At 63.4% G+C, this 57,671-nt stretch carries 45 protein-coding genes, 3 tRNA genes and 1 riboswitch (2 of these 49 cut by a window edge); of the genes, 33 read left to right on the top strand and 15 right to left on the bottom strand.

The window, feature by feature from the left end:
- A protein-coding gene (locus MOD31_RS00505) for an ExeM/NucH family extracellular endonuclease (protein ID WP_250819684.1) crosses the window boundary here: on the top strand, positions 1–3,702 show its 3' portion. The gene continues 822 nt to the left of window position 1, outside the view; only the last 3,702 of its 4,524 coding nucleotides appear in the window; the start codon falls outside the window, past its left edge; its stop codon occupies positions 3,700–3,702.
- Between the two features lie 95 nt (positions 3,703–3,797).
- Here the strand turns inward: MOD31_RS00505 and MOD31_RS00510 are convergent, their stop codons facing one another.
- Positions 3,798–5,735, bottom strand: a complete 1,938-nt coding sequence (locus tag MOD31_RS00510) for an FAD/NAD(P)-binding protein (RefSeq protein WP_250819585.1) — start codon at positions 5,733–5,735, stop codon at positions 3,798–3,800.
- Between the two features lie 60 nt (positions 5,736–5,795).
- Between MOD31_RS00510 and MOD31_RS00515 the strand changes: the two genes are divergently transcribed.
- Together MOD31_RS00515 and MOD31_RS00520 are read left to right on the top strand one after the other, a co-directional pair.
- A complete protein-coding gene (locus MOD31_RS00515; protein WP_250819586.1) occupies positions 5,796–8,024 on the top strand; it encodes a prolyl oligopeptidase family protein in 2,229 nt (742 codons plus the stop codon).
- A gap of 176 nt (positions 8,025–8,200) precedes the next feature.
- Positions 8,201–8,288, top strand: a tRNA-Ser gene (locus MOD31_RS00520).
- Between the two features lie 38 nt (positions 8,289–8,326).
- Here the strand turns inward: MOD31_RS00520 and MOD31_RS00525 are convergent.
- Together MOD31_RS00525 and MOD31_RS00530 are read right to left on the bottom strand one after the other, a co-directional pair.
- The gene (locus tag MOD31_RS00525; RefSeq protein ID WP_166842886.1) at positions 8,327–9,757 is read right to left on the bottom strand and encodes an MFS transporter; all 1,431 of its coding nucleotides are present in this window, start codon (positions 9,755–9,757) and stop codon (positions 8,327–8,329) included.
- Between the two features lie 129 nt (positions 9,758–9,886).
- A complete protein-coding gene (locus MOD31_RS00530; RefSeq protein ID WP_142936597.1) occupies positions 9,887–12,052 on the bottom strand; it encodes a RecQ family ATP-dependent DNA helicase in 2,166 nt (721 codons plus the stop codon).
- Positions 12,053–12,177: 125 nt separating this feature from the next.
- Here MOD31_RS00530 and MOD31_RS00535 point away from each other — a divergent pair, with 125 nt between their 5' ends.
- From MOD31_RS00535 to MOD31_RS00550, 4 genes are all read left to right on the top strand, one after another.
- Positions 12,178–13,596, top strand: a complete 1,419-nt coding sequence (locus MOD31_RS00535) for a phosphomannomutase/phosphoglucomutase (protein ID WP_142936598.1) — start codon at positions 12,178–12,180, stop codon at positions 13,594–13,596.
- Between the two features lie 8 nt (positions 13,597–13,604).
- Positions 13,605–14,060 (top strand): hypothetical protein, encoded by a 456-nt coding sequence (locus tag MOD31_RS00540; RefSeq protein ID WP_142936599.1) that lies wholly within the window; start codon positions 13,605–13,607, stop codon positions 14,058–14,060.
- Between the two features lie 22 nt (positions 14,061–14,082).
- Entirely contained in the window at positions 14,083–14,553 is a 471-nt protein-coding gene (locus MOD31_RS00545; protein ID WP_142936600.1) for an Rrf2 family transcriptional regulator, read from the top strand.
- Positions 14,554–14,724: 171 nt separating this feature from the next.
- Positions 14,725–15,882, top strand: a complete 1,158-nt coding sequence (locus tag MOD31_RS00550; protein WP_142936601.1) for a globin domain-containing protein — start codon at positions 14,725–14,727, stop codon at positions 15,880–15,882.
- 138 nt (positions 15,883–16,020) lie between these two features.
- On the opposite strand, the gene MOD31_RS00555 is transcribed toward MOD31_RS00550, so the two are convergent.
- Positions 16,021–17,847, bottom strand: a complete 1,827-nt coding sequence (locus MOD31_RS00555) for a phosphoenolpyruvate carboxykinase (GTP) (protein WP_142936602.1) — start codon at positions 17,845–17,847, stop codon at positions 16,021–16,023.
- A gap of 284 nt (positions 17,848–18,131) precedes the next feature.
- Between MOD31_RS00555 and MOD31_RS00560 the strand changes: the two genes are divergently transcribed.
- Positions 18,132–18,205: transfer RNA gene (locus MOD31_RS00560), tRNA-Arg, on the top strand.
- A gap of 151 nt (positions 18,206–18,356) precedes the next feature.
- Here MOD31_RS00560 and MOD31_RS00565 read toward each other — a convergent pair.
- Positions 18,357–19,085, bottom strand: coding sequence for a FadR/GntR family transcriptional regulator (locus MOD31_RS00565; protein ID WP_250819587.1), 729 nt, complete (start codon positions 19,083–19,085; stop codon positions 18,357–18,359).
- 273 nt (positions 19,086–19,358) lie between these two features.
- Here MOD31_RS00565 and MOD31_RS00570 point away from each other — a divergent pair, with 273 nt between their 5' ends.
- The 12 genes from MOD31_RS00570 (at position 19,359) to MOD31_RS00625 (ending at position 33,729) form a co-directional block, all read left to right on the top strand.
- On the top strand, positions 19,359–20,996 hold the full coding sequence (locus tag MOD31_RS00570) for an ABC transporter substrate-binding protein (protein ID WP_250819588.1): 1,638 nt from the start codon (positions 19,359–19,361) through the stop codon (positions 20,994–20,996).
- Positions 20,997–21,089: 93 nt separating this feature from the next.
- A complete protein-coding gene (locus tag MOD31_RS00575; protein WP_165450133.1) occupies positions 21,090–22,046 on the top strand; it encodes an ABC transporter permease in 957 nt (318 codons plus the stop codon).
- Between the two features lie 3 nt (positions 22,047–22,049).
- A complete protein-coding gene (locus tag MOD31_RS00580) occupies positions 22,050–24,170 on the top strand; it encodes a dipeptide/oligopeptide/nickel ABC transporter permease/ATP-binding protein (protein ID WP_250819589.1) in 2,121 nt (706 codons plus the stop codon).
- Positions 24,167–24,973, top strand: coding sequence for an ATP-binding cassette domain-containing protein (locus MOD31_RS00585; protein WP_142936606.1), 807 nt, complete (start codon positions 24,167–24,169; stop codon positions 24,971–24,973). The genes MOD31_RS00580 and MOD31_RS00585 overlap by 4 nt, the downstream gene beginning before the upstream one ends.
- Before the next feature lie 37 nt (positions 24,974–25,010).
- A complete protein-coding gene (locus MOD31_RS00590; RefSeq protein WP_250819590.1) occupies positions 25,011–25,928 on the top strand; it encodes a dihydrodipicolinate synthase family protein in 918 nt (305 codons plus the stop codon).
- Positions 25,929–25,946: 18 nt separating this feature from the next.
- Positions 25,947–26,924, top strand: a complete 978-nt coding sequence (locus MOD31_RS00595; RefSeq protein ID WP_250819685.1) for an ROK family protein — start codon at positions 25,947–25,949, stop codon at positions 26,922–26,924.
- 22 nt (positions 26,925–26,946) lie between these two features.
- Entirely contained in the window at positions 26,947–27,633 is a 687-nt protein-coding gene (locus tag MOD31_RS00600; RefSeq protein WP_250819591.1) for an N-acetylmannosamine-6-phosphate 2-epimerase, read from the top strand.
- A 219-nt stretch (positions 27,634–27,852) separates the two neighbouring features.
- Entirely contained in the window at positions 27,853–29,310 is a 1,458-nt protein-coding gene (locus MOD31_RS00605; protein ID WP_250819592.1) for an NAD(P)/FAD-dependent oxidoreductase, read from the top strand.
- A 71-nt stretch (positions 29,311–29,381) separates the two neighbouring features.
- Positions 29,382–30,203, top strand: a complete 822-nt coding sequence (locus MOD31_RS00610; protein ID WP_223941804.1) for an ABC transporter ATP-binding protein — start codon at positions 29,382–29,384, stop codon at positions 30,201–30,203.
- On the top strand, positions 30,200–32,236 hold the full coding sequence (locus MOD31_RS00615) for a YhgE/Pip domain-containing protein (RefSeq protein ID WP_250819593.1): 2,037 nt from the start codon (positions 30,200–30,202) through the stop codon (positions 32,234–32,236). The genes MOD31_RS00610 and MOD31_RS00615 overlap by 4 nt, the downstream gene beginning before the upstream one ends.
- Positions 32,233–32,892 (top strand): TetR/AcrR family transcriptional regulator, encoded by a 660-nt coding sequence (locus MOD31_RS00620; protein WP_250819594.1) that lies wholly within the window; start codon positions 32,233–32,235, stop codon positions 32,890–32,892. Before MOD31_RS00615 ends, MOD31_RS00620 begins: the two co-directional genes overlap by 4 nt.
- A gap of 147 nt (positions 32,893–33,039) precedes the next feature.
- The gene (locus MOD31_RS00625) at positions 33,040–33,729 is read left to right on the top strand and encodes a hypothetical protein (RefSeq protein WP_250819595.1); all 690 of its coding nucleotides are present in this window, start codon (positions 33,040–33,042) and stop codon (positions 33,727–33,729) included.
- Between the two features lie 51 nt (positions 33,730–33,780).
- On the opposite strand, the gene MOD31_RS00630 is transcribed toward MOD31_RS00625, so the two are convergent.
- On the bottom strand, positions 33,781–34,746 hold the full coding sequence (locus MOD31_RS00630; RefSeq protein ID WP_250819596.1) for an EamA family transporter: 966 nt from the start codon (positions 34,744–34,746) through the stop codon (positions 33,781–33,783).
- 21 nt (positions 34,747–34,767) lie between these two features.
- Between MOD31_RS00630 and MOD31_RS00635 the strand changes: the two genes are divergently transcribed.
- Positions 34,768–35,685 carry a LysR family transcriptional regulator gene (locus tag MOD31_RS00635; RefSeq protein ID WP_166842898.1) on the top strand — a complete coding sequence of 306 codons (918 nt, stop codon included), beginning with the start codon at positions 34,768–34,770 and terminating at the stop codon, positions 35,683–35,685.
- A gap of 61 nt (positions 35,686–35,746) precedes the next feature.
- Here the strand turns inward: MOD31_RS00635 and MOD31_RS00640 are convergent, their stop codons facing one another.
- Positions 35,747–36,271 (bottom strand): histidine phosphatase family protein, encoded by a 525-nt coding sequence (locus MOD31_RS00640; RefSeq protein ID WP_142936616.1) that lies wholly within the window; start codon positions 36,269–36,271, stop codon positions 35,747–35,749.
- 175 nt (positions 36,272–36,446) lie between these two features.
- Positions 36,447–37,313, bottom strand: a complete 867-nt coding sequence (locus MOD31_RS00645) for a winged helix-turn-helix domain-containing protein (RefSeq protein ID WP_142936617.1) — start codon at positions 37,311–37,313, stop codon at positions 36,447–36,449.
- 624 nt (positions 37,314–37,937) lie between these two features.
- Between MOD31_RS00645 and MOD31_RS00650 the strand changes: the two genes are divergently transcribed.
- The 4 genes from MOD31_RS00650 to MOD31_RS00665 all read left to right on the top strand — a co-directional run bounded on the left by MOD31_RS00650 (position 37,938) and on the right by MOD31_RS00665 (position 42,401).
- Entirely contained in the window at positions 37,938–38,678 is a 741-nt protein-coding gene (locus tag MOD31_RS00650; RefSeq protein WP_250819597.1) for a response regulator transcription factor, read from the top strand.
- Between the two features lie 3 nt (positions 38,679–38,681).
- On the top strand, positions 38,682–40,229 hold the full coding sequence (locus MOD31_RS00655) for a HAMP domain-containing sensor histidine kinase (protein WP_187697052.1): 1,548 nt from the start codon (positions 38,682–38,684) through the stop codon (positions 40,227–40,229).
- 74 nt (positions 40,230–40,303) lie between these two features.
- Positions 40,304–40,484, top strand: a riboswitch (cyclic di-AMP (ydaO/yuaA leader).
- A gap of 5 nt (positions 40,485–40,489) precedes the next feature.
- On the top strand, positions 40,490–41,353 hold the full coding sequence (locus MOD31_RS00660; protein WP_142936620.1) for a hypothetical protein: 864 nt from the start codon (positions 40,490–40,492) through the stop codon (positions 41,351–41,353).
- A gap of 211 nt (positions 41,354–41,564) precedes the next feature.
- Positions 41,565–42,401, top strand: coding sequence for a glycosyltransferase (locus tag MOD31_RS00665; RefSeq protein ID WP_250819598.1), 837 nt, complete (start codon positions 41,565–41,567; stop codon positions 42,399–42,401).
- Between the two features lie 15 nt (positions 42,402–42,416).
- Here the strand turns inward: MOD31_RS00665 and MOD31_RS00670 are convergent, their stop codons facing one another.
- From MOD31_RS00670 to upp, 4 genes are read right to left on the bottom strand one after another with little or no spacing between them, the layout of a single operon-like run.
- Positions 42,417–43,808, bottom strand: a complete 1,392-nt coding sequence (locus tag MOD31_RS00670; RefSeq protein ID WP_250819599.1) for an aminotransferase class V-fold PLP-dependent enzyme — start codon at positions 43,806–43,808, stop codon at positions 42,417–42,419.
- A 51-nt stretch (positions 43,809–43,859) separates the two neighbouring features.
- A complete protein-coding gene (locus tag MOD31_RS00675) occupies positions 43,860–44,552 on the bottom strand; it encodes an HAD-IA family hydrolase (protein WP_250819600.1) in 693 nt (230 codons plus the stop codon).
- A gap of 45 nt (positions 44,553–44,597) precedes the next feature.
- Entirely contained in the window at positions 44,598–44,975 is a 378-nt protein-coding gene (locus MOD31_RS00680; RefSeq protein ID WP_142936624.1) for a glyoxalase superfamily protein, read from the bottom strand.
- A 46-nt stretch (positions 44,976–45,021) separates the two neighbouring features.
- The gene (gene upp / locus MOD31_RS00685; protein WP_142936625.1) at positions 45,022–45,657 is read right to left on the bottom strand and encodes a uracil phosphoribosyltransferase; all 636 of its coding nucleotides are present in this window, start codon (positions 45,655–45,657) and stop codon (positions 45,022–45,024) included.
- A gap of 22 nt (positions 45,658–45,679) precedes the next feature.
- On the opposite strand from upp, the gene MOD31_RS00690 reads away from it, so the two are divergent.
- The gene (locus tag MOD31_RS00690; RefSeq protein ID WP_250819601.1) at positions 45,680–46,192 is read left to right on the top strand and encodes a nucleoside deaminase; all 513 of its coding nucleotides are present in this window, start codon (positions 45,680–45,682) and stop codon (positions 46,190–46,192) included.
- A 21-nt stretch (positions 46,193–46,213) separates the two neighbouring features.
- On the opposite strand, the gene MOD31_RS00695 is transcribed toward MOD31_RS00690, so the two are convergent.
- The 3 genes from MOD31_RS00695 to MOD31_RS00705 all read right to left on the bottom strand — a co-directional run bounded on the left by MOD31_RS00695 (position 46,214) and on the right by MOD31_RS00705 (position 48,629).
- Positions 46,214–47,035 carry a glycosyltransferase gene (locus MOD31_RS00695; protein ID WP_284705180.1) on the bottom strand — a complete coding sequence of 274 codons (822 nt, stop codon included), beginning with the start codon at positions 47,033–47,035 and terminating at the stop codon, positions 46,214–46,216.
- 184 nt (positions 47,036–47,219) lie between these two features.
- Positions 47,220–47,618: a 6-carboxytetrahydropterin synthase gene (locus MOD31_RS00700; protein ID WP_142936627.1), complete on the bottom strand. Its 399-nt coding sequence runs from the start codon at positions 47,616–47,618 to the stop codon at positions 47,220–47,222.
- Positions 47,619–48,629, bottom strand: coding sequence for a zinc-binding alcohol dehydrogenase (locus tag MOD31_RS00705; RefSeq protein ID WP_250819603.1), 1,011 nt, complete (start codon positions 48,627–48,629; stop codon positions 47,619–47,621).
- Between the two features lie 127 nt (positions 48,630–48,756).
- Here MOD31_RS00705 and MOD31_RS00710 point away from each other — a divergent pair.
- The 7 genes from MOD31_RS00710 to MOD31_RS00740 form a co-directional block, all read left to right on the top strand.
- A tRNA-Ser gene (locus MOD31_RS00710) sits at positions 48,757–48,846 on the top strand.
- A 202-nt stretch (positions 48,847–49,048) separates the two neighbouring features.
- Positions 49,049–49,600, top strand: coding sequence for an SRPBCC family protein (locus MOD31_RS00715; protein WP_250819604.1), 552 nt, complete (start codon positions 49,049–49,051; stop codon positions 49,598–49,600).
- 214 nt (positions 49,601–49,814) lie between these two features.
- Positions 49,815–50,435, top strand: a complete 621-nt coding sequence (locus MOD31_RS00720; RefSeq protein ID WP_142936651.1) for a hypothetical protein — start codon at positions 49,815–49,817, stop codon at positions 50,433–50,435.
- Between the two features lie 122 nt (positions 50,436–50,557).
- A complete protein-coding gene (locus tag MOD31_RS00725) occupies positions 50,558–51,292 on the top strand; it encodes a YcnI family protein (RefSeq protein WP_250819605.1) in 735 nt (244 codons plus the stop codon).
- Positions 51,293–51,397: 105 nt separating this feature from the next.
- The gene (locus tag MOD31_RS00730; protein WP_250819686.1) at positions 51,398–52,048 is read left to right on the top strand and encodes a DUF4232 domain-containing protein; all 651 of its coding nucleotides are present in this window, start codon (positions 51,398–51,400) and stop codon (positions 52,046–52,048) included.
- 55 nt (positions 52,049–52,103) lie between these two features.
- Positions 52,104–57,101 (top strand): DEAD/DEAH box helicase, encoded by a 4,998-nt coding sequence (locus MOD31_RS00735; RefSeq protein WP_250819606.1) that lies wholly within the window; start codon positions 52,104–52,106, stop codon positions 57,099–57,101.
- Positions 57,094–57,671, top strand: the 5' portion of a protein-coding gene (locus tag MOD31_RS00740) for a DNA-formamidopyrimidine glycosylase family protein (protein ID WP_142936654.1). Its footprint extends 253 nt past the window's final position; only the first 578 of its 831 coding nucleotides appear in the window; its start codon is at positions 57,094–57,096; its stop codon lies beyond the right edge, outside the window. The genes MOD31_RS00735 and MOD31_RS00740 overlap by 8 nt, the downstream gene beginning before the upstream one ends.

The raw sequence follows: 57,671 nt of genomic DNA on the forward strand, positions 1-57,671 counted from the left end.
CAAACCGCCGGGAGCGGCGGGGACAACGCGGGGGCGGCCAGGACGGCGTCGGACGCATTGTTCGTCTATTCACCCTCGACGACGGCCACGGTCCAACCCGGCGACTACCTCCAACTCACCGGTGTGGTCAGTGAATTCGCCAACCAGACCCAGCTCACCGTTGAGGGTGCAGGATTGAAGAAGCTCACCGAAGCGGCACCGGAGGTCAAGTCCACTCCGTTCACCTTGCCTGCCAACGAGGCCGCGCGGGAAAGCCTGGAGGGCATGCTCCTGGCTCCACAGGGTGACTTCACGGTGACGGACAACTACTCCCTGAACCAGTATGGCGAGATCGGCCTCGCAGCCGGTACATCCCCTCTGGTGCAGCCCACTGCGGTGGCCACCTATGGCTCGCCGGAGTACGCCGCTGTGGTGGCGGACAACGCCCTGCGCGGTATCAAGCTCGACGACGGCGCGTCCACCAATTTCTTGAAGGACGCCTCCACCAAGGCCCAGCAACTTCCGTACCTGACCACGTCCGACCCTGTCCGTGTCGGCTCACCCGCAAAGTTCCGGACCGACGTCATTCTGGGCTACGGCAACAACTCCTGGAAGTTCCAGCCACTGACCGCCCTGACAGCGGCCAACGCTGACTCCGTCCAGCCCGCGAGCTTCACCGCCAGCAGGCCAACAGGCCCCGCTGACGTAGGTGGCAACCTCAAACTGGCCTCCTTCAACGTGCTGAACTACTTCCCCACCACCGGTGACCAGCTGGCAGGCTGTGTCTTCTACACCGATCGCGACGGCAACCCGATCACGGTCAAAGAGGGCTGCAACGCCCGCGGTGCTGCCAACGCGGAGAACTTTGAGCGCCAGCAGAGCAAGATCGTCACAGCCATCACCAAGTCCGGCGCCGACGTCGTATCCCTCGAGGAAATCGAGAACTCGGCACAGTTCGGCAAGAACCGCGACGACGCCTTGTCCAAGCTGGTGGATGCCCTCAACGTCAAGACACCCGGTGTTTGGGACTACGTGCGCACTCCCGCCAACGCTCCCCCGCTGAGCGACGAGGACATGATCCGTACAGCATTCATCTACAAGAAAGCCGTGGCCGAGCCCGTGGGTGAGTCCATCATCCACAATGACACCGTGGCTTTCGCAAGTGCCCGCAAGCCCCTCGCGCAAGTCTTCAAGCCAGTTGGCGGAGACGATGACAAGAAGTTCATCGCGATCGTGAACCACTTCAAGTCCAAGGGCTCGGCAGCGACCCCGGATGACACTGACAAGGGCCAGGGCGCCTCGAACATCGCCCGTACCAAGCAGGCCGAATCCCTGCTGGCCTTCTCCAAGGACCTTCAGGCCTCGAAAGGCACAGACAAGGTCTTCCTCATTGGTGACTTCAACGCCTACTCCAAAGAAGATCCCATCAACGTCCTGACGGGCGCCGGCTACACGGACCTGGAAGCCGGCACCGGCAAGCACTCCTACCTGTTCGGTGGCATGGTCGGCTCCCTGGACCATATCCTCGCCTCCCCGGCCGCCCACAAAGTGGTCACCGGAACTGACATCTGGAACATCAACTCCGTGGAGTCCGTCGCGCTGGAGTACAGCAGGTATAACAACAATGTGACCAACTACTATGCCGGTGACGAGTTCCGGGCCAGCGACCACGACCCCGTGGTGGTGGGCCTGAACCTGACTGCCGACGAACCGGCAACTGTTGACCTGCAGTTCCTGGGTATCAACGACTTCCACGGCCGGATCGACTCCAACACAGTCCTCTTCGCCGGAACAGTCGAGAAGCTCCGTGCGGCAGCAGCTCCCGGCGCTACGGCCTTCATTTCCGCCGGCGACAACATCGGTGCTTCCCTCTTCGCTTCCGCAGTAGCGAAGGACCAGCCCACCATTGACGTCTTGAACGCGCTCGAATTGCAGGCTTCCGCTGTGGGCAACCACGAGTTCGACGGCGGTTGGGCGGACCTGCGCGACCGCGTCGTCGCTGGAGGTACCAACGCGAAGTTCGCCTACTTGGGTGCGAACGTCTATCAGAAGGGCACCACCACACCGGTCCTGCCGGAGTACAAGGTGCTGGACATGAACGGCATGCGGGTGGCAGTGATCGGTACTGTGACGCAGGAAGTTCCTTCCCTGGTGACGCCGGCCGGAATTGCGGATCTGGAGTTCGGCGATCCTGTGGAAGCCATCAACCGGGTGGCCGCGAAGATCAAGGCCGACAACCTGGCAGACCTCATCATCGTGGAAAACCACGACGGCGCGGCCTCCGGAACGCCCGAAGGTGCCACGTTGGAACAGGAAGTTGCAGCCGGCGGGCCGTTCGCCAAACTGGTCAACGAAACCACTCCTGACGTCGCCGCGATTTTCACGGGACACACCCACAAGGAGTATGCCTGGGACGCTCCGATCCTGAACGCCAGCGGTCAGCCCACCGGCAAGACCCGCCCGATCGTGCAGACCGGTAACTACGGTGAAAACGTGGGAACCGTGACCCTCACAGTGGACACGGCAAGCAAAACAGTGACCGCTTACAAGGCCGCAATCGTAGACCGGACAACCGATACCGCGGACAGCCTCGTTGCTGCCTACCCGCGGGTGGCCGCTGTGAAGACCATCGTGGACAAGGCCCTCGCGGAGGCTGCCGTCATTGGCAACCAGCCCGTTGGCGCAGTAACCGCTGATATCACCACCGCCTTCACCCCGGATCCGGCGGGCGGCGCCCCTAAGCGGGACGATCGCGCGAGTGAGTCCACGCTGGGCAACCTGGTAGCGGACTCACTGGTGGACACGCTCAAGGCGCCTGAACTGGGTGCGGCGGAGATCGGCGTCGTAAACCCCGGCGGCCTGCGTAATGAGCTGTACTACGCGCCCGATGGCACCATCACCTACGCCGAAGCCAACGCCGTCCTGCCGTTCGTGAACAACCTTTGGACCACGTCCCTAACCGGCGCGCAGTTCAAGACGCTCCTGGAGCAGCAGTGGCAGACCAACGCCGACGGCACCATCCCCAGCCGTCCCTACCAGCAGCTGGGTGTGTCCAAGAACGTTAATTACACCTACGACGCCGCTCGCCCCGCCGGGGACCGTATCACCGGCATCTGGGTGAACGGAGCCGTGATTGATCCTGCCAAGCAGTACAGGATCGGGACCTTCAGCTTCCTGGCTACCGGAGGTGACAACTTCCGGATTTTCAAGGAAGGCAGCAACACCAAGGACACTGGCCTGGTGGACCGCGATGCGTGGATCAAGTACCTGCAGGCACACAAGCCCGTGTCCCCGGACTTCGCACGCCGCTCTGTTGCGGTGGCCAACTCCACGGCGCCTGAGGTGAAGGCCGGAGACTCCATGGCTCTGGCGGTCTCCAAGCTGAACCTCACCTCCATCGGCAGCCCGGCCAACGCAACGCTGAACGCTGTGTTCGTAGATTCCAAGGGTGCAGCGATAGCGCTCGGCTCGGTCCCCGTGACCGCGGGAAGCGCCACTGTGGACCTCAAGGTTCCCGCAGCGGCAGCTGCAGGCACCGGAACCTTGGTGCTCACCGCCGTCGAAAGCGGAACCGTAGTGAAGGCGCTGGTACAGGTGGCAGAGAGCGGCCCGAATCCGCCGCAGTGCACCGCGCCTACCAAGCCGTCAAAGTGGTACGACATTGCGGGATGGCTCAGGTACGCGTTTGCATGGCTGGAGTATCAGCGGTGCCTGAGGGGCTGACCCGCTCCTTAGCGTGACCATGAAAAGCAGGGCCTCTCACCGCGTTGTTGGTGAGAGGCCCCGCTGCTGTTTGAACGTTGTGGCGCCCCGGGTCGTTAGCGGCCCAGAATGCTCCGGGCAATCTCGTCCGCATCGCGAAGGGTCCGTTGTCCGCTCGCGTAGGCCGGGCCGGTGCGCGGCCTCGCTTCCGCGGCAATGGCCGTACCCCACTGTGAAGCTGACAGTTGGAGGCCCAGGACATACAAGTCCTCCGTGACGGATCCGTTGGCTGCCAAGGGCCTGTAGGGGTGCGGTTCCACATCAAGCCCGGTGGTCTGCATGGGCGTTCCCTCAACACTCATCATGATCTTGGTGCGCACCAAACCATCTGCCATAAGCTGCTCCAGCAAGGGCGAGAGGTTGATGCCCACCCTGTTGGCCGGCGACATCGCCTCCACAAGTGTCCGCGCTTCCACCGGGGAGTCATGAACCCAAGGAGACACCGCCCGGAACACCCTGGCCCCGCGGTCCACACTGAACTTCGGGTCCGGGCCAACAAAACTTACGACGCCGGCACGCGCCAAAGCGGCCAACTGCTCCGAACGCAGCGCAGGCGCTCCGCTGGCCAGACCTTCAACGAATGACTCGAACCAGCCCCGCAAACCCGCCAGCCAGGATTCATCGGTGATCCCGCCATCCGCCACCACGGATTTGAGGATGGCCCGGCCGGTGTGGAGAGCCCCGATGGCCATCTTGACGGGGTCCGCCTCGCCCAGCGCCGAGCGGCGGGCATCATCATCAAGGTAGGCCGTGATAACGGCGTCCAGCTCGCTCCGGGAAGCGAAAGTCCGGCCCGCGAGCGGTGCTGCGAGCCCTCTCAAATTCAGCCGGCGGGACGCGGCAACGTGTTTTTCAACGAGGTTCCCCACCTCAATTTCCCAGTTCGCAGTGGTGTGCGCATGCGGTTGGAGCGCATCCTCAAGATCGGCGAGGAACTGCGCGGGATCCTTGATCGCGGCGGGCTGGGACCGGGCAAGCGTTGAGTAGTAGGCCCACAGCGCATCGCGGTGAAGCAACGGCCAGAGGTCATGATCAAACCCGGGCTGGATGCCAGCCGCACGGAACCGGTCCACGGCGTCTTCTGTCAGGTAGCGCATGGTGATGCTGCTGGGGTAGTAGCCCGCCAAGCCCGCCTTGGCCCGGTACGGGGTGCCCCTGCGGGATGCCGCAATGATCCTTGGCTCCCGGCCCGAGGGCCGGTATTCGAGCACACCGGCGCCGGGTGAGCTGGCCTCAACGAACTTGCCGCCACGACCCTCCGTCAATTGACCCATGACGTCAAAGAAGTTCAAGCCCATGCCCCGGACCAGCACAGGTTCATTGTCCGGCACAGCCTGCCAATCAACGTCAGCCGGTGGAGCAGGCGGGAAGTACAGCAGGCCCTGCTCGTCCGCGGCACTCTTGAAAGAGCGCTGCTCAGGACTTAGCCGGGACTCGATGTGGCCCAGCGCGAGGACCACGGAACCGACGGTGAGCGTGCCGCCGTTGGCGAGTTCGACGTCGAATCCGTCCTCAACCGGGCGCGCCGCAAGGGCAAGTGTCTGATGGAAGGTGACCTCGACGCCGTCGGGCAGCCGTTCCAGCAAGCCCGCCAACGTTTGGCGAAGGTACCGTCCGTACAGTGCCCGGCTGGGGAAGTCGTGCGATTCGAGAGTGGCCAGCTCCGCCTTCTCGGCGTCGTTCAGTCCCATGCCATCACGACGACGGGCCTCCCGCCACTGATCAAACGAACCACCCGCGAGCGGCGGTGCGAGCTCAGAGTCCTCGGGGATGAGCGTGGGATAGAAAGACTGCGTGTTCATCAGGTACAGCCGGGACTGCTCCGGCTGCCACACGTGACCCGAACCGGCCGGGTAAGGGTCCACAACTTCGATACGAAGGGTGGCCCCTGGCTGTGTGTCCGCAGCCCAATTCGCGAGCAACCTCTCAAGGACACTGGTGCCCCGAGGGCCGGCCCCAATCAGGGCAACACGTTTGGTCTGCGATTTAGCCACGCTCAAGCCTAACTTCTGCGTGACTTGCTTACCGTCGAAGAGTGTTGCTTGGATGGGGCGATGACCACCACAGAAGCTGATCAATCGCCACTTCCCAACAACGAGACCGCGCAGGCCCGCAGCCCGCGGCATGCAGCGGACGTTGCACCTGAGCCAACGGACGAAAACGTCTGGCTTGAGGACATCCACGGCGAAGAGCAACTGGCGTGGGTCCGCGAGCAGAATGCCCGCACCGAGGAATTGCTGGAGGACGCCGAATACGAGGCCGTTGAGGCCGGCATCCTGGAGGTCCTCGACTCCACCGATCGCATCGCAATGGTCTCCAAACGCGGCGATTTCTACTACAACTTCTGGAAAGACCAGGAACACCCCAAGGGCCTCTGGCGCCGCACCACCTGGGAAAGCTACCTCACCGAGGAACCCGAGTGGGACGTTCTGCTGGACGTCGACGCCCTCGCCGCCGCTGAAGGCGTCGAGTGGGTGTTCCATGGGGCCGGTTTCCTCCGTCCGGACGACGGCTCCGAGTACCGCCTGGCCATGGTTTCGCTCTCCCCCGACGGCGGCGACGCGGACCGCCACCGCGAGTTCGACGTCGAATCCCGCACCTTCGTGGAGGGTGGCTTTGACCTGCCCACAGCCAAAGGCAACGTCAGCTGGCTGGACGCCGACACTTTGCTGGTCTCCAGCACAGCCGAAGGCCTGCCCGCCACATCGTCGTCCTATGCGCGTACCGGTGTTAAGCTCCGCCGCGGCCAGTCCCTGGCCGACGCTGAGCGCCTCTTCGAAATCCCCGAGGACCACATGCTGGCCATGGTGGCCCACGACTCCACCCCGGGTTACGAGCGGACTTTCGCCGTGGACTACATCGACTTCTACAACCGCACCACATCCCTGCGGCGCGACGACACGTGGGTGGCAATCGACGTTCCCACCGACGTGAACATCAGCGCCCACCGGGACTGGCTGCTGTTCCGCCCGCAAAAAGACTGGGAGGTTGCCGGCGTTGTCTACCCTGCCGGTTCCTTGCTGGCCGCCGACTTCGACTCCTATCTGGCAGGGACCCGTTCTCTGCTGGTCCTGTTCACGCCGGATGCCCACACGTCTCTGCAGTCCTGGAGCTGGACCAAGGACTACCTCCTGCTGAACCTCCTGCGCGATGTCTCCTCCGAGATCCGCGTGCTTGACCCGTCTGTTGTTGACTCCGATGGGGTGTGGGCATCCACTGTCCTGGACGCCTGCCCTCCCCTGCACGACGTCAATGCCTACGCCGTGGACGACGAAGACACCGGCGCTGAAGGCAACGACTTCTGGCTGGTGGCCACGGGCTTCACCACGCCGACGACGTTGACTCGAGGAACACTTATTGCAGCCTCTTCCGGGGGCTCCGGGGTGGGTAGCCGCCACGCCGAAGTGAAGCGGTCGCCGTCGTTCTTTACCGAAGCCGACTACGAAGTCCAGCAACACTTCGCGGAGTCTGCTGACGGCACCCGCGTGCCGTACTTCCAGGTTGCTTCGAAAGATCTGGTGTTGGACGGCCAGAACCCCACGCAGCTCTCCGGCTATGGAGGCTTCGAAGTTTCCCGGACCCCCGCGTACAGCGGAACGGTAGGCCGGGCCTGGCTTGAGCGCCGGACCTCGGGCGCAGCGTCCGACGACGGAGCTGCCGCCCACTCGCGTGGCGGCGTTTACGTGGTTGCCAACATCCGCGGAGGCGGCGAATACGGTCCCTCCTGGCACCGCGCGGCCCTTAAGGAAAACCGACACCGTGCCTACGAGGACTTCGCCGCCGTAGCGAAGGACCTCATCTCTCGTGGCGTTACCAGCCGGCGCCGGCTCGGTTGCGTCGGTGGTTCCAACGGCGGGCTCCTGGTGGGAAACATGCTGACCCAGTACCCCGAATTGTTCGGCGCCGTGTCCTGCGGAGTGCCGCTCCTGGACATGCGCCGCTACACCAAGCTCTCCGCCGGTTACTCCTGGATTGCCGAATATGGCGACCCGGATGTCCCGGCGCAATGGGAGTTCATCCGCACCTTCTCGCCGTACCACTTGCTTCACGACGGCGTGGAATACCCGGAAACCTTCATCTGGACTGCCACCTCGGATGACCGGGTGGGTCCTGTCCAAGCCCGCAAAATGGCAGCGCGCATGCAGGCCATGGGCATCCCGAACGTCTGGTTCCATGAAGCGTTGGAAGGCGGCCACGCGGGAGCCTCCGACAACAGGCAGGCTGCAGCGCTTCAGGCCCGGAGCAACCACTTCCTGTGGCGTTCGCTGGCTGGGAGCCACTGACACCCAGGGCCCCCTGCGCCGGCCTCGGCCCCGGCCCCCGCTTCGATGGTTCCCTGCTGAGAGTGCCGCGCGCACGGCATGTCTGGCAGGGAACCATCGAAATGTACGGCTTGGCCGGGACGTTTTGCGCTGAACGGCTCGTTCTGCGTATCCTTGGTGGGCTAGCAATAGCAAAGGGAGACGTGCCAGAGCGGCCGAATGGGCTTCACTGCTAATGAAGTGTGGGGCACAACTCCACCGGGGGTTCAAATCCCCCCGTCTCCGCGAATTGGTCCCGGTTTTCGAACCGGGACCTTTTGCGTTTAATTGCGCTTTGCTCCGCCGCTGACCTCGGCCCCGGCGTGACGGTGAAGGGTCAGGCTGTCCACTGTGCTGATCAGCATCAGGACAGCCATGGCAATGAACGCCCCCTTGTAGGCCGCCACGTGATCGGCCCCGAACACCTGCGTGGTTTCGAACAGACGCAGAAACAGGGCGCCCACCGCGATGCCTGCTGCCGCCGCCAACTGAACAAGCGTTGCGGAGATGGCATTGGCTGAGGGCAACTGACCGGGGATGATGTCCGCGTACTGCACCGAAGCGTAGGCGGAGAAGCCGATGGAGCGGAACGCACCGCTGAACAGCAGCAGCGTGAATATCAACGGCTCGGGTGTTTGGGCATCCAGGAAGGCGCACAACGCGAAGGTCACCGCGGAGGCAAAGGATGCGAAAACGAGTACTGGTTTGAACCCGAAGCGCCTGATCAGAGGCGTGGTGGCCGGTTTGATCCCGATGTTGCCCACGAAAACCGCCGCCACCATCACCCCTGCCTTCAGCGGGTCCCAGCCAAATCCGTCCTGGAACATCAAGGGCAACAAGAACGGGACCGAACTTATGGTCAACCGGTAGATAAACCCACCCGTGGAGGTAGCCCTGAAAGTCCTGGTGCCAAAGACGCTGAGGTTGAACAGGGGAACGCTGGCTTTCCTCATCCACCAGACTGCCCCCGCCAAGGACAGCACCCCAGCGGCGACCACCACCACAGCAAGCACATTGGACGCGTGCCCTCCCAAGGTCTCCAGCCCCACCACCAGGGCGCCCACGCCAAGTGTGGTGAGGAGAAGCCCGAACCAGTCGAGGCGGCGCTTGGCGTCAAACGTTGTTCGCGGCACCAACCTGAGCGCTGCAAGGAAGGCGGCAAGGCCCAAAGGGACATTGATGATGAAGATCCAGTGCCATGACAGGAACGTGGTCAGTGCGCCGCCCACCATCGGTGCCAGGACCGGAGCCAGCAGGCCAGGCCAAACCAGATATGCGGTGGCGCGGAGGAGCTCCGATTTGGGGGTGCCCCTCAGGACCACCAGAGTTCCCACGGGAACCATCATGGCTCCGCCCATGCCCTGGGCAACGCGGCTAAGAGTCAGCATGGTCAAGTCCGAGCTGATGGCGCAGAGCAAGGAGGCAACGGTGAATACCGATATCGCCAGACAGAAGATCCTGCGGGCGCCGAACCGCTCGGCAAGCCAACTGCTCAAAGGGATGCCCATGGCCACGGTCACTAAATAGGCGGTCATGGTGATGTTGATGTCCGCTGGCGCCACCCTGAAGTCCGAGGCGATGCTGGGGATAGCAGTGGTAAGGATGGTGCCGTCGAGGAACTCCATGAAGAACGTTGCCGCAACCAACAGGGCCAGGCGCGGCCGCCAGCTGGTTTCGTTTGCCGCTCCGACGTCGGTGTTGGGTTTTGTGCTCATGGCTCCGGTCCAAGATCTGGCTGGTGACCTGCGACGGGGAAGCAGGCGTGTTTGCTCGATCCTATAGACGCAGAGTGGGAGCGATCACAACATGACGTAGTTCTACAGGTGGGGCGAACCCTAGCTGTACTAGCCCGCCTGAGCCAGAGCCAGCGGGAGCACGGCGCTCACGCCGGCTTGGCGCAAGGCACGGGCCGATACGGTCATGGTCCAGCGGCTGTCAACGATGTCGTCTACCAGCAACACGGGCTGCCCTCCCGTACCAGCCAACGCCTGGGCGAGTTCGGGACCCACAACGAGGCGGTCCCACACACCGGCCAACCTGTAGGCGCTGTTGCCGCCACGCGCACCGGTTGGGCCTCCGTGGTGCGGCTGCAACTGGCCCAGGTAAGGCATCCGTCCTATCCCGGCAATTCCCTGTGCCAAGGACTCAACCAGCAGGGGCTTGCTCCTGGACGGGATGCTGACCACTGCCGCGGGCCGCCCGACGCCGCTCCATGGAGTTCCGCCTTCGGCACCCGACCACTCGCGCAGGACGTGGACGCAGGCCTGCAGCATGGCAGGATCCACGGCGCGGTCCGGAGCCCCAGCGGCGAACAACTCCCTCAACGCACCGCCCCAACCAAGGTCGGTAAGCCTGGCAAGGATCCGCCCCTCGGAGACGCTCTCATCCGGCTTGATCTTTCCTTTGACCGCCACGCCCAGCCGGTCCATTCCGCTGGGCCATTGAAGGCGAGGCTCAACGGCTATGCCCGCGCGCCGAAGAGTTTGACCCGCTGCATCGGCCGCCGAAGCCGCCACATCCACGGGGAACCAACGCCCGGCGCAGTTGTCGCAGCGGCCGCAAGCGGCAGCTGTTTCGTCATCCAGGACGGAGGTGATGAACTCCATGCGGCAGCCGGCTGTGTCCTGGTAGATCACCATGGAATCCTGCTCGTCCACCCGGGCCTCGGCGATACGCGCATAGCGCTCGGCGTCGTAGTTCCACGGCATGCCGGTGGATCGCCAACCACCCCCAACACGTTCCACGGCGCCATCAACCGCCAGGACTTTGAGGAGCAACTCCAATGGTGTTCGGCGGAGGTCTACACGGGCTTCCAGAGCGACCGTGGAAAGGGCGGACCCGGCCTCCCCCAGTACGCTCAGCACGGCGCCGGCTTTCTCGGCCGACGGCATGGACGCTGTAGCGAAATACTGCCAGATTTCGCGGTCTTCGGACCCCGGCAGTAGCAGGACATCCGCGTTGGCTGCGCCACGGCCTGCGCGGCCCACCTGTTGGTAATAGGCAACCGGAGAAGACGGAGCACCCAGGTGGATCACGAAACCCAGATCAGGTTTGTCGAAGCCCATGCCCAGTGCTGAAGTGGCCACGAGGGCTTTCACTTGGTTGTCCTTGAGCAGTTGCTCGGCGCGCTCCCGGTCTGAGGGGTCCGTTCGTCCCGTGTAGGACAGGACGTTGTGTCCGGCCTCCGCAAGGAGCCGCGCAGTGTCCTCTGCTGCCGAGACAGTAAGCGTGTAGATAATGCCGCTTCCGGGCATGTCAGCAAGATGTGTCAGGAGCCATCCGAGACGGTCCCGGGAGTCGGGCAGCGTCAGGACACCGAGTCGCAGTGATTCGCGGCCCAGCGCGCCACGGATGGTAAGCACCCCCGCACCCAACTGTTCCTCGATGTCATGAACCACCCTGGAATTGGCAGTGGCCGTGGTGGCCAGGACTGGAACAGAGTCCGGCAATTGGGCAATGAGGTCCGCAATGCGCCGGTAATCAGGGCGGAAGTCGTGTCCCCAGTCCGAAATGCAGTGAGCCTCGTCAATCACCAGGAGGCCGGTCCGACGGATGAGCTCCGGTAGCTGGTTCTCCCTGAACGAAGGGTTGGTGAGCCGTTCCGGGGAGACAAGTAGGACATCTACCTCGTCCGCGGCCAGCTGGGCCAGCACCGTATCCCATTCCAGGGCGTTCGCGGAGTTGATGGCGACGGCCCGCACCCCGGCCCGGGCTGCAGCGGCCACTTGGTCGCGCATCAGGGCAAGCAAGGGCGAGACAATGAGCGTTGGTCCTGCACCGCGCCGACGCAGCAGCAATGACGCCACGAAGTAAACGGCTGACTTACCCCAACCGGTGCGCTGAACCACCAGAGCCCGGCGGCCCGCGTCCACCAAGGCCTCGATGGCTTCATACTGTCCGTCATGGAACTGCGCTTCGGGGTGGCCCACCAGCTCACGAAGGCACGCCAGCGCCTGCTGATGAGTAGGGGATTGCACGGAAACGGCAGCGATTGGAGAGTTGTTGGCCATCAACCAAGTATTCCAGCCGACCCTGACAGCCAGAACCCGGTTGCCCTGCTATGTGGACAAACACTATCCACAGGTCCCGTGTGCAGGTTCAACCCGAACTGCGTTGCCACAGTAGGATTGAGCCCGTGACTAGCGAGCAGAACAAGACATTCGACCTCTCGGCTTCCTTCAAGGCGTACGACGTCCGGGGCATCGTGGGGGAAACCATCACGGCTGAAATCGTCGAGGCCGTCGGCGCTGCCTTCATCGACGTCCTGGGCTTGGAAGGTGAAACGGTACTGGTTGGCGGCGACATGCGCCCCTCCTCCCCTGAGTTCAGCCAAGCCTTTGCCAATGGTGCCGCCACTCGTGGCGCGAACGTTCAGTTGCTGGACCTCATCTCAACCGACGAGCTCTACTACGCTTGCGGGGCCTTGAACGCTGCCGGCGCAACGTTTACCGCCAGTCACAACCCCGCCGCGTACAACGGGATCAAGATGTCCAAGGCCGGTGCCCAGCCCATCTCTTCAGAGAGCGGGCTCAAGGAAATTCAGACCCTTGCTGAGCAGTACCTGAATACCGGCATTATCCCCGCGGCAGCCACCCGCGGCGAGATCGGCGTCCACGACGTCCTGAAGGACTACTCCGAGTACCTGCGGAAGCTCGTTGACCTTTCCGGATCCCGTCCCTTGAAGATCGTGGTGGATGCTGGCAACGGCATGGCCGGCCTTACCACCCCGGCAGTACTCGGCGACAAACTCCTCCCGGCGCTGCCCTTCGAAATCGTTCCCCTGTACTTTGAACTCGATGGCTCGTTCCCGAACCACCCGGCCAACCCCTTGGAGCCGGAAAACCTGCGCGACCTGCAGGCCGCTGTCGTCAAGCACGGCGCGGATATCGGCCTCGCGTTCGACGGCGACGCGGACCGCTGCTTTGTCATTGACGAGAAGGGCGAGCCCGTTTCTCCGTCTGCGATCACCGGCATGGTGGCACGCCGTGAGATCGCCCGCGCACAGGCTGCGGGTGAGGAGACTCCGGTGATCATCCACAACCTCCTCACCTCCAAAGCCGTGCCCGAGCTCGTGGCCAAGGATGGAGGCCGTGCCGTGCGGACCCGCGTTGGACACTCCTTCATCAAGGCTGTCATGGCCGAGGAAGGCGCCGTGTTCGGCGGGGAGCACTCCGCACACTTCTACTTCCGGGATTTCTGGAACGCTGACACCGGCATGCTTGCCGCCATGCACGTCCTCGCCGCCTTGGGTGAGCAAGACGGTCCGCTCTCGGAGCTCGGCCGCCAATACGAGCCCTACGTCTCTTCCGGTGAGATCAACTCCGAGATCGAGGACAAGGCCGGCGCAGTCGAACGTGTTCGCATCGACTTCCAAACCGAAGACATCGACATCGACCACATGGACGGCAGCACGTTCACAGCCAAGGACGGCAGCTGGTGGTTCAACCTCCGCCCGTCCAACACGGAGCCCTTCCTGCGCCTGAATGCAGAAGCCAAGGATCAGGCAACCATGGAAAAGATCCGCGACCGCGTCCTGGCTCTGGTCCGGGCCTAGGCACCAGCATGAGCGAACAGCCCACCAGCGCAGCCGGCGACGACGAGTCGGTCCAGGACCGCGAACTCCGCGAGACGCTGGGCACAGCATTAGGCACAGCACAGGAGCACATCCAGCAGAACGGTGGTTTCTTTCCGTTCGGCGTCACGCTGTCGAATGACGACGAGCTACGGCTAGTGATGATCGCCCCCGGCGAGCCGGACGAAAACGGCGACGTGGATGCCGGTCAGATGTTGGCCGACATCCAGGGATTGCTGCGCCAGGGCCGTGACGAATTCAAGGCCGTGGCTGTTGTGAGTGACGTCAACCTGCCGGATCATGGATCTGATGGCATTCATGGTGCAGCCGAGCACAGGGACGGGGAAGTCCGTGCGGCAATAATTCCGTACGTTCCCACAGTGGACGGTTTTGCTTTTAGCGCCATGGAGCCAGATACCCACGAACCATCCATTTGGGTGGACTAGACCTTACCCGTGAGCTGATCCCATGAAAATCAACGCCTTCGCAGATGTCAGCCTTCGCGCCATCATGGTGTTGGCCGCGGCCCCTGAGGGCACACTGCTGACCACCCAAGCGGTGGCCGATGCCGTGGGAACGCCGTACAACCATGTCAGCAAGGCTATGGTTCGCTTGCGTGCACTGGGTTATATCGACGTTGAACGGGGCCGGTTGGGCGGCTCCCGGCTCAATGAGTCGGGGCGGAGGGCCACAGTCGGCGAAGTCCTTCGGCATTTGGACAGCCGGCAGGATCCGGCGGAGTGCCAATCCCCCACCAAGAATTGCCCGCTTATCAATGAGTGCGGCCTGCGGCATGCGATGAACCGGGCCAGGGAAGCGTTCTACACGGAGCTGGATTCCGTGGTCATTGCTTCCCTCCCCCATGCTCGCCAGATGATCCCGGTGTTCCAGTCCATCGGATTGCGCCCGGAGTTCAGGACACCGGCGACGCAACCGTAGCTGGTAACGGGGCTGGTAAGCCCCTTTCCCGTAGGTCCCGCTTCGGCCTGCCCGAGCGGAAAGAATCCAGTTTGCACAACTCTTCTACGCAGTGTAGAACTTGAGATATAAATATACGCATTACAAATACTTATATACCCTCGGGTTACCGGCCCCTACACCAGGAGAACCATGCTCTCGGAAAAGTCCCGCCCCATCATCGAAGCTACTTTGCCCTTGGTCGGCTCACGGATTGGCACGATCACCGTCGATTTCTACAATCGGCTCTTTGCAGCACACCCCGAATTGCTCGATGGACTCTTCAGCCGATCCAACCAGCGCTCAGGAGATCAGCAGCGGGCACTCGCCGGAAGCATCGCGGCCTTCGCGACCCACCTCATCAATAACCCGGACACACTCCCCGAAAAGGTACTTTCCCGGATTGCCCACAAGCACGCATCCTTGGGGATCACGGAGGATCAGTACGGAGTGGTCTACGAGCACCTCTTCGCAGCCATCGCCGCGGACTTGTCCGAGGTCATCACTCCGGAAATTGCGGAAGCATGGACAGAGGTCTACTGGCTCATGGCAGATGCCCTGATCAAGCTTGAAAAGGATCTCTACGCCGCTCAGGCCAATGACAAAATGTGGATGCCCTGGCGCGTGACCAGCAAGGAGCCTGCGGGCACGGATGCCATGACATTCACCCTGGAACCGGCCGACCAAACTCCGGTGACGGCGGCAAAACCTGGTCAGTACGTCAGCGTCAAGGTCCAGCTTCCCGACGGCCTCCGCCAAGTGCGCCAATATTCACTGTCCGGTGACACGGGCACCCGCAGGGTCTTCACCACTAAGCTGAACGACGGCGGTGAGGTATCCACCGCCCTGCACACCGGCGTCGAACCTGGCGACGTCCTTGAGATCTCCAACCCATACGGCGAAATCACCCTTAAAGAAGGAGATAGCCCGGTCATTCTGGCATCGGCGGGCATTGGCTGCACCCCCACGGCGTCAATCCTGCGGGCTCTCGCGCAAACAGGCACCGACCGGCAGGTCCTGGTCCTTCATGCTGAGAAAACTATGGAGAACTGGGCACTCAGCGGCCAGATGAAGGCTGACGCCGCCACCATCAACGCTGATCTGAAACTCTGGCTCGAAACACCGCACGCCTCGGCCGCCCAGGGTTTCATGTCACTGCGCGAAGTGGACATGCCCGCCGATGCTTCGCTTTATCTTTGCGGACCGCTCCCCTTCATGAAGAAGATCCGCGACGAAGCGATCGACGCCGGGATTCCGGCCACACGCATTCATTACGAAGTGTTCGGTCCGGACGTTTGGCTCGCCAGCTAAGCCACACGGCCTAAGCCCCAGCACGGCTTTGGCTGACAGCACGGCTTCCCTGACAGCACGACGGCGGCCCGCCACCTTTCATACGAAAGGTGACGGCCCGTCGTCGTTCACTTAAGAACGCCGTTGTTCCTAAGAGGTCTAGCCCAGACGGGTCTTGAGACCGTCCAGCTCGGACTGGAGCGCCGCCGGGAGGGATTCGCCGAAGTTAGCGAACCATTCCTCGATGGACGCCAGTTCGGTTGCCCACTCTTCGGGGTCGACGCGAACGGCAGACTCGACCTCAGCCGGGGTCATGTCCAGGCCCTCAAGATCGATGGATTCGCCGGTCGGCACGAAGCCGATGGGGGTCTCCACGGCGTCGGCCTTACCTTCGAGGCGCTCGATGGCCCACTTGAGCACACGGGCGTTGTCTCCGAAGCCAGGCCAGGCGAAGCCGCCTTCAGCCGTGCGACGGAACCAGTTGACCAGGAAGATCTTGGGCAGCCGCTCCGGGTTAGCCTTGGCAGACAGGTTCACCCAGTGGTTCAGGTAGTCACCTGCGTCGTAGCCGATGAACGGCAGCATGGCCATGGGGTCGCGGCGGACCACACCAACGGCACCCGCGGCAGCAGCCGTGGTTTCGGAGGACAGGGTGGATCCCATGAAAATGCCGTTGGACCAGTTGCGGGCCTCGGTGACCAGCGGAATGGTGGTCTTGCGGCGGCCGCCGAACAGGATCGCGGACAGCTCCACGCCTTCGGGGCTGAAGTACTCTTCGGCCAGCATGTCGATCTGGTCAATCGGCGTGCAGAATCGGGAGTTCGGGTGGGCGGCAGGCTTGTCCGAGTCCGGAGTCCAGGACTCACCGCGCCAGTCGGTCAGGTGTGCCGGAGTTTCCTCGGTCATACCTTCCCACCAGACGCCACCGTCGTCAGTCAGGGCCACGTTGGTGAAGATGCTGTTGCCCTTGGCGATGGCACGCATGGCGTTGGGGTTGGTGCCCCAGCCAGTGCCGGGAGCGACGCCGAACAGGCCGGCCTCGGGGTTGACGGCGCGGAGCTCACCCTCCTTGCCGAAGCGCATCCAGGTGATGTCGTCACCCAGGGTCTCAACCTTCCAGCCCTTGATGGTGGGGTCGAGCAACGCGAGGTTGGTCTTGCCACAAGCGGACGGGAAGGCAGCGGAGATGTAGTAGGTCTTCTGCTCCGGGGAGGTCAGCTTGAGGATGAGCATGTGCTCGGCCAGCCAGCCTTCGTCGCGGGCCATCACCGAGGCGATGCGCAGCGCGTAGCACTTCTTACCCAGCAGGGCGTTTCCGCCGTAGCCCGATCCGAAGGACCAGATGGAGCGCTCTTCCGGGAAGTGCACAATCCACTTGTCGGTGTTGCACGGCCATGCAACGTCTTCCTGGCCGGCTTCCAGCGGGGCGCCCAGTGAGTGGAGGGCAGGTACGAAGAAAGCGTCGGTCTGCGTGATGCGATCCAGGACGTCCGTACCGATTCGGGCCATGATGCGCATGGAGGCAACAACGTAGGCGGAGTCGGTGATCTCGACGCCAAACTTCGGGTCCTCGGCATCCAGGTGGCCCATGACGAACGGAATGACGTACATGGTGCGGCCACGCATGGAGCCGGCGAACAGTCCGCGCAGCTTCTGCTTCATTTCGGCCGGGGCCATCCAGTTGTTGGTGAAGCCTGCATCGCGCTCGTTCTCGGAGCAGATGAAGGTTTGCTCTTCCACACGGGCAACGTCAGCGGGGTCGGAGAACGCCGCGAAGGAATTCGGGAACGTTTCCGGGTTCAGACGCTTCAGCGTGCCGGCCTCGACCAGTTCGTCGGTGAGCTTCTTGTTTTCTGCTTCGCTGCCATCAACCCAGTGGATGCGGTCCGGCTGAGTCAGCTCGGCAACTTCCTCAACCCAGGCCAGAAGGCGTGCATGCGTAGTAGGTGCCTTCTCAAGCAGCGGCAGTCGCGCCAGATCGCCCATTGCGGTTCCCTTCCTCGGGTTCAGTGGTGTGTCCTAAACGATAGGGGCCGCGGACCAGACCAATCCGCTGTCAGACATCGGACATCCACAGAGGCGTAGGGCGAAAACCGCTAGAAATCAGGGTTTGAGGATCGAAAAGGCTAGAATTAAGTGACGAAGGTCACCTAGACCGGTCTAGTTGCGCAGATTACAGCTTTTCGATTTGGAACTTCACATGAACTTCTGTAAAGTTTATTGAGGTTCGAGGGGGTCAGAGAAACAGACCGCCGAGAATCACACGAAATGCGCCCATAGCTCAGCTGGATAGAGCGTCTGTCTACGGAACAGAAGGTCAGGGGTTCGAATCCCTTTGGGCGCACAGATGAAGACCCGCACCGGTTCGCCTGTGCGGGTCTTTTTTTATGCCCGGCTGACCTCAGTAAGCGGCCGGTGACCCGAACGCAGAAACGGCAAGGGCCGCCGTCGTACTTTTCAAAGAAGTACGACGGCGGCCCTTGCGGTTAAGTCCGTTAGTCGCCCACCGCTTCACTGATGCGGCGACGGATGCCATCGAAGTGGCGATTGAGCAGTTCGGACGCCGAGACTTTGTCCCCGGCTGCGACCGCGGCGTAGATGCTGCGGTGCATGGCGGCAGTTTTCGCCAGGTCCTCATTGCCCGGTCCGATCTCCACGTGGATCTTCCGGTACACCTTCCAGAAGACGCCCATCAGGTTGATCAGGAGTTCGTTGTTCAGGGGTTCGAAGAGCCGGCGGTGGAACTCAGCGTCCGCGGCAACAAAATTCTCGCCGGCGGCAGCGAGTTCTTCCATCTGCTTCACGGCTCCTTCAATGGAGGCGAGCTGCTCTTTGGTCATGACATCCATGGATGAGCCAATCAGCCCGGATTCCAGGGCTTGGCGCACGTCCACCAGTTGCAGGGCTTCAAGGCCTTGATGGCGGAGTGAAAGGCGCCCCCGGAAGGTCAGCCCGTCGGCCAAGGCATCGAAGTTACTCGGTGCTACGAACATGCCGAAGCCATGACGGATTTCAATGACACCAAGCGCCTGAAGAACTTTGAGGGATTCGCGGAGCGTATTACGCCCTACGCCGAGTGCTCCGGAAAGCTCGCTCTCCGTGGGCAATGGATCGCCCGCCTCGAGCTCACGCTCAAGGATCAATTCCATAATGTCCGACTGCAAAGCACGCAGCCGGGCCTGTGCACTGAACCGCGCTTGCGGAACTACACCGGAAGTTGTCATGGCGCTCTCCTTGCCAATGCGCCACCCTATGAGAAGGCGGTGCGGTGTTAATATTGAGGCGAGCTTAGTGCCCACCGCAGAATGACTTACTCGCAGCATACAATATCGGATGTCCCACCTCCCCGATAGCTGTTGCTACCGAATTCCTCCCTGAGAATTCCCTTCCGCACCGGCCGCAGCCGGAAATCCCCCACTTGACGTTCCGTTGTGACCGCCCTTACAGTTTCCATACGAGCATCGGACGTCCTACATCCGATAACCCACGAAACGCGAATGGTGAGGCACCCTATGAGCAAGACGATCCACAGCCTGCCGCTGGTCAATGACGCCAGCCGCCGGAACTTCCTGAAGCTAAGCGGCGCAGTTGGTGCAGCAGCCGCCTTCACGGCAACCCTTTCTGCGTGCGGCGGCGCTGCCAGCACCACCACGGGCACCACCACCAACACGGCTGCGGTCAACAAGGACCTCATCATCGAGGCAGGCATTTCCTACGCACTCTCCACGGGTTTTGACCCGCTGAGCTCCTCCGGCGCCACCCCTATGGCCGCCAACCTGCACATCTTCGAAGGCCTCATCGAACTGCACCCCGCCACGCGTCAGCCGTACAACGCTTTGGCTGCCGCAGACCCCAAGAAGGTCAACGACACCACCTACCAGGTGACCATTCGCGAGGGTGCCAAGTTCCATGATGGCTCCCCCGTCACCACCGAGGACGTCGCTTTCTCCTTCACCCGCGTGATGGATCCGGCCAACAAGTCCCTGTTCTCCCAGTTCATTCCCTTCATCCAGGACGTCAAGCCGCTGGACGAGAAGACGGTTGAGTTCACTCTGAAGTACGCCTTCCCCGGCTTCGGGCCCCGCATCTCGGTAGTCAAGATTGTGCCCAAGGCGCTGGCCACCGACCTGAAAGCCTTCGATGCCAAGCCAGTGGGCTCCGGCCCCTACAAGCTCGTTTCGGCGGTCAAGGACGACAAGATCGTGTTCGAAGCATTCGCTGATTACAACGGCCCCAAGCCGGCATTGGCCAAGGGGATGAACTGGTTGTTGCTCTCCGATGCCGCCGCCCGTGTCACCGCTGTGCAGTCCGGACGCGTCCAGGCGATCGAAGACGTACCCTACCTGGACGTTGACGGGCTGAAGTCCAAGGTCAAGGTGGAGTCCGTCCAGTCCTTCGGCCTGCTGTTCCTCATGTTCAACTGCGCCAAGGCACCGTTCGACAACAAGCTGGTCCGTCAGGCCCTGCACTACGGCATGGACAAGGAAGCCATCATTAAGAAGGCCCTGTTCGGCAACGCCAAGGCTGCCACGTCCTACTTCCAGGAAGGCCACCCGGATTACGTCAAAGCCAAGAACGTCTACGGCTTCGATACTTCCAAGGCCGAGGAACTGCTGAAGCAAGCAGGCGTCACCACCCTCGAGTTCGAACTCCTCACCACGGACACCGCCTGGGTCAAGGATGTTGCGCCGCTGATCCTCGAATCCTGGAACAAGATCCCTGGAGTCAAGGTCACCGTCAAGAGCCTCCAGTCCGGCGCTTTGTACAGCGACCGCGTTGGCAAGGGTGATTTCTCCGTGGTCGCAGCCCCCGGCGATCCCTCCGTTTTCGGTAACGACGCGGACCTCCTCTTGAGCTGGTTCTACTCGGGTGCAACATGGATGGACAAGCGCGCCTTCTGGACCACGCCGGAGCGTACCAAGCTGCAGGAGCTCATGAACAAGGGCTCGCAGGCTTCAGGTGAGGAAGCCAAGAAGATCGTGAGTGAAATCGTGGACATGGTTTCGGACGAAGTTCCCCTGTACCCGGTCTTCCACCGCCAATTGCCCAGCGCATGGGATGAAAAGAAGCTCAACGGCTTCCAGCCCCTGCCCACCACCGGCTTGTCCTTCGTTGACGTCGGACGCACAGCCTAAGCAACCCTTCGCGTTGTGAGGCCCGCTCTGCAGGGTTTAACCCCCAAAAACCCTGCAGAGCGGGCCTCCCAACCAGATCAACCGGAGAATACATTGGTCACCATATTGCGTTTGCTAGGCCGCAGACTTGCAGCATTGCCATTGATGATCCTGGGCATTACGTTGCTCGTCTTCCTCGTCCTGCAGGCCGCTCCCGGCGATCAGGCAAGCTCCGCCCTCGGCGATGGCGCCAGCGAAGAAGCCAAGCAGCAGTACCGCCAGGACAATGGCCTGAACGACCCCCTGGTCCTGCAGTACTTCCGATTCCTCGGCAAGCTCCTGCAGTTCGACCTCGGCGTCACCACACCACCGGCAAAGTCGGTGGCGTCCATGATCGCCTCGGCGTTCCCGCTGACCCTCCAACTCACCTTCCTTGGCGTTCTCATCGCGATCGTGCTCTCCCTGGCCTTCGGCATCATGGGCGCCCTGTACCGCGACAAATGGCAGGACCAGCTGGTCCGCGTCTTCTCCATCGCCGCGATCGCCACGCCGTCATTCTGGCTCGGCATCCTGCTCATCCAGTGGTTCGCTCTGGGCGAGAACCCGATGTTCCCCTCAGGCGGAATTGCGACGCCGGAATCCGGCTTTGGCGGTTGGCTCAACTCGATGGCCCTCCCGGCACTCGCGCTTGGTATTCCTGTGTCAGCGTCCCTGATCCGCGTGGTCCGCACCTCGATGGTTGAAGAACTGGACCGCGACTACGTCCGCACCGCCATCGGCAACGGTGTCCCCTACCGCGAGGTGGTCTCCAAGAACGTCCTCCGCAACGCGCTCGTCACCCCGGTGACCGTGCTGGGACTTCGCGTCGGCTACTTGCTGGGCGGCGCCGTCGTGATTGAAATGATTTTCGCCCTGCCCGGCATGGGCCAACTGATCCTCAACGGCATCACCAACCTGGACGTCAACCTTGTCCAGGGCGTGGTGCTCACCATCTCGGTCACCTTTGTTCTGGTGAACATTGTGGTGGACCTCCTCTACCTGCTCATCAACCCCCGAATCAGGACGGTATAGCTCATGCGCAGCAAGCTCGCAGAACGGCTAAGTGCCCCGGGCATTCGTTTCAAGGCCCTGCCCTGGGGCTCCCGTATCGCCCTGCTCTTCCTCATCATGATTGTCCTGGCAGCAATTTTCGCGCCGGTCATCGCACCGCACGATCCTCTGGAGACCTTCATCCCGGCCACGCCGCCCGGCGCCGAACACTTCTTTGGCACCGACCGCCTGGGCCGTGACATCTTCTCCCGGCTCCTGTTTGGCGCACAGTCGTCGCTGATGATCGGTCTGGGCGCTGTTGCCCTGGCCATCTTGGCCGGAGCGCTCCTCGGTTCGTTCGCGGCCACCTCCAGCAAGTCCGTGAACGAGATCATCATGCGGCTCATGGACATCCTCATGGCATTCCCCGGCATCGCCCTGGCAGCCGTGCTGTTGGCAGCGTTCGGTAACTCGGTGCCCACCATCATCATCGCGATCGCCATCATTTACACCCCCCAGCTGGCCCGCGTGGTCCGTGCCAACGTGCTGGCACAGTACGGCGAAGACTACGTCCGTGCCGAGCGCGTGATCGGAGCCGGCCGCTTCTACATCCTGGTCAAGCACATCGTCCGCAACACCGCCGCCCCCGTGCTGGTGTTCGCCACTGTCATGGTGGCCGACGCCATCATCCTCGAAGCCTCGCTGTCCTTCCTGGGCGCCGGCGTGCAGGACCCCGCTCCTTCCTGGGGCAACGTGATCTCCTACGGCCGCAACCTGGTCCTGTCCGGCGGCTGGTGGGCCACTACCTTCGCCGGCCTCACCATCCTGCTGACCGTACTGTCACTGAACATCCTGGCCGAGGGCCTTACCGACGCCATGGTGAATCCGAAACTGCGCCGCGCGCCTGTAGTAAAGGACGACGACGGCTCTACTGCCGCCGTGGCCGTGGACACCGAGGTTGCCACCTCCATTGCCCAACCTTCCGTGGTTGAGGCACACGAGCTCGACGGCGTCATGGCGGCTTCCGCTGACGGCGTCACTTCCGGGGCCGGCGCCTCAGCCGTCCTCACCGACATGAAGCTGGCCGCCGCCAACCCGCACCTCCTCCTGGACCGCGAACTGGAACTCCTGGCATCCATCGAAGCCAAGCGCACGGACCGTCTTCCCCAGGTATCCCCGGAAGCGCGCAACGTGCTGGAAGTGAAGAACCTGTCCATCCGCTTCCCGGGCCGCTTTGGCGACATCGCGATCGTGGACAACGTCTCCTTCACCGTCCGCGAGGGCGAAACCATGGGCCTGGTGGGCGAATCCGGTTGTGGCAAGTCCATCACTTCCCTGGCCGTGATGGGGCTGCTGCCCAAGACTGCCCAAGTCACCGGCTCCATCAAGTTCGATGGCAAGGAGCTCCTGGACTCCGCCACCAAGCACAGCAACCCGAAGGCCTACGAGGGCCTCCGGGGTGAACAGATCGCCATGGTCTACCAGGACGCGTTGAGCTCCCTGAACCCGTCCATGAAAATCAAGGACCAGATGGAGCAGCTCACTAAGCGCGGCGGCCGCAAGACGCCCGCAGAGTTGCTGGAAATGGTGAAACTGGATCCAGTGCGGACCCTCGCCAGCTACCCGCACGAGCTCTCCGGCGGCCAGCGCCAACGCGTGCTGATCGCTATGGCCCTGTCCCGTTCGCCCAAGATCGTTGTTGCAGATGAGCCCACCACCGCCCTGGACGTCACTGTCCAGAAGCAGGTTGTGGACCTTCTCAACGAACTGCGTGAACAACTCGGCTTCGCCATGGTTTTCGTCAGCCACGACCTCGCCCTGGTGGCCTCGCTGGCACACCGCATCACGGTGATGTACGCCGGCCAAGTGGTGGAATCCGCACGGGCTTCCGAGCTTCTTCAGAACCCCAAGCACGAGTACACCCGTGGCCTCCTCGGTGCGGTGCTGTCCATCGAGGCCGACGCTGTTCGCCTCCACCAGATCCCCGGCACTGTTCCGTCCCCGCGGGACTTCGCCACGGGCGACCGCTTCGCGGCCCGCTCACTGCGACCCGACGCCGATCCCCACCAGAAACTGGTCCTCACCGCCGTCTCTTCGGTTTCCTCGGCGAACGGTGACGATGCCGACCACTACTGGGCGAGCCATCTGAAGGAGGATGCGAAATGAGTGAATCAACCGGCAAGCCCGTCATCGAGCTCAAGGACGTCAAGGTCTACCACCATGCACGGACCGGTGGCCTGTTCCGTCCGAACATCGTCAAGGCCGTGGACGGCGTGGACTTCACCATCAGCCGCGGCGAAACCGTGGGCATCGTGGGTGAGTCCGGCTGCGGCAAGTCCACGCTTGCTTCGGTCCTCGTGGGACTTCAGCCGCCGACGTCGGGCAAGGTTTTGTTCCACGGAAAGCCGGCCATCAAGCGGAACGCGGCCATGCGCAAGCAGTTTGGCCGCTCCGTCTCCGTGGTCTTCCAGGACCCGGCGACGGCACTGAACCCCCGCATGACCATCCAGGACATCCTCACTGATCCCCTTCAGATTCATGGGATCGGCAACGCTGCTTCCCGCGCCGCCAAGGTCAAGGAACTCTTGGCCCTGGTTGGCTTGCCGCAATCGGCAGCCGAAGTGACGCCGTCGCAGGTTTCCGGCGGCCAGCGCCAGCGCGTGGCGATCGCCCGCGCGTTGGCTTTGGACCCGGACATCATCGTGGCCGACGAGCCGACGTCGGCGCTGGACGTCTCCGTCCGTGCGCAGGTCCTGAACCTTCTGTCCGACCTGAAAACCCAGCTGAACCTGGGCATGGTGTTCATCTCGCACGACATCCAGACCGTCCGCTATGTCTCGGACCGTATCTGCGTCATGTACTTCGGCAAGATCGTCGAACAAGGCTCAGCCGCGCAGGTCTTCGACAACCCGAGCAACGACTACACCAAGAAGCTGCTGGGCGCCGCGCCCAGCCTGCTTCACATCTAGTTTTTCCCCTCACAAGCTACAAACAACGGAGAATTCTGTGTCCACTCAGTTCCAGGGCGTCATCCCCCCGGTCATCACCCCCCGCCACGCAGACGGCAGCATCGACACCGCGTCGCTGAAAAACGTCACCAAGCACCTGATCGACGGCGGTGTGTCCGGCCTCTTCGTCCTGGGCTCCTCCGGCGAAGTCCCCTACCTCACCAACGATGAGCGTGAGCTGGTGGTCTCCACCATCGCCGACGCCAACGCCGGAGCAGTCCCGCTGATCGTGGGCGCCAACGAGCAGACCACCCACCGCGTGATCGAGGAAGCCCGCAAGGTGGTTGACCTCGGCGCTGACGCGATCGTGGTCACGTCCATGTACTACGCCATCGGCAACGCCGCGGAGACCGAAACGCACTTCCGCAGCATCCACGCCGCCATCGAGAAGCCCATCTTCGCCTACGACGTTCCGGTCCGCACGCACTTCAAACTGCCCACCGACCTTTTGGTCCGCCTCGGCCGCGACGGCGTCATTGCCGGTGTCAAGGACTCCTCGGGCGACGACGTATCCTTCCGCCAACTGCTCCTCGCCGCCAACGACATCCCCAACTTCGACATCTTCACCGGTCACGAGGTTGTGGTGGACGGTGCGCTCCTGGGCGGCGCGCAGGGTGTTGTTCCCGGCCTCGGCAATGTGGATCCGGCCGGGTACCGCCGCCTGTTCGACGCTGCACAAGCCGGCGACTGGGCTGGTGCGGCCCGCGAGCAGGACCGCCTGGCCGACGTCTTCGAGATCGTCTACGCCCCCAACGGACGCGTGTCCGGCGGAGCCGCTGGTCTGGGTGCGTTCAAGACCGCGCTGCAGGTGATGGGCGTGATCGAGTCCAACACCATGAGCTCGCCGATGCTGTCCTTGAACGATTCCGAGACTGCCGCGATCCGCGAAATTCTGGAGCGGAACGGGCTGGTCTAAGCTTCCATGACGGCTTCCATGACCCACGTGATCGGCGTTGACCTCGGCGGCACCAAGACCGCCGCCGGGGTTGTTGCCCCTTCTGGCGAGGTATTGATGTCGGAGACCATTCCGACGTTGAACCGGGCCGGCGGCGAAGCGATCCTCGATGCCACCGCTGCGCTGATCACGGGTTTGGTGGAGCGCGCTGCCGACGCCGGAATGTCAGTCTCCGGCGTCGGCGTCGGCTCCGCTGGGGTCATTGACGCTGTTGCTGGGACCGTGGTGTCTGCGACCGACGCGATTCAAGGCTGGGCAGGGACTTCGCTTGTTTCGGGGCTTTCATCCCGTCTTTCGCTTCCAGCCACCTCCGTGCGGGCCGTCAATGACGTTCACGCCCATGCCCTCGGTGAAGCCTGGCTCGGCGCGGCTGCCGGATCCTCAAGTTCGCTCATGGTGGCGTTCGGGACCGGCGTGGGCGGGAGCTTCGTGCTGGATGGTTCGCCTGTTCTGGGGCACCGTTTTGTTGGCGGGCACGTGGGGCATTTCGCCTCGCCTTTGGCGGTTTCCGATGGTCTTCCGTTGCCTTGTGTTTGCGGTTCGGCCGGGCACGTCGAGGCCATAGCTTCAGGCCCCGCGATGTATGAGGCCTTCCTGCGGTTTGGCGGTTCTTCCAGTGAGGTTTTGGACACTCGTGGCGTGTTCGCTCTGGCCGCTTCAGCTCACGACGGCGGTGCTGGCGCTACCACCGCTGGTGACCGCACCGCCGCCTTGCGCGCCATCGATATCGGCACTTCCGCCGCTGGCCAGGCCGTAGGCGGGCTCATCAACATCCTCGACCCCGAAACCGTGGTGATTTCCGGTGGGCTGGCCGATGCCGGCGAGCTCTGGTGGAAGCCCATGGAAACGGCCCTGCGCAAAGAACTGCTGACGCCGCTGGTTTCTGTGCCCGTTGTTCGGGCACGCCTCGGCAACACCGCTGCCATTGTTGGCGCCGCGAAACTCGTCCTTCAGTAGTCCGTAAATAAAGGCAGACACCATGATTCTCACCCCCAAAAACCTCGAAGCCCTCCGTTCCCAGCTCATCGTCTCCTGCCAGGCCTACCCCGGCGAGCCCATGCGCGATCCCCGCACCACGGGCCAAGTAGCGGCATCCGCCGTCATCGGAGGCGCTGCGGCGATCCGCGTCCAAGGGTTGGCCGACGTGCAGTTCACGCGCGCCACCGTCGAGGTTCCTGTCATTGGTCTTTGGAAGGACGGGCACAACGGCGTTTTCATCACCCCCACCCTTCGCCATGCCTTGGCCGTTGCCAATGCCGGGGCTCATGTGGTGGCGATCGATGGAACGCGCCGGGCCCGTCCGGATGGGTTGTCCTTGGCCGCCACTGTTGCCGGTATCAATGCAGAATCCCATGCGCTGGTGATGGCCGATTGTGGTTCGTTCGATGACGCAGTGGCGGCGGTCGAAGCGGGTGCGGACCTCATTGGCACCACGTTGTCCGGCTACACCGGCGAGCGCGCCAAGACTGACGGTCCGGACCTGGAGCTTCTGGAGCAGATCGCGTCTGCGGACCTGGGCAAGCCACTCATCGCGGAGGGCCGCATTCATACCCCGGCCCACGCCCGCCAAGCCCTCGAGGCGGGTGCCTTTGCCGTGGTTGTTGGCACGGCTATCACTCACCCGGCGTCGATTACGGGCTGGTTCAAGGGCGCGATGCACGCGTAGCCCTGCAAACCCCACGCAAACCCTGCAAAGCGGGCCTCACAAACCAAGAGCCCTACGTTGCGAGGCCTGCTCTGCACCCTAAACCCCACGCAAACCCTGCAGAACGGGCCTCACAAACCAAGAGCCCTACGTTGCGAGGCCTGCTCTGCGCCCTAAACCCCACGCAAACCCTGCAGAACGGGCCTCACAACGCGCAGGGAGCGGTTGTAGGCTTTCCCCATGACTGCCGAGAGCTCCCGGGAATTCGATGTAATCGTGATCGGCGCGGGCGCCGTTGGAGAAAACGTGGCGGACCGTGTGGTCCGTGGCGGGCTGACGGCGGTGATCATCGAGAGCGAGCTAGTGGGCGGCGAGTGTTCCTACTGGGCTTGCATCCCTTCCAAGGCGCTCCTCCGTCCGGGTAACGTGCTCCACGCCGCCCAAGTGGTGCCCGGAGCCAAAGAGGCGATTACTGGAACCGTGGATGCCGGGGCTGCCCTTAAGCACAGGGACTGGTTCACCAATAATTGGCAGGACGGCAGCCAGGTTGAATGGCTGGACAGCGCCGGGATCGAGTTGATCCGTGGCAGGGGCCGAATTACTGGTCCCCGCGAGGTCCAGGTGGATGGACTCGATGGCAACAGTTACGCGCTCAAAGCCCACCATGCCGTGGTGGTCGCTACGGGGTCAACTCCCACCATCCCGGACATTGACGGCCTGAGCGACGTACCTTTCTGGACTACCCGCGGCGCCACGGCGGCCAAGGAAGCCCCAAAGCGCTTTGTGGTCCTGGGTGGTGGTGTGGCAGGGGTGGAGATGGCGCAGGCGTTCGCGCGCCTCGGCTCGGACGTCACCCTCATCGCCCGCGGTCGACTACTGAGCAGCTATCCGGAGGAAGCCGCCAACCTGGTGCTGGCCGGGCTTCGCGCCGACGGGGTGGCTGTTCATGTCCACACCGACGTGGAGAAAACGGAGGAGAACGACGACGGCTCCGTGACAGTCAGGTTCGACGGCAAGTCGCTCACGGCCGATAAAGTCCTGGTTGCCTCCGGGCGGCACCCCGCCCTGGCCAATCTGGGCCTGGAAAATGTTGGCGTTGAAGCACAGGACAGCAAACCCCTTCGACTCACAACGGATGCCAGCGGCTTGGTGGAAGGCCCTGCCAGCGATGGCACCAGCGGACTGTGGCTTTACGCCGCCGGGGACGCGGCCGGCAAGGTGCTCCTGACCCATCAGGGTAAATATGAGGCGCGTGCAACCGGTGACGCAATCGTCGCAAGGGCTAACGGCAAACTCGTCGGGACACCCAAACCGTGGAGCCCGTGGGCCCACACGGCAAACGACCACGCAGTTCCGAGCGTGGTGTTTACAGATCCTGAGGTTGCCTCGGTTGGCCCGAGCCTGGAGCAGGCCCTGCTGCAGGGCAAGAATGTCACGGGCGTGGAACTCCCCATCAACGTTTCCGGCTCGCAGTTGCACTCCCCCGACTACAAAGGCTGGGCCCAGATAGTGGTTCATGAGGACAGGAAGGTCATCCTGGGAGCTACTTTCGTGGGTCCGGGCGTTGCGGAACTCCTTCATTCCGCAACCATTGCGATCGTGGGCGAGGTGCCGTTGGACCGGCTGTGGCATGCCGTTCCTTCCTACCCCACCATCAGCGAGGTTTGGCTGCGGCTCCTGGAAAAGTACGGGCTCTAAATTTCTATTTGAACTGACCAGTCAGTTTAGTTAGACTTTCAGCAGACACCATTTCTGCGAAAGGCTTCATTGTGCTGTCCGTACAGCAACTTCAGATCAACGGCCGCCGGGACGATCTCCTCCCGGCAACGTCACTTCAAGTCCGCCGCGGCGAACTCCTGCTCGTCGCCGGAGAGGGCCAGGACCAGCGGACAGCTTTGGCGTTGGCTTTGAGCGGCCGCATGAAGCCAAGCAACGGCGTCCTCAGCTGGGACAACACCACCAAGACCAAGAAGATCCGCCTCGCCAGCGCCTTGGTGGACTCTCCCGGCGTCAACGAACCCGAGCAACACCTCAGCGTCCGCGACCTCGTCACCGAGGACCTCTCCCTGATTCCCCGGCGATACCGCGGCGCACTGCTGAGTAAACCGTGGCTGAAGGTCAACAGCTTTGAAGACATCGCCGGCCTCTGGATAGAACAAATTCCGGCCGCCCGCCGCTTGGAACTCCTCACCGCGCTGGCCTTGGCTGATCCAGCCACGGACCTCCTTGTAGTGGACTCCCCTGACCGCCACAGTGCCGATCCCGCGGCTTGGTTGCCCCGGCTTCAGGCATTGGCGTCCGACGCCGGGCGGCCGCTTGCCGTCGTCGCCGTCGTGGGTGCCCTCCCGGAGAACTGGACCGGAGCCGCTGCGGTGATCGGAAACTCAGTGACGCATCCCCCTGAACCGGAGGTGGAACCCACGCCCGCCGCACCGCAGGCCACCCGGCCCGAGCCGGCAACCGCCGTCGAACCCCAAACAGCGGACGAACCCAAGGCCAAGCACGCGGCCGAACCGGCACCCGAAACATCCGCAGCCCTCAAACCCGCTGCCCACACTGAATCCGAAAACCTTCAAAGGACTGCAAAGTGACTGTTCTGCGGCTGGCCCGCTCCGAACTCAAGCGCATGACCGGCGGGCTCCTGCCCAAGCTGACCATCCTCGCCCTGACCATGGTCCCGTTGCTGTACGGTGCCGTGTACCTTTACGCGAACTGGGATCCGTACGGCAACCTGAACCAGATCGACGCCGCCTTGGTGGTTGAAGACACGGGTGCCACCTCAAAAGACGGCACGGAACTCCAGGCCGGCAAAAAGGTGGCAGACAGCCTGGTTGAGGGCCACGTTTTCAACTGGAAGCAGGTGTCCAGCGCCGAGGATGCAGATGCTGGCGTTCGCACGGGTGAGTACGCCTTCGCCCTGCGCATCCCCAAGGATTTCTCCTCCAACCTGGTCTCCCCCGGGAGTTTCGACGCCGCCAACCAGGCCATGCTGCACGTCACCACCAACGATGCCAACAACTACTTGCTGAGCACCATCGTGGACAAGCTCACAACGGCCGTGCATTCAACGGTGGCCAAGGAAGTGGGCGAGGAAACCGCCAACCAGCTCCTCACGGGCTTCGGCACCATCCACGCCTCCATTGTGAAGGCCGCCGACGGCGCCACGGAGCTGGCCACGGGCGTTGGCAAACTCAGTGACGGCGCCGCGACACTGCACACCGGCACCACCCAGCTGGTTACCGGGGCGGACCAACTCGTGGCCGGGCAGACCCAGTTGCGCGATGGAGCCGTACAGCTGAACACCGGTGCCGGCCAGCTCAGTTCCGGCCTCACGGAGCTCAGGAACAAGACCGCTACCCTTCCAGCTGATTCGCAGAAACTCGCTGATGGCGCCGCCCAAGTAGCCGCCGGAAACGCCGAGCTGAACGCGAAAGTCCAGGACGTCGTCGGGCAGCTCGAAGCGGCAGATAAGGGCCTCCGCAACCGCGTGGTGGAATCGAACGCGCGGCTGGTCACGGCCGGTGTGCTGACGCAGGAGCAGGCCGACAAGGTGTTGGCCGACTTTGACTCCGCAGCAGCGTCGGGCCCCGTCACCGATGCGAAGGCAAAGATTTCCGGGGACGCCGCCAAAATCCAGCAGCTCTCCGACGGTTCAGCCGCTGTGAGCGCAGGCGCAGCCAAGCTCGCCGCCGCCACACCAGCGCTGACCGACGCGATCTCGAAGGCCGCAGACGGAGCCGGGCAGCTGAACGCGGGCGCATCAACGTTGGCCGCCGGGCAGCAGACCGCCTTGGACGGCGCTGCCAAGCTCGACGACGGTGCCCACCAACTGGACGACGGTGCAGGCCAGCTCGCCAGCGGCGCAGTGACCGCATCCGATGGGTCACATACCCTGGCCACCGAGCTTGCGAAGGGCGCAGGAGACATCCCCAACCCCAACGATGAGCAAAAGAACAGTGTGTCCAAGGTGATCGCGGACCCGGTGGCCGTGGACAACGTGTCCCAGGCCAAGGCCGGATCCTATGGCGCCGGGCTGGCACCCTTCTTCCTGACCCTGGCCCTCTGGATCGGCGTGTTCATGCTGGTCCAGGCCATGCGGCCCATCACCCAACGGGCCTTGGCCTCGAACGCCCCCGCCTGGAAAATCGCCGTCGGAGGCTGGCTGCCGTTCTTCGTCGTCTCGGTGCTGCAAGCCACCATCCTCACCCTGGTGGTTGATCTCGGCCTGGGCCTCAACCCCGCGCATCCCATCGGAATGTGGCTGTTCATGCTGGCGGCCGTAATGGCGTTCAGCGCGATCATTCAGGGCATCGTGGCGCTCATGGGAACTCCCGGAAAGTTCGTGGTTCTAATCCTGTTGGTGCTGCAGCTCGTTTCCTCGGGCGGAACGTTCCCGTGGCAGACCACCCCCATGCCGCTCCATGTTGTGCATGAGGTCCTGCCCATGGGATACGTGGTCACCGGCATGCGACACCTGATCTACGGTGGTGAGCTCAGCATGATCTGGCCCACCGTACTGGGTCTGCTTGGATACACTTTGCTGGGAGCGGCACTGTCAACGCTCGCCGTCCGCAAGCACAAGATGTGGACCCTCAAGACGCTGAAGCCGGAGATTGCAGTATGAGCACCACCGAGCCGGTCCCTTCCGCCGCCGAGTCCCAGGGAGGCGAATCAGGCCCTGCCGGGAAAAAACTACGTCCCGGCCGCACCAACGCCACCAAGCAGCGCCTGTTCGAGGCCTCCATGGAGCTGATCGGCGAGCGCGGCGCTGCGGGGGTCACCGTGGATGAGATCGCGGCCGCTGCGGGGGTGTCCAAGGGAACGGTCTATTACAACTTTGGCAGCAAATCCGATCTGATCGCACAGTTGCTGCGGCACGGTGTGGACATCATGCTGGTCCGGCTGCAGGACGTTCGGGGCAACAGCAACGACCCCCTGGAGTCCATGACCAACATGGTGGGGCAGGCCATGGAGTTCATGGACGACTACCCCTCCTTCGCCCGGCTGTGGGTCAGCGAAAACTGGCGCACTCCCGGGGAGTGGAGTGCCGTGTTTGCCGAGCTCCGGGGTGAACTTCTGGCCGTGATTGGCTCGGCTGTGGAGAGCGTTGCGGCGGGTTACAAAGTGGACGAATCGATTGCACGGGGTTCTTTGGAGGCAGCGATATTCGGGGCCATCTTCGTGGTGGGACTGGACCGGCAGACGTACAACCCGGAACGCACCCGCGAGCAAAGCGTTGCGGCCGTGATGACCATCATGCACGGGTACGTCATCAAGTAACGCTGCCTCTCCTGGCGTTGTGAGGCCCGCTCTGCAGGCCTAAACCCGCGCGAACCCTGCAGAGGAGGCCTCGCAACGGTACGCAATTGGAATCTGAAGCGGCGTGGCGTGGCCACTTGGTCGGCGATGATTAACCTCATGCGTCACATGGGGAACAGCGGGAAGCTTGCGGTGGTGTCCGCGTTCGTCTCGCTCGGGCTGTTAGTGCTGGCCGCAGTAGTGCTGGAGGAACTGGTGTTGTACCTGTTCCTGGGCTCCGTGCTGATCTGCTACCTGGCGTCCCTGATCCAAGTGTTCAACCGCCGACGCTATCTGGTGATCCTGCTCGGCGCAGTGGGCACCAGCTTGTTCATCGGGTGCAGCATTGCGTTCTTGCGGATGTGGGGCATCGCATTTAGCCAGGACGCCGCTGCGCTGGGCAGTGCTCCCGCCGGCGGTGCTCAAGCCGGCGGTGCTCCAGCCGGCAGTGGTGCACTGGGCGGCCCGGCCATCCCGGCCAGCACCCAAGACTCGGACATCTATTTCTACTTGGCCGTGGCAGCCGGCATCGGAACGCTGGCGGTGCTGTTCCTCGGAGCAGTGGTGCCGTCGTTTGGTTCGCGGGCTGCGGCGCCTCACAAACGCCCCTCGACGCCGGTGAAGCGAACCCCGGCGCCCCGCAAACCAGCCTCCCGTCCGGCCACACCTGCCAAACGTCCGGCTGGTTCGTCCCCAAGGCCACCCACTGCAACCAAGGCTCCTGCAGTCAAGCGCCCCGCACCGCGTACGCCAACAACGTCAGCCAAGCGGCCGGCGTCGAGCGCTTCTGCCCAGCGCAAGCCGGCCCCGAAGCGCTAACGCACCTCCGAACGTGCGTCGCGGGGCCCGCTCTGCTTGCTTACGCGGGATCTATAGGCGCAGAGCGGGCCTCACAACGGGAGTTTCCGGGCGGATTTTGCGTCCGGCACCCAGGACGGCGGTGGCAACTCCCAGAAGGAGGATCAGCCCGCCGAGGATCTCGGTCAGTGTGGGAATCTCGTTCAAAACAAGCCACGCGGCCGTCATCCCCACCACAGGGACCAACAGCGTGAAAGGCACGACGTCGGAACTCGGGTACAGCGACAACAGCCGGTTCCAGATGCCGTAGCCAATCAGGGACGCGAACACGGCCGTATAGATGGCGCTCAGGAGAGTGGCGGGCTGCAGGTCGGTGGGAGTGGCCCACACGATGCCCGGTCCGTCCACCAGCAGCGACAAACCAGCCAACGGGACCGGCACCACCGCACCGGACCACACCACCAGGCCCAACCCGGAGGCGGCTTTGGAATGCCGGGCCACCACGTTGCCGACCGCCCAGGACAACGCCGCGGCCAGGACAATCATGAGCGGAAGCACCGGCGCCACGGCGCTGCGCCCCACCGCCACTATTGCCAAGCCTGCGATACCCAGAGCCACGCCCGTCAATTGGCGGCGGCTCGGCTTCTCACCGAGGAACCTCGCCGCCAGCAAAATGGTGAACAGAACCTGCGCCTGAAGTACCAAGGACGCCAAACCTGCGGGCATCCCCAAGGCCATGCCCAAGTACAGGAGGCCGAATTGGCCGGCACTCATGAAGAGCCCGACGCCGACAATCGCCTTCCAGCCGACGTCCGGTTTGCGGATGAACAGGATGAAGGGAAAGACCACCAGCAGGAAGCGCATGGCGACGAAGAGCAGCGGCGGGACTTCCCTGCCGTTGGTGTGCAGGCCGAGGTCTATCGCGACGAAGTTGATGCCCCACAGGACAGCAACTACCACGGCAAGGGCGGAGTGGCGAAGGTTCACACGTACACTCTGGCCTTCTTTTGGTTGAAGCACCAGCGTTGAATTCAACATGGAACAGCGTAGATTTGCTTCATGATCGACATTTCCTCCCTGAGGGCCTTGGTGGCCGTGGAACAGCACGGCTCAGTTGTGGCGGCGTCGGACGTCATGGGTTTCAGCCCTTCAGCCATTTCGCAGCAAATCAAGAAACTTGAGAAGCAGACCGGCGTCACCGTGCTGGAACGCAATGGCCGCGGGGTGCTTCTCACGGAACGCGGCCTGGCTTTGGCGGGCTATGGCAGGCGGATCATGGGCGAGCTCGAAGAACTCCAGGCCACACTGCTGGCCGATCCCGCGAAACCTTCAGGCCTCCTGAGGCTCGTTGCGTTTTCCACAGCCTGCCGAGGCCTGGTGGGACCGATGCTGGGGCGCATGGCCACCGCCCACTCCGCGTTGGACATCACCGTGCTGGCCGAGGATCCCCGCGAGGCTGTACAAAGAGTGGCATCAGGCGAAGCGGAACTCGCGGTTGTCCATAACTGGAACTCGGTGCCCTTGGTGATCCCGGAGAACCTGGTGCTTGAGGACCTCTGCATCGACCAAGCCGATGTCCTCGTCAACAGCACCCACCCACTATCCGGAAGTGCCGCCGTCGAGCGTGAAGACCTACTCAACGAAACCTGGATCAGCACCCCGGCAGGAGCCATCTGCAACGAAGCATTGCTGCAGATCTTTGCCGGGCTGGGCAAGGTCCCCGATATCCGCGTTTACGATCCCGACTTCTCCACCCACATCGCCATGGTGGAACAAGGCGTGGCCGTGGCACTCGTTCCCAGGCTCGGCAGGCCACCGCTTCCCGCCGGCGTGGTTGCCATCCCGGTGATCAACCCAGTGCAGCAACGGTCCGTGGGCGTGGTGTACCGGAAGACGATGACCGCCAGCCCCAACATCCGAACGGCGGTGCGAATGCTTCGCGAAGTCGCGGGCGGACTTCCCCTGCCACAGGGGTGACCAGGAGCGATCACGGCCACACAGTGGGCACGGCGAAGGCGTAGCGGCTATTTCGCAGGACCTACTTGCGGGGAACCGCGAAGTGCGTGAGCCGGGCGTCCTGCCCGTCCAGCTCAGCCCACGATTTTTCCGTTTCCATCACCGTCAACGCACTGGTTGGGTACCTGGTGGCGGCATCCATATAGGCGTCGTGGTCAGAGTCGCGGGAGGCCAAGTGCATAGCCAGATCCTGGACTCCAGGCATATGCGAGATCACCATCAGTGTGGTCACAGTGTCCGGGACGTGGTTGATGACCGTCAACATGCGGTTGGCCGAGGCGGAGTACAGGCCGTCCTCAAGTTTGGGCGTCGGTGCTTTGTCGCCCAGTTCGTCGCACACCCAGGTGCAGGTCTGGCGGGTTCTTAATGCTGACGAGCACAGAATGAAGTCAGGCACCACGCCCTGCTGGAGCAACCATTTGCCGGCCAGCGGAGCCTCCCGGTGCCCGCGCTCCTCCAAGGGGCGCTCATGATCAGGCACGCCGGTAGGCCAATCAGCCTTGGCATGCCGCATGATCACCAGGCGCTTAATGTGATGGTCACTCATAACCCAACCCTATCCGCCGCAGGCCCCCGTGGCTTCCTGACCTTCTTTGGGAAAAGAACAGCCCTTGGTCAACCTGATGTGGTTGACCAAGGGCTGTTGGCAGATCAATGAGGGTCAGGACCGCACGCAGCGCCGGCGCCCGCCGAGGCCAGTACTCTCCTGGGCTGCGTGGTGCTTAGATCGAGTATTCCGGAGCGGCCCAAACAATAACTTCGGGGTGCTCGTAGAAACGGTAGCCCTGGCCGCGGACCGTGCGGACCGTGTTGGCGAGGCGGCCGAGCTTGGAGCGGAGACGCCGGATGTGGACGTCGATGGTGCGCTCGTTGGGTACCTCTTCGGCGTTGCGCCATAGTCCCTCAAGCAGTTCGTCGCGGCCCACGGTGCGGGTGCCGTTTTCGACGAGGTAGTTGAGGAGTTCGAATTCCTTGAACGTCAGGTTCAGCGATTCGCCATCCAGGTGCACTTCGCGGCGGGCGAGGTCAATCAGCACGCCGGACGGACGGGATTCCTGCTGCGGCGCCGGACGGGCAGCTTCGGTGCGCTGGCGTGCGGCAACAGTGGGGTCACCGAACGTGGAACGCACGACGTCGAGGGCTGACCCGGGTGCCCCGGCGGGGGCCACTGCGACGGCGGCATAGCTTTCCGCGCCGGTCACGAGGGACTGGGCGTAGGCCCGGATTTCCTGGGCGAGCTTGGCGATGGATGTTCCTGCAGCGGCAGCAGTTTCTTCGTCAATACCCATGTACAGGACAAATCCGCGGGCCACGTTGTCGTTGGCGACGGGGCGGAGTTTGTCCGACTGGGCAATCACAGGAGTGGGTGCAGTCATGGGTGCCGGCTCTGCCGTGGGGACTGCGCGCAACTGGCCGTAGGAGTTGGGGTTGTAGCCCTGGGGCACATAGCCGGGGGCCTGCTGACCTGCGCCCTGGGGAGCCGGAGAGTAGCCGGGTCGGCTGCCGAAGCCGGGGCGAAGGCCTGCGTTTGACGCTGCCTTGTTGGCGTTACGGACGGAGATGTGGACGTATCCAGATGCAACTGACATGGAGTGCTTACCTCAAAAGTGAATAGCCGTCATCGCGGCTTCGAATGCTGATTGTCCCCGCAATGAGTTTGGGGAGGGGCGCCCAACGCTGGGCTAGGGGGCGAATGCCTGAAACTTCTTGGGGTGGAAAGTTAGGCTTGCATTCGACAACAGCGGTCATCATGGCCAGCGGGTTCGCTGGGCCAGGTTGCTGCGGCTGCAGGTGCTGTTGAGTTCTTGTTCACATTGGAAGTGTGCAACGTAACAATGGCAACACGCAAGTAACAAAGCGTCGAACCGTCCACATTTTGAGACGTTGAGGTCTATTGTGCCGCAAATCACAATTCAGCCGGGCCTATAAATGAATGGCATTTCATTCGACCACAGCCGGGAATATTCGCCATCGAGTGAATTTTCTTCGGTGAATCGGGCCAGAATGATGCTTCGGTTCCCACGAACGGGCATGCGGCGGAATCTCACGATCTGAAACAGTTGTTGTCCAACCACACTAAATGGCGGTTCAACAAATTTCCCGAAAAAATCTGCTACAAGCTGTAGAAACAGCTCTCTCGCTAGTGTTGGGTTCACAGCGTCCTCACAGGACCGGCAAAGCGCTGGCTAACCAGCAGAACGGAGAGTTGTCCCATGGCCTCCTCGCACTCCATGACCAACAACCTTCCCCAACTCTCCCATCCGGACGGCTCCCCCATCCGCGCCCTTGTGGTGGACGATGAACCCAGCCTCGCCGAGCTCATGAGCATGGGACTTCGAATGGCGGGCTGGTCCGTGGCAGTGGCCGGGGACGGGCCCGGGGCCGTAAAACTGGCCAAGGACTTTCGCCCTGACGTGCTGGTCCTGGACGTCATGCTGCCCGGCTTCGACGGCGTGGAGGTCCTCAATCGCATCCGCACCTTCGCCCCGGAAGTTCCCGCACTGTTCCTCACCGCCAAGGACGCCGTGCAGGATCGGATCGTTGGGCTCGCCGCCGGAGGGGACGACTACGTCACCAAGCCCTTCAGCATGGAAGAGGTCCTCCTACGCCTCCACCGTCTGGTCCAGCGTTCCGGGGTGGCGGCCATGGACACTTCCGAGCTTGTGGTGGGAGATCTCACGCTGAACGTGGACACCCGCGAAGTCACCCGGGCCGGCGAGGACATCCCGCTCACAGCCACCCAGTTTGAACTTTTGCGCTACCTCATGGAAAACCCCAAACGGGTGGTCAGCAAGGCCCAGATTCTGGACCGGGTGTGGGACTACGACTTCGGTGGCCAGGCCAACATCGTGGAACTCTACATCTCCTACCTACGCAAGAAGATCGAAGCCAACCATCCGCCCATGATCCACACCATCCGTGGCGCCGGGTACGTCATCAAGCCAGCGGACTAGGCGTTGAGCACACTGTCAGGAGTGGCCAAAAGCTCCCGTATTCCCGGAAATCCACAGCGCAGCTGGCTGAACCCGTCCACCTGGCACCTGCGGACACGCCTGGTCCTGGTGGCCATGGCGCTCCTGGTGGCCATCTGCGGAGCAGTGGGCATTGTCAGCTACGCGTCCATGGACATGGTCTTCAACAGGCAGCTCGATAGGCAATTGGAGCAGGCGTCCAGCCGCGCGACCGACTTCGGCAGGCCGCCGTCGAACTTTCCCACCAACCCCTCCGGAAGGCCTGACCCGCTGGAAGCGCGCGGACAGGCCGCGGGAACGCTCAACGCGAGGATCGACGGCTCAACCGTGAGGAGTTCGGGGCTCATCGACGCCCAAGGCAACCGCGTTTCACTCTCCGCAGCCGATGAGCAGGTCCTGTTGTCGCTCCCCAAGGACAACGTCCCGGTGGATCGGTCCCTGTCCAATGGTGACTACCGGCTGGTGGCAGTGGACACCTACGGTGATGTGATCGTGACGGGACTGCCCTTGGCGGACAAGCAAAGCGCCGAGGCCTCGCTGGTGTGGACCATGGTGTTGGTTTCGTTGGGCGGATTGGTACTGATCGGCCTCGCCGGAACAGTGATCATCCGGCGGACCATGCGGCCGCTTGAGCAGCTCTCCGAGGTTGCCACCAAGGTTTCGCGCCTCCCCCTCGACGCCGGTGAGGTGGCACTTGCGGTGCGCGTACCGCCGTCGGCCGCTCATCCCGGAACGGAAGTTGGAAGCGTTGGCCATGCTCTGAACCAGATGCTGGAGAACGTCGCCAGTGCGTTGGAAGCACGGCAGGAAAGCGAAACCAAGGTGCGTCAGTTCGTCGCTGATGCCTCACACGAACTCCGCACACCGCTCACCGCGATCCGAGGCTACACGGAGTTGCTGAGGATGACCGAGACCTTCACCGACGATGGCCGCAAGTCGCTGGCAAGGGTCCAAAGCCAATCGGAGCGCATGACCACGCTGGTTGAGGACCTGCTGCTGCTGGCGCGCCTGGACGAGGGGCAGCCCGTGAAAGTCGAGGACGTTGACCTGACCCAGTTGGTGATCGAAACCGTCAGTGATGAGAAGGTCATGGCGCCGGATCACATCTGGCACCTCCAGCTCCCCGATGAACCTGTGACAGTCCGCGGCGATGTAACGCAATTGCACCAGGTGCTTGCCAACCTGCTGTCCAACGCGCGCAAACATACCGATCCCGGCACCACCGTGGTGACAGGCGTCATGCTCTCCGCTGATGGCAGCGCAGTGGTCACAGTGACGGACAACGGCCCGGGCATTCCGGTCGATTTCCAAGGCCGGATCTTCTCCCGTTTTGCCCGCGCTGATGCCGCGAGATCGGGTTCTGAAGGCACCTCGGGACTGGGCCTTTCCATTGTGGATTCGATTGTTGCCGCCCATGGTGGCACCGTGGAGGTGACGTCCAGGCCCGGGCGCACTGAGTTCGCGCTGCGACTTCCCACGGTAAGCACCGGAGAAGGTCAGGCACGCCGGCAAGGCGACTCACCGGCGTCGTGATCTCTGTTACCTAAATGTGACTTCTGAAGAAACCTCCTGTACCGTCGAAAGGGTGGGTTTCCCCAAGGACCCACATCCGGGATGCGCCGAGCTCTGCCACTTCCCGGAGTCCGTTCTTCTTTGAGGCAGAGACGGGGGACCCACAGTCTCCGGGCCTGGCAATGTGCCGCCCTAGGGGTGAAGCCGCAGCGTGACGCGCGGCCGGATGACCTCATCCGAACCCGACAGCTAACTCCGCAGGCGCTGAGAGGTCACACAACATGTCTGAATTTAACGATCAGACGCGCCCTTCTGCGCGTCACCGCGACGAACACAACGCACCGCTCACCAAGTCGCAGTCCGTCCTCAAGAACGCTGCCCGCCAGGGTAAGTCCGGCCACCGCATGTCAGTCGTAGCCGGCGTTGTTGCAGCCGCACTGGGTGTTGCATCGCTCGGAACCGCCGCAAACGCCGCGTTGACTCTCCCTGAGGCGAGCCGCGTTGCCGGGACCCAGGCTGCTGCCCAGGTCAGCGCCAACAAGTCAGCTGAAATCTCCGCTTCCTTGGATGCTGCCGCCGCCAAGGGCGCAGCTGACCGGGCTGCCGCGGACAAGGCAGCTGCTGAGAAGGCCGCTGCCGACAAGGCTGCCGCTGACCAGGCCGCTGCTGAGAAGGCTGCCGCTGACGCTGCAGCCAAGCAAGCCGCCGACGCCGCTGCCGCCCAAGCCGCAGCTGAGAAGGCTGCCGCTGACGCTGCAGCCAAGCAAGCCGCCGACGCCGCTGCTGCCGCCGCCGCTGCGGAAGCTGCAGCTGCCGCTGCCACCCCGAAAGCCGTGGACGACCCCGCCGCTGCCAAGGCCTACGCCGCCAGCATCCTGGGCAACTACGGCTGGAGCGCAGCTGAGATGACCGCGCTGAACACCCTGTGGGAGAAGGAATCCAACTGGAGGACCACTGCCACCAACGCTTCCAGCGGCGCGTATGGCATTGTCCAGTCCCTCCCGGCCGGCAAGATGGCCTCCGCTGGTGCTGACTGGCAGACCAACTACCAGACCCAGATCAAGTGGGGCCTGAACTACATCAAGGAGCGCTACGGATCCCCGTCCGCCGCTCTGGGCTTCCACTTGGCCAATAACTGGTACTAAGCCAGACCGCTTCATTGCCGCGCCCGTTCCCGCCGTCCGCCCCAGTACCCACTGGAGCGGATGGCGGGAACGGGTGCGGCTTTTGCTGTTTTACAGGCGCCACCCGTGGTTCACAGGCGCTGCCCATGGTTCACAGGCGCCACCCGTGGTTCACAGCGCGGTCACAGCATACGCCTAAAGCCCACATAATCGGCCGTTGCATGCTGGACATATGACGCTCACAGCTCCCCGGCCAGCACTGCATAGGACGGTGCAAGGCCCTCCCGCCAGCACACCCGCGCTGGCTCCCGTCCTGGACATCGCCATACCCGTGTTCAACCAGGAAGTCCGCCTGGAAGAAGACGTTCGCAGGCTACACGGGCACCTTGCAGACACTCTTCCGCACACCTTCCGGATCACTGTGGTGGACAACGCCAGCACGGACGGCACCCTGCGGATCGCCGAACGCCTGGCGAGGGAATTCCCCGAGCTTATGGTGGTCCGTCTTGATCGAAGGGGCCGCGGAAACTCCCTCCGTAAGATCTGGTTGTCCTCCGCGTCACCGCTGCTTGCCTATATAGACCTGGACCTGTCCTTCGACCTTTCGGCCGTGGCTCCTCTTCTGGCCCCGCTGATGTCGGGCCACTCAGACCTCGCTGTCGGCACGCGTCTGGCAAAGGCTTCGCACGGGACATTCAGCCACCACGGTGACGTCATTGCACGCGCCTACAATTTTCTGTTGCGCGTCCTGACGGGAGCGCGCTTCTCCGATGCTGAGTGCGGGTTCAAAGCCATTCGTGCCGACGTCGCCCGCCAGCTGCTCCCCTACACCCGCGATGAAGCATGGTTTTTCGACACCGAACTGCTGATCATCGCTGACCGCTCCGCTCTGCGCATTCATGAGGTGCCGGTGGACTGGAGCGACAATCCCGACGCAAGTGTCGACGTCGTACGTACCCTTTTGACCGACCTCAAAGGGTTGGCGGGGCTGACCCGCAAACTGCGCCGCGGGACAATTCCCATCGCCGGGCTTCGCGCCGAACTGGGCCGGGGCCCTCACCGGCACTGAACTTTCCGAAGAGCGCTACGCCTCCGGTTCGGCCTCCACCGCGCCCCGTACGGCCGCGATGGACGCGGCCACATCACCAGCGTCCGTGGTCCAGTTGCTCACAGAGATCCGCAGGATCTCACGTCCTCGCCATGACGAACCGGACATCCACACCCCGCCCTCGGCCATGAGCCGCTGGGTGATGCGGTGCGTGCGATCGTCACTGCCGAAACTCACGGAGACCTGCGTGAACACGACGTCGTTAAGCACTTCCACTCCCGGGATCGCGGATAGTCCTTCAGCCAAAGCACGGGCATTTGCCGCAAGACGGTCCACCATGGAAATCACGCCGTCCCGGCCCAGCTGCCTCAGTGCCGCCCACACCGGAATGCCGCGGGCGCGGCGGGACATCTCCGGAACTTTCTCGAAAGGGTCCCCCGGTCCGGCATCAGTGGCTATCAGGTAACTGGTGTGAACACTGAAAGCACGCCTCAAGGCTTCCGGGCGGGCCACGATTGCCAGGCCACAGTCGTAGGGGACGTTCAGGGTTTTGTGTGCGTCCGTTGCCCACGAGTCGGCGTCCTCAACACCGGCCAGCCGGGTACGCAGCGTTGGGCTCACAACGGCCCACAAACCAAAGGCGCCGTCCACATGTACCCATGCACCGCGATCGTGGGCCACGGCTATGGCCTCCTCCATGGGATCAAACGCACCGGAGTGGAGGTTGCCGGCCTGCAGGCAAACCAAGGATGGCCCCGGCTGCTGATCCATGGCATCGGCCAAGGCATCGGGAAATATCCTGCCCTCGTCGTCGGCGTCTACCGGAACGCATGCGCCCAAGCCCAGGTACCGCAACGCGAGATCGACGGCGGCGTGCCGTTCCCGTCCTGCAAAGGTTGTGATGCGCGGCGCGCCGGTAAGTCCCAGAGCCTCCAGATCCCAGCCCGCCTCGTCCATTAAGTACTGGCGGCCAGCCGCCAGCCCCACGAAATTGGCGGTGGTGGCGCCAGTGGTGAATCCGACGTCGGCGGTGGCGGGCAGGTGCAGGAGGTCCAAAAGCCAGGCGGCGGCAGATTCTTCAATCGCGGCGGCGGCGGGGGTGGCGAACCGGAGCCCTGTGTTCTGGTCCCAGGCGGAGACGAGCCAATCGGCGGCCATGGCAGCAGGGAGGGTTCCGCCCATCACCCACCCAAAGAATCGACCGGACTGGATCGCCATGAGCCCGGGCTCAGCCAGTGCGGCGAGCTCATCAATGACTTCGGCGGCATCAGTGGCTCCGGCCGGAAGACGCGGCAGGATGCTCCCGGCCACCTGATCGGCATCCGAGGAAGGACGGACAGAACGGGTAGGGACAGACGCAAGCCAGTCACCGGCGTGGACCATGGCCCGCTCCAATGCAGCACCGTACGCCTCCGGCATCGCAGACATGCGCACAGCCTACGCCCGGTTCACTGCGCCGAACAGACCGGGCAGAAAACCTTAGAGCGTTAGCGTCAGGAGGTGCCCGCCGTCGTCGTCCTTTACTGCGGTGACCGTCACTGCGGTGTAGTCCGGGATCCGCCACATGCCCGGTTCCAATTCGCCGCCGGCCTTGCCCACCACAACGGTCCGCATCCCCGCTGCACGGGCCGCCGCAATACCGGCAGGCGCGTCTTCGAAAACCACGACGTCGGCCGGGTCGGCTCCCAGGAGCGCCGCCGCCTTAAGGTACCCCTCCGGGTGCGGCTTACCGCGGGTGACTGACTCGGCGGTGACCGCGGTGGACGGCATGGCGAGCCCGGCCGCCTCCATGCGGATCCCGGCAAGGATGCTGTCGGCGGAGGTGACAAGCGCGATCGCTTCATCGGGCAGCGCGGCCAGCACGGCTGCCGCGCCGGGGAGGGCGATCACGCCATCCGTCCGGGACCGTTCCATCTCGCCAAGCTCAGCGGTCAAAGCTTCAAAATCAGCACCGGCGGGCGCGTACCGGCGCACGGTGTCGCCGGCTTGGACGCCGTGGGAGGTGCGGAGGATCTCGTCGAAATCCAAGCCGTAGCGGTCGGCGAACTCGGACCACACCTGCTCCACGATCGCTGTTGAATCAACCAGTGTGCCGTCCATGTCGAAGAGGATGGCGCGGGCGGTCAACGTAGGCGTCTCAGCGGGGAGAGCGGGTTCGGCAGGATGGCTCATGGTTCCATCCTGCCGCACGCTGTCTGCTAACCGGCGAAGTGTGACTTAGCCGTTGGGCCTCTGAGGCAAGTACTGCACCGCCCACTGGTTGCCGTCAGGGTCCGCGAAGTAGACAAAGTGGCCCCAATCCTGGACGTCGACGTCGCTGACATCCACACCGTTGGCCTTGAGGTGATCATGAGCCTTATTGATGTCAGCCACTACCACTTGCAGATTGGGCGCCGAGCCTGGAGGGGCGTCGGTGAGGCCCTCACCGATAGCGATGGAGCACGCAGAACCCGGAGGCGTCAGCTGAACGAAGCGGATGCCATCAGTGGGACGCTCATCGAAGTCGGCATTGAAACCAACCTTGTTTACGTAGAAATCCTTCGCGCGGTCGACGTCGGAGACAGGGACAAATACCAGTTCAAGTTTCCAGTCCATGCGCCACAGGCTAACCAAGCCCGACGAAAACCGGTAGGGGGCTCCCTTAGCCCGCCACGCCGTAGAGGCGGTCGCCGGCGTCGCCCAGGCCGGGCACAATGTACGACTTCTCGTTGAGCTTCTCGTCAATGGAAGCCAGAACTACCTTCACGTTGGCGTCTGCGAGCTCTTCTTCCAGCTTTGCCAGTCCTTCCGGAGCAGCCAGCAGGCAGATGCAGGTGACGTCCGAGGCGCCGCGCTTGAAGAGGAACTTGATGGCCTCACGCAAGGTGCCGCCAGTGGCGAGCATGGGGTCCAGGACAAAGATCTGGCGGCCAGTGAGGTCCTCGGGGAGGCGCTCGGCGTACGTGATGATGTCCAGCGTTTCCTCGTCCCGGGCCATGCCCAGGAAGCCCACTTCAGCGGTGGGGACCAGCTTGGTCATGCCCTCAAGCATGCCGAGGCCTGCGCGCAGGATGGGGACCACCAGCGGCGTGGGCTTGGTGAAAGCCGTGCCAATGGTGGTGGTGACGGGGGTTTCAATCTCCACTGGCTGAGTCTTGACCTCGCGGGTGGCTTCATAGGCCAGGAGGGTGACGAGTTCTTCAGTGAGCTGCCGGAAGACCGGTGAAGGAGTGTTCTTATCCCGCAGAACGGTGAGCTTGTGAGCGACCAGCGGGTGGTCCACGACGAGTGTGCGCATCCCCCAAAACTATCATTGAGACATGAGCGCCACCGAGCCGTATCACGCAGATCACCTGGCCTGGATGGGCCTTGCCCTGGACGAGGCCCGGTTGGCGTTGCAAACTGACGACGTCCCCATTGGCGCCGTGGTGTTGGGGCCCGACGGCGGCGTGCTGGGTTCTGGCCGCAACGAACGGGAGGCTCATGGAGACCCGACCGCCCACGCTGAGGTGGTGGCCATCCGCGAAGCTGCCGCTGCGCTGCGTCAGCGCGCTTTGGCCTCGGGCGGCTCGGGTGACGGTTGGCGGCTTCAAGACTGCACCCTGGTGGTCACCCTTGAGCCCTGCGCAATGTGTGCCGGGGCCATTGTCCTGGCCCGGATTCCCCGCGTGGTGTTTGGGGCGTGGGATGAGAAGGCAGGCGCGGTGGGCTCCGTGTTCGATATCCTCCGCGAGCGCCGGCTCAACCACTGGGTGGAGGTGTACGCGGGTGTTCGCGAGGAGGAATGCGCGGGCCTGCTCAAGGACTTCTTCGCTTCACACCGGTTGCCCTAGCTCGTAGTGCGTTGGAGGGCTTCAGCGTTGGAGGGCCTCAAGGACGGTGGCTGCGCTGGTGTCCCAGCCTTGGAGGTGGTCCCGGGCTCGGAGTGCGCTGTTGCGCCAACGCTCTTGGAGTGCGGGGTTGGCGAGCCAGTTCCTGAGGGTGTTGGTGAGCAGGCCGGTTTCCTGCAGATCCAGCGCCGCGCCCGCCCCTGTGTCACCCAGGGCTTCCACTGCTCCCGTCCCCTGCCGCACAAGCACGGGGATGCCATGAGCCAACGACTCCGTGACCACCATGCCGAAGGATTCTGACAGGGAAAGAAGAACACTGAGGTCAGCCCTGCGCCACTGATCTTCAAGAGCCTCGCCGGTCAACTCTCCGGTGACGCTGATGCGGTCTTGGAGCACGTGATGCTCGACGGCGTCCCTCACCTCGGCTGCGTACCTAGGGTCAGCGTCGTTGGAGCCGATGAGGGCTGCTGTCCACGGTTCGTCACGTATCTGGCTCAGCGCCTCCACCAAGAGTGTCTGGCTCTTATTGGGCAGCAATGCTCCGACAGCGACGATATGCGGTGGCTGCGATCCCTTGGCGGGGTCTGCTTTGTCGGCCCCGGGCGTAGCGATGACGATGTCCTGTTGCCCATGCTTGGTTCGCAGTTCCGCTGCGGCATGGGCGCTGGGGCAGATGATTCCCGTGGCGGCAGCCAACGCCTTGGCCTCACGCTCGGGGTGGTCCGCCAACGCCATGTGGGACAGGATCCACACAGGGGTCCCTTTACCTACGGCACCAGCGATCGCTTCTGGTGCCCCACTCGCTACCAGCCCGTCGGCGATCACTGTTGTGCCGCCGTCGAGCATGTCAGCAAAACGTTGCCGGTCCGCGAGGCTGCCAACCGGCCAGTCGCCGTCGACTTTTACAGTCTCTATTTCCGCGCCCAAAGCGGACAGGTGCCCGGCGAGCTTGGCGTTGTATTTGTTGCCGCCGGAGCCGTGCCTGACGTTTCCCGGGACCAGGAAGCGGATACGCACTTACTTGACCGGGCTATTTGACCGGGAGCTCCAGCGAATAACCCGCCCAAGCGTCAGGGTTTTCGCGGAGGACCACGTCGATGCCGGTGAGGGCCGGACCGTCCACAGTGTCCTGGATCCGGGCGGCCATGGCATCGGCGATGTGCTTCGCGAGCGCTTCGGTGGTGGAAAGTTTGCCCTTGAAAGCGGGGTGCTCGTCCAGGTTCTTGTAGTTCAGGTCCTCCAGCACTTCCTCGAGGATGCCGCCGGCGGCACCGATGTCCAGGACGATTGCGTCGTCGTTAACGTTCGGCCGGCGGAAGGTGACCTCGGCGACGAACGTGGCGCCGTGCAGGCCCTGGGCCGGGCCGAAGGCTTCGCGGGGAAGGCTGTGGGCGATCATGAAGTGGCGTCGGACGGTCAAGCTGAACATCTATTTATCCTCCGGGTGGGGGTAGGCGACCACGTGGCAGAAACCGCCGGGCCGTTCGAACAGTTGTGTCAGTGTGGTGGGCAGGTTCCGGAACAGGCACTCACTGGTGAGGAAGGTGTCGAAGAGCGGATCCTTCAGCTCGATGGCCGCCTGTTCAAGGCGCTGGGCGTTCGTTCGCCGGTGCCTCCTGGGCAGGGCCACGGCGCCCACTTGGCTAGAGCGGATGTTGAGCCTGCGGGCGTGGAAATCCTCACCGAGCGGGAGGGTGACTTCCTTGTCCGCGAACCACGAGAGCTCGATGACATCGGAGTCGTCGCCAGCCAGCTGGAGGCCCAATTTGAGGCCCTCATTGGAGGCGGAGCAGTGGAAAACGATGTCGTTGTCGCTTTTTGCATTCTCTGGTTCGGCGAAGTCGACGTTGATGGTTTCTGCCAGCTTCCGCTTCTCCGGATCCGCATCCACCAACTGCAGGCGGCCCAGCGGATACTTCCGCAGGAGCGTCGCCAAGACGCCACCCACCAAACCACCACCGACGACGGCGACACGATCTCCCAGCCTAGGTCCGGCTTCCCACAGCGCATTAATGGCCACCTCAACGATGCCCGTGAGAACGGCGCGTTTCGCAGGGACTTCATCGGGGATGGCTGTCAGTTGGTCTGTAGGGATGACGTAGAGGTCCTGGTGTGGGTGCAGGGTGAAGACCGTTTTCCCCCGCCATTCCTCCGGTCCTTCTTCCACAATCCCGACGTTCAGGTAGCCGTACTTCACCGGGCCCGGGAAGTCGCCTTCCTGGTGCGGGGCCTGCATCAGGTCAGCTACCCGCTCCGGGACGCGGCCCTCATGAACTACCCTTTCGGTGCCGCGGCTGACGCCTGAGTAGAGGGTCCTGACCAGGGCTTCGTCGTCCTGCCTCGGCGGCAAGGCCTCCGGGCGTAACTCGCCATCGCCCGTCTCGGTGACCCAGTAGGCGTGGGCTTCGTGTTCTGGTGCGTGTTCCTGCGAAATCGTCATGGTGCTTATGAATCTATCGTTGGGGCGCTGCGGACGGAAGTTGGCCGTGTTTTCCTTAATCCTTCTTGTGGGTGCACGAGGCCTCGTTTTGGGGAACCGGCCTCAACTCCGGTACCCTATTTCAGTTGGTGACGTGTCCGAGCGGCCGAAGGTGCAACACTCGAAATGTTGTTTGGTGTAAAAGCCAACGTGGGTTCAAATCCCACCGTCACCGCCAATGAGAAAGGCCCTACTTCCCTTTGTTTATGAGGGAGGCGGGGCCTTTTGCTTTTGCCCATCAACGTTCAACGAGGGGCGGGATCTCGGCACGTCGAGGGCTTGAACGCCGCGAGATCTAACCCTTCGGCGAAGGCAGGCGTAGATTGATCCCGGATACCGCAAGACACCCCTCGGAACCCGTACGGATCGCGGAGGCAACAATGGCCCAGCGAGCAGGCAAAAGCACCGACTATGCGTTCGTCACTGAATGGCGAGTAGCGGGAACACGCGAGGAAGTAGTCAACGTCCTGGGCGACGCAAGCAGCCTCAAGCAATGGTGGCCCTCCGTCTACCTCACCGTGACACCCATAGCCCCAGGCGGCCCGGATGGAGTGGGGGCCACCTTCGACCTCCACACCAAAGGCTGGCTCCCCTACACGCTCAAGTGGCGGCTCACAGTTAGCGAACCGGTAACTCTGGACGGCTTCGCACTCAATGCAGAGGGGGATCTCAACGGCACCGGCCGCTGGACCTTCGAAACTGACGGACCCGAAGTGGTCATCACCTACGACTGGCGGGTCAGTGCATCCAAGCCCCTGCTTCGCCGTCTGAGCTGGCTCCTCAAACCGGCGTTCTCTGCCAATCATCACTGGGCCATGGCTCGTGGTGAGGAGAGCCTAAAACTTGAGCTCCGGCGTCGGCGTTCACCCGCAGGCTCAACAAACGTTCCGGAGCCACCGAAACCTACCTTCTCGCGGTGGGCGCAGCGCTAGGCGCGCGTTCCTTCCCGGTTACCTCCACCCTCACCCCAAGGGTGCCGCGGAGTTCCAAGAGTCCGGGCACGGCGAGCACCGGGAAACCGGAGGTAACTGGGGAGGAACGCAGCAACGTGTCCACATAGCCACCCATCCGGGGCCAGTCCGGCGTCGAACTCCCGATAGAATCAAGACGCCGATAATCAAAGCAGCCACAGATGAGGGAGGCCCCGTGCGCACATCGCAGTCCCGGGCACCCTTTCATGCGCTGCGGTCTGGCGCCATCTCCACTGTGGTTGTTCTTCTCGCCGCAGGGGCCCACATAGCGGGTGGCGGAGAGCTTCCCACAGCACCGGTCCTGCTGGCGCTCGTTGCGTTGACGGCTCTGGCTGCCACGCTGGCCACCCGTTTCAAGCTGAACCTTGTCACCATGGCGGGGCTCTTGGGCGCAGGACAGTTGGCACTTCACGAAGCTTTCACGGCGTTGAGCCCCATCACCGCCAACGTGCAAGGGACAAACCACCACCTCGGCACTGAACCGTTGAGCTCCGGGCTGGACGTCACTGCGACGCATACTCATGAACTCGGCACAGCCGTGGGCACCATGATGTTTGTGGGCCACGTGCTTGCCACCGTTGCTACTGCCGTCGTCCTGGCAAAGGGTGAAGCTGCCCTGTGGCAACTCGCCGCCTGGCTGCGGCCGCTGCTCGCCCTGCCCGCCTTGGTGTTCAGGCCCGACGCCGGTGCCTCGCCTGTCGCAGTCGGCGCACCCGAGGTCTTTATCCCCCGCCCTTGGCGGAACCTGAGGCAAGACAGCCGCCGCGGACCTCCCGCCGTCGTGGTACTTCCTTAGCTCCGCCCGGCACCTTCTGCGCTCAATAATCGCGCGCTGCAACAGCACAGCCTTTGCATGGTGACGGGTCCCAAACCCGTACCCCGCGCCGCACCTTCCGGCGCCCCCGAAAGGCACTTCCCATGAAATCCTCGATTCGCCGCACCCTCTCCGCAACCGCCGTCGCCGGTGGAACCGCTGCCCTGATGATGGCCGGCCTGGCCGGTGCATCCGCGCACGTTTCGGCTGATCCGAACAAGACCGCCGCCAATTCGTACGCACTGGTGACGTTCGGAATCCCCCATGGCTGCGACACGTCAGGCACCACCAAAGTGGCCATCTCACTTCCTGAGGAACTGACCGACGCCCAGCCCACCGTCAACCCCAACTGGACTGTGGAGAAGGTCACGGAGACCCTCGCCGAGCCCAAGAAGCTGGACGACGGCACCTCCATCACCAAGCGGACAAGCCAGATTGTGTACACGGCCAAGGCACCGTTGGATCCGCACCTGCGTGATGCCCTTGTCCTGTCCGTCAAACTGCCGGACGCAGCGGGCAAGACCATCTACTTCCCCACACTGCAGACCTGCGAGCAGGGCCAGACTGACTGGTCCGAGATCGCCAAGGAAGGCCAGGATCCTCACGATCTGAAGGCTCCGGCACCGTCGGTCACCATCACTCCGGCCGAGGCCGCCGGTGATCACCACGCTGCTGAAACCGTCTCCACCGAGCAGGCCGCCGCTGTATCTGACGACGGCTCGCAGGCGCGAAGCTGGGCCGGCCTGATCGCAGGCATCGCTGGCTTGGGCCTGGGCGGTGCTGCGTTCTTCCGTAGCCGCTCCGCCAAGCCGGCAGTAGCCAAAGCCGATACCAAGTAATTTGACGCTGGATTGGCGCCCGGAAGATCACGATCCGGGCGCCAATCCGCGCTCCCAGCCGTGGCTGAATTGACTCGGATCAAAGCCGGAGCAAGGCTGGTGCCCATGTGGACTCAGCGCATCAAAACCGGTCTTGTGACGACGACGGCAGCCGCTGCGCTGCTCCTTCTTGCTGCTTGCGGGCCAAGCCCCAGCCCATCGGCAACCAGCAGTGCCCCTCCATCTTCCTCGGCGCCAACTACCTCGACTCCGTCGGCCACTGCAACGTCAAGCCCGCCTTCGGCAACGGCCACGCCGTCACCCTCAGAGACAGCTACGTCCGCGGCACCAGCAGCAGCCGGGCTGTGCAAGGCGGGATCCCTCACCGCCGCAACGGACGCCACCGGTGGCGGCGCCGCCGGCAGCGTTTATGAGAAATTGATCCTGACCAACTCCGGAAGCACACCCTGCATTCTGGAGGGCTTCGCCGGCGTCTCCATGACTGCCGACGCCAACGGCGAACCGATCGGCGAGCCGGCAACCCGGGAAACCACCACGCCGGTCACCAAGATCGAACTGGCTCCGGGCAAGTCGGCGTGGGCGGAAATCCGGTACACGCAGGCCGGTAATTACGGCGACTGCACCAAGGTCGCCGCAGCGGGCTTCCGCATCTACCCGCCGAACGACACGGCGTCACTGTTCATCCCGGAGCCGCACGATGCGTGCAGCAACACCGGCATCAAGCTCCTGACCATCACCGCTTTCCAGGCAGTCTGACCGTCTCCCCACGGCTCTGGCTTATTCTGTCGGAGCCGTGGGGCATGATGGAGTGATGCAGGAGCCGCAGGCGTCGGATGGCGCCATCAGCCGTTTCAGCCAGGCAACCAGGGAATGGTTCCTCGGCGCTTTTTCCGAGCCCACACCCGCGCAGGATGGTGCGTGGAACGCGATCTCCTCAGGCTCCCATGCCCTGGTTGTGGCCCCAACGGGTTCCGGCAAGACCCTTGCCGCTTTCCTTTGGGCGCTCGATCGCCTGCATGCCACGCCCAGCGATACACTACTGGGCCTGGAGACCGTCCCAGCGAACGGCAAGGGCCGGGCCAAGCGCCCGAAAACCAAGACTCGCGTCCTCTACATCTCGCCATTGAAGGCGCTGGGCGTGGATGTGGAGCGCAACCTCCGCGCACCCCTGATCGGCATCACCCAAACCGCCAAACGCTTAGGGCTACCAGCACCCTTGGTGACGGTGGGCGTCCGTTCAGGAGATACGACGGCGGCGGATCGCCGCACGCTGTTGACCAACCCGCCGGACATCCTCATCACCACCCCGGAGTCCCTGTTTCTCATGCTGACGTCCCGTGCCCGGGAAACGCTCAGCGAAGTGGACACCATCATCATCGATGAGGTGCACGCCGTAGCCGGCACCAAGCGTGGCGCACACCTGGCAGTTTCCTTGGAACGGCTGGATGCCCTGCTTCCGAAGCCTGCCCAGCGAATCGGGCTGTCGGCAACCGTCCAGCCGCGCGAGCTGGTGGCACAGTTCCTGGCCGGCCAAGCCCCCGTGGAGATCGTCGCCCCACCGTCCAAGAAGAACTGGAACCTCACGGTCACCGTACCTGTGGAGGACATGTCCGATCTGCAGGGCGCTGCCGGAGCATTCGACTCCGGGCCGGCGTCGGGGTTGCAGCCGCAGGCGTCCATCTGGCCGCATGTGGAGGAACAGATCGTGGATCTGGTCCTGTCCAAACAATCCACCATCGTGTTCGCCAATTCCCGTCGGCTCTCTGAGCGCCTCACAGCCCGGCTCAATGAGATCTACGCCGAGCGCCAGTTGATGGCGGTGGGTGGCAGCGAGTGGGCCGCCCCCGAATCCGACCCGGGAATCCCGGCCTCCACAGCTACCCCGGCACACATGATGGCTCAGGCCGGAAGCACTACTGGCGCCGATCCTGTGCTTGCCCGCGCACACCACGGCTCCGTATCCAAGGACCAGCGGGCCATGATCGAGGACGACCTCAAGTCCGGCAGGCTCCGCTGCGTGGTGGCAACATCGTCGCTGGAACTCGGCATCGATATGGGCGCCGTGGACTTGGTGGTCCAAGTTGAATCTCCCCCATCGGTAGCCAGCGGTCTGCAACGCGTCGGGCGTGCTGGACACCAGGTTGGTGAGATCTCAGAGGGAGTCCTCTTCCCCAAACACCGGGCCGACCTCCTCCACACCAGCGTCACCGTTGAGCGAATGCTCGCCGGGCAGATTGAACGCCTGAGTATCCCGGCCAACCCCTTGGATATCCTGGCCCAGCAAACGGTGGCTGCCACCGCCCTGGGAAGCATCGACGTTGAGGACTGGTTCAGCACTGTCCGCCGATCAGCGCCTTTTGCGAGCCTGCCACGCTCGGCCTTCGAGGCCACCTTGGACCTCCTGGCCGGCAGGTACCCGTCGGACGAATTCGCGGAGCTAAGGCCCCGCATCATCTGGGACCGGCATGCCGGGACCATTGAGGGCAGGCCCGGAGCCCAGCGCCTGGCTGTCACATCGGGCGGAACCATCCCCGACCGCGGGCTGTTTGGTGTGTACATCATTGGGACGGAAGTCGAGGGCTCGGCCTCCCCCGCCACCACGGACGGCAGTGAACCCACCCCTTCAGCCCGTGCGGCCAAGGGCGGACGCCGCGTTGGTGAGCTCGACGAAGAGATGGTCTACGAATCACGGGTAGGAGATGTCTTCGCCCTCGGTGCCACCAGTTGGAAGATTGAGGACATCACCCACGATCGTGTGCTGGTCTCCCCTGCGTTCGGCCAACCCGGCAAGCTTCCCTTCTGGAAGGGCGATTCCCTGGGCAGGCCCGTAGATCTTGGCCGCGCGCTAGGTGCCTTCATCCGGGAACTCTCTGCCGCAGACGAAGCCCCGGCCATGGAACGCTGCCAGGCCAGCGGATTGGATGCCTACGCCGCAAGCAACCTGATCCAGTACCTCAGGGAGCAAAAGGAAGCCACAGAGATAGTCCCGAGCGACCGAACTTTGGTGGTGGAGCGCTTCCACGACGAACTCGGCGACTGGCGTGTAGTCCTCCACAGCCCCTTTGGCATGCCCGTTCATGCCCCGTGGGCACTGGCGGTGGGCCAACGGCTCCAACAGCGCTACGGTCTTGACGGATCGGCCATGGCAGCCGACGACGGCATCGTCCTGAGGGTGCCCATGATGGAGGACGAGCCGCCCGGTGCTGAGCTTTTTCTCTTCGACCCCGAAGAACTCGAACAAATCGTCACCGCCGAAGTGGGCGGCAGCGCACTGTTCGCCTCACGGTTCCGTGAGTGTGCGGCCCGCGCATTGCTCCTGCCCCGCCAAAACCCGGCCAAGCGTCAGCCTCTGTGGCAGCAACGCCAGCGCTCAGCCCAGTTGCTGGATGTCGCCAAGAAGTACCCTTCCTTCCCCATAGTGCTCGAAGCCGTCCGCGAATGTTTGCAGGACGTTTACGATCTACCCGCCCTCAAAGACATTGCGGCGTCCGTGGAGCGCAGGGAGCTCAGGATTGTAGAGACCACTACCCAGCAACCCTCCCCCTTCGCGAAGTCCCTGCTGTTTGGGTACGTGGCGCAGTTCCTCTACGAGGGCGACTCCCCCCTGGCCGAACGCCGAGCGGCCGCCCTGGCCCTGGACTCCACGCTCCTCAACGAACTCCTGGGTCGCGTGGAACTGCGCGAACTCCTGGACGCCGCAGTCATCGACAAGACCGAGATGGAATTGCAGCGCCTTGCACCGGACCGGCGTGTTCGTGGCATGGAGGGCGTGGCGGATCTCCTGCGGCTGCTGGGCCCGCTCACCGTTGAGGAAGTCGCAGAGCGACTGGAGGGTACCCAACCACCAGAATCGACCCCGCAGCCTGAAACACGAGCGCTGTCCGTGGATGACCCACAGCCTGAGGACGCACAGCTCGAGGACGCACAGCTCGCAGCGGAGGCTTCCGTGATCACGCCATCCGGCAGTATCGTCGACGCCCGGTCCCACCTCACGGCACTGCAGAAAGCCAACCGCGCACTCAAGGTAACCATCGGCGGCGTCGAGCGTTTTGCTGCCATTGAGGACTCGGCGCGGCTCCGTGACGCAATCGGCGTTCCGCTGCCCATGGGTGTGCCGCTCGCCTTCATTGAGCCTGTCCACGATCCTTTGGGCGATCTCGTTTCCCGGTACGCGCGCACCCATGGTCCCTTCACTGCCTCAGAAGCTGCGGCCAGGCTTGGGCTTGGCGTCGCGGTGGTCAATACGGCCTTGAAACGGCTCGCTGACGACGGTCGAGTGGTGGAAGGCGAGTTCCGGCCCCACGCGGTCGCGGAGCAGCCTGCAGAACGAGCCGACTCAGAACTCATGACCGTGGACGCCCCTCCGTCCAGTGAATGGTGCGATGCCGAGGTCCTGCGGAAGCTCCGGCGTCGTTCACTCGCTGCGCTCCGGGCCGAGGTGGAGCCCGTGGACACGGCCGCCTATGGTCGTTTCCTGCCGGCCTGGCAGAACGTGACCGCGCCAGGCAAGTCCCGAAGCCAGGCCTTGCGGGGGCTGGACGGCATCATCACGGCAGTGGACCAACTCTCCGGTGTGCCCATCCCGGCATCCGCGTGGGAACCCCTGGTCCTGGCGAGCAGGGTGGCGGACTACAAACCGGCCATGCTGGACGAACTCATGGCAGCCGGCGAACTCCTCTGGTCCGGGGCAGGATCCCTCCCGGGGAACGACGGCTGGATCAGCCTCCATGTGGCCGACTCCGCAGAGCTGACGCTCAACCCCGATCCTGAATTCGAACCCGGCGACGCCCAGCAGCGGCTCTTGGAACACTTCAGCGCAGGTGGTGGCTACTTCTTCCGGCAGCTCACAGACGTGGCCGGTGGCATGGATGCGGTGTTGAGCGATGACGCCGTGGTCTCTGCCCTCTGGGACCTCGTCTGGGCCGGCCGCGTGACAGGCGATACCTTCGCTCCGGTGCGGGCCATGATCGCCGGCGGGAAAACTGCGCACCGGCAAGTGGCCAAGGCGCCCAGGGCCCGGGCGCCACGCATGAGCAGGCTGGGCCGTTCCCATGGGACAGGATTGCTGGGTTCTCCGGGGCTAACAGGTGGGCGTTACGGCTCCGTATCAGGCGGAATTGCGCCTGCCCCGCCCTCGGCTGTGGGCCGCTGGTCAGCGCTTCCTGCCCCCGAACTGGACCCCACCATCCACGCGCGCGGAACCGCTGAGCTTCTGCTGGACCGATACGGCGTAGTCACCCGGGGTTCGGTCATGGCAGAGAACATCATTGGCGGATTCGGGCTCATGTATAAAGTCCTGGCCCGCCTCGAAGAAGCCGGGCGTTGCCGCCGCGGTTACTTCATCGAACATTTGGGCGCCGCCCAGTTCGCCGTTCCTGCCACGGTGGACCGCCTCAGGTCCTTCACCGAGGACGCGCGCATCTCCAAAGCCGAGCCATCTGCCCTTGCCCTCGCCGCGACCGATCCCGCCAACCCCTACGGCGCTGCCCTTCCGTGGCCTGCGCTTTCCGTCGACGCCGGTTCCGGTCACCGTCCCGGGCGCAAGGCCGGAGCGCTGGTAGTGATGGTGGACGGCGCGTTGGTCCTTTACGTCGAACGCGGCGGTAAGACTCTGCTCACCTTCAGCCATGACGAGGACGTGCTGGCCGTCGCCGCCGAGGCCCTGGTGGGTGTGGTGCGCCGCGGTGCCGTGGACAAACTCTTCATGGAGAAGGTCAACGGCCACGACCTCCTGGAAACTCCGATCGCCGTTGCTCTCGCCGCCGCGGGGGCCTACTCCACTCCGAAGGGACTCCGGATCCGTGCCTGAAGGCGATTCCATTTGGCGGGCTGCCTCACGCCTGAACGAAGCGTTGGCGGGGAAGACCATCAAGGCCTCAGACTTCCGCGTGCCCCGATTCGCCACCCTGAACCTGGCCGGATGGACCATGACCGAGGTTGTCCCCAGGGGCAAACACCTCCTCATGCGCCTGACCGGACCTGTTGACGAGGAACCCGGCGCCAGCAGGAAACCCCGGGCCCTTACCATCCATTCCCACCTCAAAATGGAGGGCAACTGGATGATCTATCCGCCCGGTGGCCGTTGGACGAAGCCCGGCCACACTGCACGGTGTGTGCTCCGCACGGACACCGCAGATGCGGTCGGGTTCTCACTGGGCATCCTGGAAGTGGTGCCCACAGCGGAGGAAGAGAAGATCGTCGGGCACCTCGGGCCGGATCTGCTCGGTCCCGACTGGGACGAGGAAGAAGCATTGCGCAGACTTCGTGCCGAACCGGACGTCACCGTGGGATTTGCGCTGCTGGACCAGCGGAAACTTGCAGGCATCGGCAATATCTACCGGTGCGAATCGTGCTACTTGTCCGGCATTCATCCTGCCCT

The sequence above is a fragment of the Paenarthrobacter sp. TYUT067 genome (assembly GCF_023656375.1).
In the GTDB taxonomy this organism is placed as follows: domain Bacteria; phylum Actinomycetota; class Actinomycetes; order Actinomycetales; family Micrococcaceae; genus Arthrobacter.

Coding starts and splice junctions, on each gene's coding strand:
- MOD31_RS00630 (WP_250819596.1), bottom strand. CDS start 34,746: ATGTTGAATTCAACGCTGGTGCTTCAACCAAAAGAAGGCCAGAGTGTA.
- MOD31_RS00600 (WP_250819591.1), top strand. CDS start 26,947: ATGATTCTCACCCCCAAAAACCTCGAAGCCCTCCGTTCCCAGCTCATC.
- MOD31_RS00585 (WP_142936606.1), top strand. CDS start 24,167: ATGAGTGAATCAACCGGCAAGCCCGTCATCGAGCTCAAGGACGTCAAG.
- MOD31_RS00515 (WP_250819586.1), top strand. CDS start 5,796: ATGACCACCACAGAAGCTGATCAATCGCCACTTCCCAACAACGAGACC.
- MOD31_RS00660 (WP_142936620.1), top strand. CDS start 40,490: ATGTCTGAATTTAACGATCAGACGCGCCCTTCTGCGCGTCACCGCGAC.
- MOD31_RS00735 (WP_250819606.1), top strand. CDS start 52,104: ATGCAGGAGCCGCAGGCGTCGGATGGCGCCATCAGCCGTTTCAGCCAG.
- MOD31_RS00665 (WP_250819598.1), top strand. CDS start 41,565: ATGACGCTCACAGCTCCCCGGCCAGCACTGCATAGGACGGTGCAAGGC.
- MOD31_RS00640 (WP_142936616.1), bottom strand. CDS start 36,271: ATGAGTGACCATCACATTAAGCGCCTGGTGATCATGCGGCATGCCAAG.
- MOD31_RS00730 (WP_250819686.1), top strand. CDS start 51,398: ATGTGGACTCAGCGCATCAAAACCGGTCTTGTGACGACGACGGCAGCC.
- MOD31_RS00715 (WP_250819604.1), top strand. CDS start 49,049: ATGGCCCAGCGAGCAGGCAAAAGCACCGACTATGCGTTCGTCACTGAA.
- upp (WP_142936625.1), bottom strand. CDS start 45,657: ATGCGCACACTCGTCGTGGACCACCCGCTGGTCGCTCACAAGCTCACC.
- MOD31_RS00545 (WP_142936600.1), top strand. CDS start 14,083: ATGAAAATCAACGCCTTCGCAGATGTCAGCCTTCGCGCCATCATGGTG.
- MOD31_RS00555 (WP_142936602.1), bottom strand. CDS start 17,847: ATGGGCGATCTGGCGCGACTGCCGCTGCTTGAGAAGGCACCTACTACG.
- MOD31_RS00680 (WP_142936624.1), bottom strand. CDS start 44,975: ATGGACTGGAAACTTGAACTGGTATTTGTCCCTGTCTCCGACGTCGAC.
- MOD31_RS00565 (WP_250819587.1), bottom strand. CDS start 19,085: ATGACAACTTCCGGTGTAGTTCCGCAAGCGCGGTTCAGTGCACAGGCC.
- MOD31_RS00725 (WP_250819605.1), top strand. CDS start 50,558: ATGAAATCCTCGATTCGCCGCACCCTCTCCGCAACCGCCGTCGCCGGT.
- MOD31_RS00625 (WP_250819595.1), top strand. CDS start 33,040: ATGGGGAACAGCGGGAAGCTTGCGGTGGTGTCCGCGTTCGTCTCGCTC.
- MOD31_RS00605 (WP_250819592.1), top strand. CDS start 27,853: ATGACTGCCGAGAGCTCCCGGGAATTCGATGTAATCGTGATCGGCGCG.
- MOD31_RS00540 (WP_142936599.1), top strand. CDS start 13,605: ATGAGCGAACAGCCCACCAGCGCAGCCGGCGACGACGAGTCGGTCCAG.
- MOD31_RS00530 (WP_142936597.1), bottom strand. CDS start 12,052: ATGGCCAACAACTCTCCAATCGCTGCCGTTTCCGTGCAATCCCCTACT.
- MOD31_RS00700 (WP_142936627.1), bottom strand. CDS start 47,618: ATGTTCAGCTTGACCGTCCGACGCCACTTCATGATCGCCCACAGCCTT.
- MOD31_RS00595 (WP_250819685.1), top strand. CDS start 25,947: ATGACCCACGTGATCGGCGTTGACCTCGGCGGCACCAAGACCGCCGCC.
- MOD31_RS00690 (WP_250819601.1), top strand. CDS start 45,680: ATGAGCGCCACCGAGCCGTATCACGCAGATCACCTGGCCTGGATGGGC.
- MOD31_RS00705 (WP_250819603.1), bottom strand. CDS start 48,629: ATGACGATTTCGCAGGAACACGCACCAGAACACGAAGCCCACGCCTAC.
- MOD31_RS00525 (WP_166842886.1), bottom strand. CDS start 9,757: ATGAGCACAAAACCCAACACCGACGTCGGAGCGGCAAACGAAACCAGC.
- MOD31_RS00550 (WP_142936601.1), top strand. CDS start 14,725: ATGCTCTCGGAAAAGTCCCGCCCCATCATCGAAGCTACTTTGCCCTTG.
- MOD31_RS00670 (WP_250819599.1), bottom strand. CDS start 43,808: ATGTCTGCGATGCCGGAGGCGTACGGTGCTGCATTGGAGCGGGCCATG.
- MOD31_RS00620 (WP_250819594.1), top strand. CDS start 32,233: ATGAGCACCACCGAGCCGGTCCCTTCCGCCGCCGAGTCCCAGGGAGGC.
- MOD31_RS00650 (WP_250819597.1), top strand. CDS start 37,938: ATGGCCTCCTCGCACTCCATGACCAACAACCTTCCCCAACTCTCCCAT.
- MOD31_RS00695 (WP_284705180.1), bottom strand. CDS start 47,035: ATGCTCGACGGCGGCACAACAGTGATCGCCGACGGGCTGGTAGCGAGT.
- MOD31_RS00675 (WP_250819600.1), bottom strand. CDS start 44,552: ATGAGCCATCCTGCCGAACCCGCTCTCCCCGCTGAGACGCCTACGTTG.
- MOD31_RS00570 (WP_250819588.1), top strand. CDS start 19,359: ATGGTGAGGCACCCTATGAGCAAGACGATCCACAGCCTGCCGCTGGTC.
- MOD31_RS00645 (WP_142936617.1), bottom strand. CDS start 37,313: ATGTCAGTTGCATCTGGATACGTCCACATCTCCGTCCGTAACGCCAAC.
- MOD31_RS00635 (WP_166842898.1), top strand. CDS start 34,768: ATGATCGACATTTCCTCCCTGAGGGCCTTGGTGGCCGTGGAACAGCAC.
- MOD31_RS00580 (WP_250819589.1), top strand. CDS start 22,050: ATGCGCAGCAAGCTCGCAGAACGGCTAAGTGCCCCGGGCATTCGTTTC.